This is a genomic window from Nocardioides albidus, assembly GCF_006335005.1.
Classification (GTDB): domain Bacteria; phylum Actinomycetota; class Actinomycetes; order Propionibacteriales; family Nocardioidaceae; genus Nocardioides; species Nocardioides albidus.
Map to the genome: position 1 here is coordinate 13,695 of NZ_VDMP01000017.1, position 50,301 is coordinate 63,995.

Sequence of the window (50,301 nt, forward strand, 5' to 3'; positions counted from 1 at the left end):
CCCGACTGCCCTCCGGGCTGCGCATCGTCACCGAGCAGATGGCCGGGGCCCGCTCGGCGTCCGTCGGCGTGTGGGTGGGCGTCGGCTCGCGTGACGAGACCGTGCGCACCCACGGCGCCTCCCACTTCCTCGAGCACCTGCTCTTCAAGGGCACCGCGGAGCGCTCCGCGCTCGACATCTCGATCGAGCTCGACGCGGTGGGCGGTGAGTTCAACGCGTTCACCGCGAAGGAGTACACCTGCTTCCACGCGCGGGTGCTCTCCGACGACCTCCCGCTCGCGGTCGACGTGCTCGGCGACATGATCACGGGCTCGGTCATCGCGAGCCACGACGTCGACGCCGAGCGCGACGTGATCCTCGACGAGATCGCCATGCACGACGACGACCCCGACGACGTCGTGCAGAACCTGCTCGCCGAGCTCGCCTGGGGCGCCGGCTCGTCGCTCGGCCGCCCGATCGCAGGGACGACCGACTCGATCGAGGCGATGACCCCGGCGCAGATCAAGCGCTTCTACCGCCGCCACTACGTGCCTGCCAACACCGTGGTCTCGGTCGCGGGCGCGCTCGACCACGCGGCCGTCGTACGCGCGGTGAAGAAGGCGTTCGGCCGCCACGATTGGCTCGACGCCCAGGCCTCGCCGGTGCCGCCGAGGTCGACCACCGCGAGGCGGCGCCCCCAGGTCGGCGCCGGGGACGCGCGGGTGGACAAGCCGTTCGAGCAGGTCAACCTGGTCGTCGGCCGCGAGGGGCTCACGCGTGACGACGAGCGGCGCTACGCCCTCGGCGTGCTCAACACCGCCCTGGGCGGAGGCACGTCGAGCCGGCTGTTCCAGGAGGTCCGCGAGCTGCGCGGACTGGCCTACTCGGTGTACTCGTTCGCCAGCCACTACGCCGACTCCGGCCTGGTCGGCGTCGCCGTCGGCTGTCTGCCCGACCGGACCGACGAGGTGCTGGCGGTGGTCCGCGAGCAGCTCGACCTGATCGCCGCGGAGGGGATCACCGAGGACGAGCTCGCCCGCGGCAAGGGCCAGCTCGTCGGCGGGATGATCCTGGGCCTGGAGGACTCCGGCTCGCGGATGATGAGGCTCGGCAAGAACGAGCTCGTCAACGGCGAGGTCCTGGGACTCGACGAGGTGATCGCCCGGATCGAGTCGGTCACCCTCGATCAGGTCCGCGAGATCGCCGCCGAGGTGTTCGGCCGGCCCGAGCTGCTGGCGCTGGTCGGGCCGAGCCGCTAGGCACGCCCAGGCCCTCCGGCGGACGTCATGCGCTCCGTGGGCTCCCGCCCACGGAGCGCATGACGTCAGCGCGCCGTCGCGGTCACTGGTCGGTCCGGTCCGTCCCGTTCTCCGGGGTGACGGGCTCGATCGAGAGTGCGAAGTCGTCACCGTGCTCGGTGACACCGGTGATGACGGCCTGCTCGACCGCCTCCTCGCCGTACCTGCGACGCACCACCATCGGGTCGGTGCGGAGCTCACGCACGAGCGCTGCCGCGAGCCCGATCATGATCACCACGAACGGCAGCGCCGCCACGATCGTGATCGTCTGCAGCCCGGTGAGGGCGTCCTCGCCGCCGGCGAGCAGCATCACCGCGGCCACCGCGCCGGTGGCCACACCCCAGAAGATCACCACGGTGCGCCGGGGCTCCGTCGTCCCTCGCTCCGAGAGGCTGCCCATGACGATGGAGGCGGCGTCGGCGCCGGAGACGAAGAAGATCGCGACCAGGACCATCACCAGCACGCTTGCGACGATCGCCAGGGGGAGGGCGTCGAGGGTCCCGAACAGCTGGGCCTCCAGGCCCCCGGCGTCGGCGATGTCGGTGCCGTCGCGCTGCAGGTCGATGGCGGTGCCGCCCAGGATGCAGAACCAGATCACGCTCACCACGCTCGGGACCAGCAGCACGCCTGTGACGAACTGGCGGATCGTGCGACCGCGCGAGATGCGCGCGATGAACATGCCGACGAACGGCGTCCAGGACAGCCACCAGGCCCAGTAGAAGACGGTCCAAATGCTCAGCCAGGCCTCCGTGTCGGGCCCCTCGGCGCCGGTGCGGGCGGCCATCATCGCCAGGTCCTGCACGTAGCTGCCGAGCGAGGTCGGCACCAGGTTGAGGATGAAGACGGTCGGGCCGACCACGAACAGGAACAGCGCCAGGACGACGGCCAGCACCATGTTGATGTTGGACAGCCACTGGATGCCCTTGGCGACGCCCGAGATCGCCGACAGGACGAAGGCGATCGTGAGCACGGTGATGATCAGCACCAGCGTTCCGTTGCCCAGCGGACCGATGTCTCCCACGATCTCCAGGCCGCTGCTGATCTGCAGCGCGCCCAGGCCGAGCGAGGTGGCCGAGCCGAACAGCGTCGCGAAGATCGCGAACATGTCGATGACCTTGCCCGCGCCGCCGGAGGCACGGTCGCCGAGCAGGGGAGCGAACGCCGCGGAGATCAACTGCACGCGGCCCTTGCGGTAGACGCCGTACGCGATCGCGAGCCCGACGACGGCGTAGATGGCCCAGGGATGCAGCGTCCAGTGGAACATCGTGGTCGCCATCGCGGTCTGCGCCGCCTCGTCACGGCCGCCGGCGCCCGGGGGCGGGCTGACATAGTGCGAGAGCGGCTCGCTCACGCCGTAGAACATCAGACCGATGCCCATCCCGGCGCTGAACATCATCGCGACCCACGACGTGGTCCGGAACTCAGGCTCCTCGTCGTCGCGGCCCAGCGGGATGGTGCCGTACCTGCTCATGGCCAGCCAGATGACGAACACCACGAACCCGCTCGAGGTGAGCACGAAGAGCCACCCCGTGTTGGTCATCACCCACTCCAACGCCTTGCCGGACGCCGTACCGAGGGAGTCGGTGCTCACCAGGCCCCACACGACGAAGGCGATGCTCACCGCCGCGGCGACCCCGAACACGGCCGGGTCCAGGCCCCGCCGGCCGGTCTCGTCCACCTCGACCGCCTGGTCGAGGGCCGGGTGGGGTACGACGTCCGCGGCCGGCGTGCTCAGCGCGTCAGCCAGCTCGGCGGCTCGCGGATGGTGCGCTGGCCTGTTCGTCGTGTCGGTCACATGTGCTCCAGGGTCTCGCAGGGTCAGGACGCATGTCCGTTCCCGGCGGGTTCCCCGAAGGGTGACGGGCCCGGCGTGGTGGCGCGTGGGGCAACCACGCAACCACGGCGGGTTCGCATTTCTCCGAGAAGGCCTGCCCGGAACCGGGCATGCTGCCCCGGCAGGCTAACAGGGGGCGGGTCCAGCCCGGATCCACCGGGGCCCGGGCTCAGCGCCGTCCGATGATCCCGATGACGGGCGGCATCTTGGAGTCCACGATGTAGACGCGGAAGCCCCCGTCGCGCAACTGCTCGGACGCCTTGGCGAGGATGTCCGGGACCTGCTCGGGACGTGAGGTGTCGAAGAACAGGTTGACCGACCCGCCGGGCATCAGCCGCTCGTGGAGCAGCGCGATCTCCTCCTGCGCGTCGCGCACCCAGAACAGGTTGACGTCGAACGCGAACACCTTGGTCAGGCGCTTGACCGGCACCCGCAGGGTGGCCAGGTCGATCTGACGCACGGTGAGCTTTCCGGCGGCGATGTGGTCGGCACAGCGGGCCTTCGTGCGGTCGACACCGGCCTCCGAGCGGTCGATGGCGAACATCTTGCCCTTGCCCTCGAGACGCCGGCAGATGAGCTCGGCGGCCGCGCCGTTGCCACAGCCGATCTCCAGCACGTGGTCGTTGGGCTGGACGTCCATGAAGTCCACCGCCCACCGGATCCGGGCCGGGATCTTGTTCACCATGGGGGTCAGCCTGCCAGAACGCGAGCCCGCGTGACGCACTACCTTGGTGCCGTGAGTTCACGTGTCGCGCGACAGGCCGCAGGAGAGCGGCTCCAGGTGGGTGTCCTCGGAGCCCGGGGCAAGGTGGGCGCCGAGGTCGTCAAGGCCGTCGAGGACGCCGAGGACATGGATCTCACCGTCGGCGTCGACCAGGGTGACCCGGTCTCCTCGCTCGTCGAGAGCGGCACCCGCGTGGTCGTCGACTTCACCCATCCCGACGTCGTCATGGACAACCTGCGCTTCTGCATCGAGAACGGCATCCACGCGGTGGTGGGGACGACGGGATTCGATGACGGGCGCCTCGACACCCTGCGCGGCTGGCTGGCCGACAGTCCCGGCACCGGCGTCCTGATCGCGCCGAACTTCTCCATCGGCGCCATCTTGATGATGCGCTTCTCCGCCATCGCGGCGCCCTTCTTCGAGTCGGTCGAGGTCGTCGAGCTCCACCACCCCACCAAGGCCGACGCCCCGAGCGGTACGGCGCGTCGTACCGCCGAGCTGATCGCCGCGGCCCGCCGCGACGCCGGCAGCCCGCCGATCCCCGACGCCACGAGCACGAGCCTCGACGGGGCGCGGGGCGCCGACGTCGACGGCGTGCGCGTCCACGGCCTGCGGATCCGGGGACTGGTCGCGCACCAGGAGGTCATCCTCGGCGGACTCGGCGAGACGCTCACCATCCGTCACGACTCCCTCGACCGGGTCTCCTTCACCCCCGGTGTGTTGACCGGCGTCCGCAGGATCGGCGACTTCCCCGGGCTCACCGTCGGCCTCGAGCACTTCCTCGACCTCCCCTGACCGCCGAGGTGCCAGGTTGGTACCGCCGAGGTGCCACCTTGGTACCGCCGAAGTGCCAGGTTGGTACCGCCCAGGTGCCAGACCTGGTCCACTGTGCGGGCGTTCTCTGGCACCTCGGAGGTCCGCGACCGGCACCTCGTCGGTCAGGCCGGGCGCACGAGATGGGGATCAGGCCAGGAGAGAGGTGTGCAGCCGGACCTGCTTGAGGGTGGCACCGGACTCGTCGGCCAGCTCGCGGCTCGCGCCGTCGGGCTCCCACCCCGCGCTCGACAGGAACGCGCGGAGCGTGTCGTCCGCGGCGTCGACCCAGCACACCGCCCGGTTGAAGCCGTCGGCCTGGAGAGTGTCGGCGCAGGCCTGCAGGAGCCGCGAGCCGTGGCCGGCGCGGGTGTCTCCCGGACCGACGGTGAACTCGGCCATCTCGCCGTCGACGACGGGGTCGGCGTCGGGATCGTCGTTGGGCCCGGTCAGCGCGAAGCCGACCACGCGGTCGGCGGCCAGCGCGACGAGTGCACGGCGGCGCGCCTCGGGAGGCCGGGAGAGGGACCGGCGCCAGGCCTCGGCAAGGGCGGCAGCGTCCGGGGCCGCGTCGGCGTCGTACCGCTGCTGCCAGGCTCCGAGCTGGACGGTCGCGATCCCGGCGGCGTCCGCCGGCCAGGCGACCCGTACGGAGACGTCAGCGGAGACCATGCCGGTCATCCTGTCAGGGCCCGGAGGTGGCACCGGCCACTAGGGTCGGGGGCATGGAGATTCGCAACCTCGGCGCGAGTGGGCTCCGCATCTCGGCCATCGCCTACGGCAACTGGATCACGCACGGCTCGCAGGTGGAGGAGGACGGCGCGCTGGCCTGCGTGCGTCGGGCCCTCGACGAGGGGATCACGACCTTCGACACCGCGGACGTCTACGCCAACACCGCCGCCGAGACGGTGCTCGGGAGGGCTCTCGCCGGGGAGCGGCGTGAGGGTCTGGAGATCTTCACGAAGGTCTTCTGGCCGACCGGTCCGGGCAAGCACAACGACCACGGGCTGTCGCGCAAGCACATCATGGAGTCGATCGACGGATCCCTGCGGCGACTGGGCACCGAGTACGTCGACCTCTACCAGGCGCACCGCTACGACCACGAGACGCCCCTGGAGGAGACCATGGTCGCCTTCGCCGACGTGGTCCGCTCGGGCAAGGCTCTCTACATCGGCGTCTCGGAGTGGCGCGCGGAGGAGATCCGTGCGGCCGCGGAGCTCGCCCGCGAGCTGCGGGTGCCGCTCGTGTCCAACCAGCCGCAGTACTCCATGCTCTGGCGCGTCATCGAGGCGGAGGTCGTCCCGACCTCGAAGGAGCTCGGCATCGGGCAGATCGTGTGGTCGCCCATCGCCCAGGGCGTGCTGACGGGCAAGTACCGGCCGGGCCAGCCGCCGCCGGCCGGCTCCCGCGCCACCGACGAGAAGGGTGGCGCCAACGACATCAGCCGGTGGCTGCGTGACGACGTTCTCGAGCGGGTCCAGCTGCTGCAGCCGATCGCGGACGAGGTCGGGCTCTCCCTCGCGCAGCTCGCCGTCGCCTGGGTGCTGCAGAACGACAACGTGTCGGCCGCGATCATCGGCGCCAGCCGACCCGAGCAGGTCACCGAGAACGTGAGGGCCGCCGGCATCACGCTGGACGCCGACACGCTCGCCGCGATCGACCGGGCGCTCGACGGCGTCGTCACCACCGACCCCGCCCTCACCCGCTCGCCCCGTCGCTCCGAGGTCCTCGGCTGAGAATGGGCGCCGGGGCGGTCGGCTACCGGTCGTAGTCCTCGGGCAGCGGCTGGCCGATCTTGACCCGGGCCTTGGGCAGGCGCATGAACTTCATCTGCATCGATCGGGTGAGGGCGTAGTAGGTCGTCCCCTTGAGCGACTCGTCGGGGAAGCGCGCCTTCAGCTCCCGGCGCAGGCGGAAGCGGAGCAGCAGCATGTCGGTGACCACGAACAGCACCGTGGCGAGCAGGACCATGCTGCTGGCCTGCACGAGCGCGGAGTTGCCGGTGTAGCCGAGCAGCAGGCCCACGATCATCAGCGGGATGACCATCTCGACGATGGAGAAGCGGCGGTCGACGTAGTCGCGGATGAAGCGACGGACCCGTCCCCTGTCGCGCGGGAGGAAGTAGCGCTCGTCGCCGCTCTTCATGCCCTGGCGGATCTTACGGCTCTCCTCGGCGCGGTACTCACGCTGGCGGCGCGCGGACTCCCTGCGATCGGTGGGCGCCTTCGCACGGGCCTTCGCGGCCGCCTCCGCCTCCTTGCGGGTGGGGGTCGGACGACCCTTGCCGCCGGGCTTCGGCTCGGCAGCGGCCTGCTCGTCGGCAGCGGGGGACTTGGTGCGCTTGAACACGCTCAGGCCTTCCTGACCAGAGGGGAATCGATCGGCTCGGTGCCGTCAGTCACGGTGGGTCTTTCCGGGGAGGTCCAGCATGCGCTGCAGGGCGACGAGCGCCTCGGCCTCGGTCTGCGGGTCGACCTCGATCTGGTTGACGACCACGCCCTCGGCGAGGCTCTCCAGGGCCCACACGAGGTGGGGCAGGTCGATCCGGTTCATCGTGGCGCAGTAGCAGACGTTGCGGTCCAAGAACATGATGTTCTTGTCCGGATGCGTCCTGGCGAGGCGCTGCACGAGGTTGAGCTCGGTGCCGATCGCCCAGCTCGACCCGGCGGGAGCGGACTCGATCGTCTTGATGATGAACTCGGTCGAGCCGACGAGGTCGGCATTGAGGACGACCTCGTGCTGGCACTCCGGATGGACCACGACGTTGAGGTCCGGCACCTTGGCGCGCAGCTCGTCGATGACGTCGGCGGAGAACCTGCCGTGGACCGAGCAGTGGCCCTTCCACAGGATCACCCGAGCGCCGGCGAGCTCCTCGGCGCTCAGGCCGCCGTTGGGCTTGAAGGGGTTCCACACGACGCACTCGTCGAGGGAGTAGCCCAGCTGGAGGACCGCGGTGTTGCGGCCGAGGTGCTGGTCGGGCAGGAACAGGACCTTGGTGTCCCTGTTGTCGGCGCCCTTCTGCTGGAAGGCCCACTCGAGGGCGACCTCGGCGTTGGACGAGGTGCACACCACGCCGCCGTTGCGCCCGCAGAACGCCTTGATCGCGGCGCTGGAGTTCATGTAGGTCACCGGGACGACGGAGTCCTGGATCCCGGCCTCGGCCAGGGCCTCCCAGGCCTGCTCGACCTGGGCGATGCGCGCCATGTCGGCCATCGAGCATCCGGCAGCCAGGTCGGGCAGGATGACCTTCTGCTCCGGCGCGGTGAGGATGTCGGCGGACTCGGCCATGAAGTGGACGCCGCAGAAGACGATGAACTCCGCGTCCGGGCGCGCCGCGGCGTCGCGGGCCAGCTTGAAGGAGTCGCCGGTGACGTCGGCGAACTGGATGACCTCGTCGCGCTGGTAGTGGTGGCCCAGCACGAACAGCCGCTCGCCGAGCTTCTCCTTGGCCGCACGGGCCCGCGCCACGAGATCCGGGTCGCTGGGTGCCGGAAGGTCGCCCGGGCAGTCGACGCCGCGCTCGGAGAGCGCGTCCGTGCCACGGCCCAGCGGCAGCAGCGGGAGGTCCACGGTGGTCATGGGCCCATCCTAGTTTGGGGTGCGCGGACCCTCCCGACCGGCCGAACCGTGGATCCGGCCTTGCCGCACGGCTGCGGCCGCCGTCCACCATGATGAGCGCATGCGCATCCTGGTGGCCCCCGACAAGTTCGCGGGCACGCTCACCGCGGTCGAGGCCGCCAAGGCGATCGCGGCCGGCTGGCGCCGGTACGCCCCGGACGACGAGGTGGTGCTGGCCCCGATGTCGGACGGCGGTCCGGGCTTCGTGGACGTCCTCCACGCCACCCTCGGCGGCGAGCTGCTCGCCGTCGTCGCCGAGGCTCCGCAGGGCCACGAGGTGCCCGCGACCATCCTCCGGGTCGGCGACACCGTCTACGTCGAGAGTGCCCAGGTCTGCGGGGTGCACCTGACCGGGGGCAGGCTCGGCGAGTTCGGTACGACGGTCGGGGTCGGCCGCCTCCTCCTCGAGGCGGTCGACGCGGGGGCCAGCCGGGTGGTGGTCGGGCTCGGGGGCTCGGGCACCAACGACGGCGGAGCCGGTCTGCTGGCGGCGCTGGGAGCCGATGCGGACGTGGCGCTCGACGTGGGCGGGATCTTCCTCGACGGGGTCACCCGGGTCGACCTCAGCATCGCCCGCGGACTGGTGGACGGCGTCGAGATCATCGCCGCGACCGACGTCGACAGTCCGCTCACCGGCCTGTTCGGCGCGAGCAAGACCTTCGGCGCCCAGAAGGGCCTCGACGAGGAGGCCCAGGTCCTGCTCGACGGCTTCCTGGAGAGCTTCGCGGCGGCCACCGACCGGAGGGTGGCGCTCCAGCCGGGGGCGGGCGCGGCGGGCGGCCTGGGGTTCGCCCTCATGCTGCTCGGAGGGGTCCGCGTCTCGGGGATCGAGCTGGTCGCCGAGGCGGTGGGGCTGGCCCGTCAGGCGCGTCACGCCGACCTCGTGATCACCGGGGAGGGTGCCTTCGACTTCAGCAGCCGGGCCGGCAAGGTCCCGGCCGGGGTGGCGGCCGTCGCGGCGGAGGCGCTGCGCCCCTGCGTCGCGCTCGCCGGTCAGGTGCTCGTCGGCTCCCGGGAGATGCGGGCGCTGGGCATGGACGCGGCCTACTCCCTGGTCGATGCGGTGGGGGAGGAGCGCGCGTTCGCCGACCCGGCGGGCGCGCTGGCCGATCTCGCGGCGCGCGTCGCCCGCACCTGGTCGGAGTGAACCGCTCGCGTCGTGGTGGAACGTGTTCTAGATTGCGGTCATGAAGACGACCGCGTATCTCGTCGAGGAGCCGGGCGGCGAGTTCGTCGTCGCCGACGTCGAGCTCGAGGAGCCGCGTGACGACGAGGTGCTGGTCCGCATCGTCGCCACCGGCCTGTGCCACACGGACCTGACCGTCCCGACGATGCTCCCGCAGGAGATGCTGCCGACCGTCGTCGGCCACGAGGGCACCGGCGTGGTGGAGAGGGTCGGCGCCGCAGTCTCCGGCATCGAGGTCGGCGACCACGTCGTGCTCAGCTTCCGCTCCTGCCGCCGGTGCGGGCCCTGCCGGGCCGGCGACGTCGGCTACTGCGAGGAGTCGCTGCTGCTCAACTACATGGGCATGCGCGCCGACGGCTCGACCACCCTGAGCCGCACCCGTGCCGACGGCACCGAGCAGACCGTCTTCGGCAACTTCTTCGGACAGTCCAGCCTCGCCCGCCACGCCCTGGCGTACGCCGACAACTGCGTCGTCGTCGACAAGGCGCTCGACCTCGCGCGGCTGGCCCCCTTCGCCTGCGGCTTCCAGACCGGGGCCGGCACGGTGCTCAACGTCCTCGACCCCGCGCCCGGCGAGAGCATCGTCGTGTACGGCGCGGGCGCGGTGGGACTCGCGGCGATCGCCGTCGCGCGCGGAGCCGGCGTGGAGACCGTGATCGCCGTCGACCCCGTCGCGACCCGCCGCGAGATCGCCGAGGGCTACGGCGCGATCGCTCTCGACCCCGGCGAGGAGGGCGCCGCGCCCGTCGAGGACCGGGTCCGCGAGCTGACCGGCGGCGGTGCGGCGTACGCCATCGACACCACGGCGATCCCGGCGGTGGTGCTGCAGGCCCAGCGCTCCCTGCGCTCGCGCGGCCTTCTGGTCGCGCTCGGCCTGGGGGCGCCGGAGTACACCATCGACGCGATCGACCTGCTCCAGTCCGGGAAGGTCGTGCGCTCCTCGGTCGAGGGGGAGGCCGACCCGCTGGTCACCATCCCCGAGCTGATCGCGCTGCGCGGGGCCGGCAGGTTCGACGTGGACCACCTGGTCACGACGTACCCGTTCGAGAAGATCGCCGACGCCGTGGCCGACGCGAAGGCGGGCACGGTCGTGAAGCCGGTTCTCGTCTGGGGGGAATAACCATCACTGTGCGACCATTGGGCTAGTCGAACACCCTTCGGCTACACAGACTGAGACACCCTGGAGTGAGCATGAGCGACAGCTGCTGCGGAGGCGGCCACAGCCACGAGGCCCCTGGCGCGACCACGACGACCGTCGCGGCCCCGGTGGACTTCGAGCGCCGTGAGGACCAGATCAACCTGAGCCCGGTGGCGGCCACCAAGGTCAAGAGCCTGCTCGAGCAGGAGGGGCGCGACGACCTCTCCCTGCGCATCTCGGTCCAGCCCGGAGGCTGCTCGGGACTGCGCTACCAGCTCTTCTTCGACGAGCGCACCCTCGACGGTGACGTCGTCACCGACTTCGACGGCGTCGCCGTCGTCGTCGACCGGATGAGCGTCCCCTACCTCAACGGCGCGGTCATCGACTTCGTCGACACCATCGAGAAGCAGGGCTTCACGATCGACAACCCCAACGCCACGGGCTCCTGCGCCTGCGGAGACTCCTTCAACTGATGGGTTGAGTTGCCACTTTCTCACCCTTGAATTGCCAGAACCGCACGGGCGACCCGTGCGGTTCTGGCAATTCAAGGGTGAGAAAGTGGCAACTCGACATTCAGTCCAGGTGGAGGTGCAGCGCGTTGGCCAGGCGCTGGGCGGCCTCGGAGATCTCGATCCCGCGCTTGGGGACCTCGCGCCGGCGCTCGTCGAAGTGGATGCTCGGGGCGGGCCGGGTCGCGCGCACCGCGGCCTCCTGGAGGCGGTGGCTGACTGCCTGGCAGTCGGCGTGCAGGTCGGCGGGGCTGGCGATCTCTTCGTACGACGACATGTTCTCGACGCTAGGCGTTACTTCCGGGTAGACCCAGGCGAGAACGTCGACACGCGGTCCCCTCGGTTAGCCTTCGGTCTCGTGACTGCACCCACGGGCTCCCTCCTGATCGCCGGCTCGATCGCCACCGACCACCTGATGACCTTCGGCGGCAGGTTCGCCGACTCGCTGGTCGTCGATCAGCTCGACAAGCTGTCGGTCTCCTTCCTGGTCAACGACCTCGAGATCCGCCGTGGCGGCGTCGCCCCCAACATGTGCTTCGGCCTGGCCCGGCTCGGCCTGCGCCCGGTGCTCGTCGGCGCGGCCGGCGAGGACTTCGCCGACTACCGCTCCTGGCTCGAGCGCAACGGCGTCGACTGCGACTCCGTCCACATCTCCGAGTCCAAGCACACCGCACGCTTCGTGTGCACCACCGACAGCACGATGGCCCAGTTCGCCTCCTTCTATCCCGGCGCGATGAGCGAGGCGAGCCAGATCGAGCTCCTCCCGATCGTCGAGCGGGTCGGCGCGCCGACGTACGTCCTGATCGGCGCCGACGACCCCGACGCCATGAAGCGCCACACCGAGGAGTGCCGTCAGCGCGGCTACGCCTTCATCGCCGACTGCTCCCAGCAGCTCGCGTTCGCCGAGGGCGACCTCATCCGCGACCTGATCGACGGCGCCGCCATCTTGTTCTCCAACGAGTACGAGTCGCACGTCATCGAGAAGAAGACCGGCTGGTCGGCCGAGGAGGTCCTGTCCAAGGTGGGCCTCCAGGTCACCACCCTCGGCAAGGACGGCGTGCGCGTCACCTCCGCCGACGGCACCTCGTTCGAGGTGCCGGCCGCCAAGGACGTCGCGGCCGTCGAGCCGACCGGCGTCGGCGACGCCTTCCGCGGCGGCTTCCTGGCCGCCCTGTCGTGGGGTACGTCGCTCGAGCGGGCCGCCCAGGTCGGCTGCGTCCTCGCCGCCTACGTCGTCGAGACGGTCGGCACCCAGGAGTACGACTTCACCCACGAGCAGTTCGTCGCCCGGGTCCGCGACTCCTACGGCGACGAGGCGGCCGACGAGGTCGGCAAGCACCTCAGCTGACGCGACGCACCACGTAGCGGGGAGCGCCGTCCTCGGCGGCCTCCTCGCCGACGTACTCCTGACCCCGCATCCGGCACCACGCCGGCACGTCGTGACGCGCGGCCGGGTCCCGGGCGACCACGGCGAGCAGGTCGCCCACCTCGACCGACGGCAGTGCCCTCGCCAGCTCGATGATCGGGCGGGGGCAGGGCAGGTCGCGGCAGTCGATCTCGACGGCGGGAGCGGTCACAGGCCGGCCTCCGCCCGGATGCGGCCCACCTCGTCGGCCAGGGCCGCGCAGAACCCCGCCACCTGCTCGGCGGTCGTGTCGCGGCCGAGCGAGACCCGCACGTTGCCGTGGGTCAACGCCCCCATCGCGGCGAGCACATGGCTCGGCTCGAGCGTCGAGGCGGTGCACGCCGAGCCGCTCGCGACGGCGTACCCGCGCCGGGCGAGGGCGGAGACGATCTCGTCGCCACCGACGTAGAGGCACGAGAAGGTCACCAGGTGGGGGAGGCGCGCGACCGGGTCGCCGACCACCTCGGTGTCGGGCAGGGCCGCGGCCGTCGCGCGGATCCGGTCGACCAGCGCGTGCTGGCGCGCGGCGACCTCCTCGCGCTCGCCGAGCACGGCCTGGAGGGCGGCCGCAGCCGCGAGCGCGGCCGGGACGTCGGGGAACCCGCCGGCCTGGTCGAGGCCGTCGTCGCCGGGGAAGGGGTTGGTCCAGCGCGTGCCGCGACGCACGACGAGCACGCCGACCCCGGCCGGACCGCCCCACTTGTGGGCCGACGCGGTCAGCGCGTCCCAGCGCCGGGGGAGGTGCACGTGCCCGACCGCGGCCGCCGCGTCCACCAGCAGGGGTACGCCGGCCGGCAGGTCGAGCTCGTCGACGGGCTGCAGCGTCCCGACCTCCTGGTTGGCCGCCTGTAGTGCGACCGCGCCGACCCCTGACCGGGCCGCCGCCGCGGCCATCGCCCGCGGGTCGACCCGGCCGGTCGCGTCGACCGGGACCCGGGCGTGAGCGGGAGAGGGGCGCCAGTCGACGGCGTGCAGGACCGCGGAGTGCTCGACCGCGCCGTGCACGATGCCGTCACGACCCGTGGCCGCCGTGAGGCCGAGGAGGCCCCGGTGCACCGCGTCCGTGCCGGACGCCGTGAAGGCCACCTCGTCGGGCCGCGCGCCGAAGCATTCGGCGACCACCGCCCGAGCGTTGTCGAGGAGCAGCCGGGCGTCGCGCCCGGCGCCGTGGAGGCGCCGCGGGTCGCCGTACCCGCGCTCGAGGGCGGCCAGCAAGGTGTCTCGCGCCGCCGGGTGGAGCGGCGTCGAGGAGGCCGAGTCCAGGTAGACCTCGGAGGTGCGGCTCACGACCCGACCCTAGACGAGGTCCAGAACACCGCCACGGAAGGACCCCTTGCCCCAGGCAGGGCCGCTCTCCGCTAATGTTCGTGGTGGTTCTGACCCTCGAGAGGAAGGCTCGTTCGTGGGCTGGTGGCACCCCGAGCGCACGCGTGGCGCGCAGCGACTTCGTCGCGCGACCCCGCTCGCCGGATTCGTCGTACTCGCGCTCGCGCTGTCCGGCTGCTCGACCGATACCCAGTGGGAACGGTTCGGCATGCCGGAGATCACGACCAAGCAGGGTGAGCACATCCTCCACCTGTGGCAGGGCTCCTGGATCGCCGCGCTGGTCGTGGGCGTCATCACCTGGGCGCTGATCATCGGCGTTCCGCTGTGGTTCCGTCGTCGCAGCGACGACGAGGTCCCGGTGCAGACCCGCTACAACCTGCCGATCGAGATCTTCTACACGATCTTCCCGGTCATCATGGTCATCGCCTTCTTCGCACAGACCGTGCGCGTGCAGAACATCGCGCTCGAGCACGACCCCGAGCCGGACGTGGTCGTCACCGTCGTGGGCCAGAAGTGGCAGTGGACGTTCAACCAGCCCTACGAGGGCGAGAACGTCTTCGTGTCGGGCACCGGTGAGGACATTCCGGACCTCGTGATCCCGGTCGACAAGACCATCGAGTTCCAGCTCCGCAGCCCCGACGTCATCCACAACTTCGGCATCCCGGCCTTCGCGATGCGCATGGACGTGGTCCCGGGCAACAAGAACTCCTACCAGGTGACGCCGACCGAGGTCGGCGACTACGCCGGCAAGTGCTACGAGCTGTGCGGTGCCTACCACTCGCGGATGCTCTTCAACGTGAAGGTCGTCTCCGAGGCGGACTACCAGGCCTACCTCGCCGACCTTGCCGAGGACCCCGGCCACGTGTCGGACGAGCCGGTCGTGGGCGGCAAGTACGCCGACGAGCCCATCAACGACGACGAGGGAGAGCACGAGTGACCACTCTCGCGCGTTCCGCGGACCTCAGCCAGCGCAAGCCGCTCGGCCAGCAGCTCGTCCGCGTCCTGACCACGACCGACCACAAGCTGATCGGCAACCTGTACTTCGGTACGGCGCTCGCCTGGTTCATCGCCGGCGGCCTGATGGCGCTGATCATGCGCTCCGAGCTCGCCTACCCCGGCAGCCAGGTCGTCAACGAGGAGCTCTTCAACCAGCTCTTCACCATGCACGGCACGATCATGCTGCTGCTCTTCGCGACGCCGCTGTTCTTCGGCTTCGGCAACGCGATCATGCCGCTGCAGATCGGCGCTCCCGACGTCGCGTTCCCGCGCCTCAACATGTTCAGCTACTGGCTGTACCTGTTCGGCGGCCTCATCGCCGGTGCCGGCTTCCTCACCCCGCAGGGCGCCGCCTCGTTCGGCTGGTTCGCCTACACCCCGCTGTCCGACTCGGTGAACAGCCCCGGCGTCGGTGGTGACCTGTGGATCATGGGTCTGTGGATGGGTGGTCTCGGCACCATCCTCGGCGCGGTCAACTTCATCACCACGATCATCTGCATGCGTGCCCCCGGCATGACCATGTTCCGGATGCCGATCTTCGTGTGGACCGTGCTGATCACCGCGATCCTCGTGCTGGTCGCCTTCCCGATCCTCGCCGGCGCGCTGCTCTCCCTCGAGGCCGACCGCCAGCTCGGGGCCCACGTCTTCGACGCCTCCCACGGAGGCGCGATCCTGTGGCAGCACCTGTTCTGGTTCTTCGGCCACCCCGAGGTCTACATCATCGCCCTGCCGTTCTTCGGCATCATCTCCGAGATCCTCCCGGTCTTCAGCCGCAAGCCGATCTTCGGCTACGTCGGCCTGGTCGGCGCGACCCTCGGCATCGCGATCCTCTCGGTCGCCGTGTGGGCGCACCACATGTTCGTCACCGGTGCGGTCAACCTGCCGTTCTTCTCCGGCATGACGTTCCTCATCGCGGTCCCCACGGGCGTGAAGTTCTTCAACTGGATCGGCACGATGTGGGGCGGGTCCGTGCGCATGGACACCCCCATGCTCTGGTCGATCGGCTTCCTCACGACCTTCCTGTTCGGTGGCCTGACCGGCATCATCCTGGCCAGCCCCCCGCTCGACTTCCACGTCTCGGACTCCTACTTCGTGGTGGCGCACTTCCACTACACGGTGTTCGGCACCGTCGTGTTCGCCATGTTCGCCGGGTTCTACTTCTGGTGGCCCAAGCTCACCGGCCGGATGCTCGACGAGCGCCTCGGGAAGATCCACTTCTGGCTGCTGTTCATCGGCTTCCACACGACCTTCCTCGTCCAGCACTGGCTGGGTATCGAGGGCATGGCCCGCCGCTACGCCGACTACCTGCCCTCCGACGGCTTCACGGCGCTCAACCAGGTCTCCACCATCGGCGCGTTCATCCTCGCCTCCTCGATGCTGCCGTTCTTCTACAACGTCTACGTCGCCCGCAAGGGTCCGCTCGTCAACACCGACGACCCGTGGGGCTGGGGACGGTCGCTGGAGTGGGCCACGAGCTGCCCGCCGCCGCGCCACAACTTCCACTCCATCCCGCGGATCCGCTCGGAGTCGCCGGCGTTCGACCTCCACCACCCGGAGATCGCCGCCATCGAGATGTACGACGAGCCGGTCGCCGCGGGCGCCGGTGCCAAGGAGGTCGACGCCTGATGAAGGTCGAAGCATGGATCTTCGGCGTGACCACGGTCTTCCTGGTCCTGGTCAGCCCTGCCTACTGGTTCATCACCGACGGCAGTGACCACGGCGCCGACTGGACCGGAACCTCCGCCCTGGTCATGACCACCCTGCTGTGCGCGATGGTCACCCTCTACCTCGGCTTCCACGCCAACCGGATGGACGCGCGCCCCGAGGACCTCAAGGACGGCGAGATCGCCGACGGCGCCGGCGAGCTCGGCTTCTTCCCGCCCTACTCCTGGTGGCCGCTGTGGTGCGCCGCCACGCTGGGCGTGATGGTCTTCGCCGTCGCCGTCCTCGCCTGGTGGCTGTTCATCATCGGCACCGTGCTCGGCGCCGTCGCTCTCAGCGGCTGGATCTTCGAGTATTACCGCGGGGTCTACGCGCACTGAGTGGGATGGCGCGAGCGCGTCGCTCGTTCCTCGCGCCGCGCTGCCGCGCGCGCGGTCCAGTCCGGTAGATGGTCGGGTCCGCCTGGCGGCCACAGCGTCGGCTCGCGGAAAGGCTCGGTCTCCTCCGCTCCGTTCGCTCCTTCGTCGCTCCCTGCGCTGCGTCGCCCTCGCTTCCCGCGATGACCGACACGTCGGCTTCGGTGGCGCGAGCGCGTCGCTCGTTCCTCGCGCCGCGCTGCCGCGCGCGCGGTTGGCTTCCGTAGGGCTTGCGTCGGTCTGGCGGCAAGCCTTCGGCGCGGCGGAAAGCGTCGCTCTCGTCGGCTCCGGTCGCTCGTGCCTCGCTCTCTTCGCCTCCTCGTGCGCCGTTTCCGCCGTAGCCTCCGCGAGGGTGCATGGCGCGAGCGCGGTTGGCTTCCGTAGGGCTTGCGTCGGTCTGGCGGCGAGCCTGTCGGCTCGCGGAAAGGCTGGTCTCCTCCGCTCGGGTCGCTCCTTCGTCGCTCCCTGCGCTGCGTCGCCCTCGCTTCCCGCGATGACCGACGCGTGGGGTTGGAATGGCGCGAACGTGCCCTGCAAGCCCCCATCGTCTTGCCGCCAGGCGGACGGTGGCCCTACGCGACTCGACCGCGCGCGCGGCAGCGTGTCGCCCCGCGGCGAAGCCGCGTCGAGCGAAGCCCGCGGTCCGAAGCGAGGACCGTGCGGCGAGCTCGACTGGCGACACGCTCGCGCCCAACAGCGCTGTGACGTCGCCGACGCGGTGAGAAGGCCGGAATCGTCGGCGTTGCCAGGTACCCTCGTGCTGTGCCTTCCCCGCTGACACGCTCTCGTTCGCGCGCCCTGCGCGTCGCCTCCGCACTGGCTGCGGTGGCGCTCGTCGCCGCAGGCTGCGACGGCTCGGGGTTCGTCCCGGGCACGGACGGCGGCGCCGGTGACGACGAGACCGCCGCCGCGGCGGCGCCCGACGCGGTCGTGACCGCCAATGTCAAGGACGAGGCTGCCGACGTATCTGTCGACAAGGTCGTGCGGGTCAGGGCCGAGAAGGGCACGCTGACCTCGGTGGTGCTCAGGTCGAAGGCGGGGCGGGTCGAGGGCGAGATCCGCGGTGACGGTGCGCGCTGGGTGTCCTCGGCGGGCCTCGAGCCGGGCACGCGCTACCGCGTCCGCGCCGTCGCGCGCAACGCCGAGGGCAAGGAGGTGCAGCGCGTCTCCACCTTCACCACCCAGGCGTTGAGCCTGGAGCAGCAGACGTACGCCTCGATCGCGCCGCTGCAGGGCGAGACGGTCGGCGTCGGCATGCCGGTGGTCGTCAACTTCGACCTGCCGGTCACCGACCAGGCGAGCTTCGAGAAGCACATGACAGTCACCAGCACCCCCGCCCAGGCGGGCTCGTGGTTCTGGGTCAGCAGCAGGGAGGCGCACTGGCGCCCCCAGAGCTACTGGCAGGCCGGCACGAAGGTCAGCGTCGACGTGGCCGTCAACGGTGTCAGCGCCGGCGCCGGCATCTACGGCCAGGAGGACCGCAAGGTCGACTTCGAGATCGGCGCCGCCCACGTCTACAAGGTCAACGCGCGCACCCACCAGATGAAGGTGTTCGAGAACGGCAGGCTCCTGCGCACGCTTCCGATCACCACCGGCAAGGAGGGCTTCACCACCCGCTCCGGCGTGAAGGTCATCATGGAGAAGTACGCCCAGAAGCGGATGAACTCCGAGACCGTCGGCATCGCCCGCGGCTCAGCCGAGGCCTATGACATCGACGACGTGAAGTGGGCCATGCGGATCACCAGCTCCGGCGAGTTCATCCACGCCGCGCCGTGGTCGGTCGGCTCCCAGGGCCGCGCCAACGTCTCCCACGGCTGCACCGGCATGAGCATCGACAACGCCGCCTGGCTCTACTCCATGACCCGTCGCGGCGACGTCGTCGAGTACGTCGGCACCGACCGTGCGATGGAGCCCGGCAACGGCTGGGGCGACTGGAACGTCTCCTGGCCGGATTACGTCGCCGGCTCTGCATTGGCCTGACAGACTCTGGCTCCATGAGCCCGGAGCAGCCCGCCTCCGCCGTCGCCGTGGAGAGGGGGATCGTGCGGCTCGCCCCGCTGGTCTTCGGCGTGCTCCTGGCTGCGCTGGCCGGCCTGCAGGCTCCCCGCGCAGAGGACCGCCTCCTGCTCCTGCAGTTCGCCCTTGTGATCGGGGTCGTCGGCCTGACTGCATTGCTGTTGCTGCGTGTCTCCAGGCGCCCGATCCGCTTGCCGGGACGTCTCTGGTCGTGGTTGGTCCTGATCCTCGCCTCGGGCTCCGTGTCGATGGCGATGTCGCCGTCACCTGTCGACGCGCTGCCACGGGCGGCGCTCTACGCCGCGTTGGTGCTCCTCGCGGTGGCTGTCTACGGGATAGCGAAGGCGCCGACTTGGTCGTTGGCGCCCTGGCTGTGCGCGATCGTGGCGTCCAGCGGTGCCTTCGTCCTGGTGGCGCTCGTCGACATGGCTCCACATCTTCCTCCGTTCCAGGGCCAGCACGTCGGCACCTTCGTGAACGTCCGCCGGATGGCCGCCGTGGCGTTCCTCGTCGCTGCGGCCGCGGGTGGGCTCGGGCTGTTGAACCAGCGACTGAGGGTCGCGGCTGTCGCTGGCACTGCGTTGATGCTCGTCGTGATCATGGCCAGTGGCTCCCGCGGTCCGCTCCTCGCGTGGCTGCTGTTCGCGGGGATCGTTATCTTGCTGAGCCGGCGTGGCAGGCGTCGGACATTTCTCGTGGACGCGCTGGTGGCCTTCCTGCTGGCCGCGGCGGCGGTGTCGACGCTCCACGTCTCCGGTGCATGGCAAACGCCGAACGTGTTCGTCCGCGTCGCCACGACTGCCGCAGCGGACGGCGAGGGGTTCAGCTCGGGCCGCGTGGAGCTGTGGCACACCGCTGTTGACGATGTGTGGCGAGCCCCCTGGTTCGGCCGCGGACCGGACGCCTTCGCACTGGTCGAGCCCATGGCGCTGGTGCTCCACCCGCACAACGTCGTGCTGCAGCTGCTGATGGAGTTCGGCGTCGTCGGGGTCCTCCTGCTCCTGGGACTGGCGGCTCGGTCGTTGCTCCGCGCAGGGGCGAGGCGTGTGTGGCAGGGGTGTCGGCGCACTCGATCCGGACAGCTCCTGAGCGCCATTCTCGTCGCACAGGCCGCGCTCGCGATGATCGACGGCCCGCTGTACTGGTTGCCGGCCCTCGCGCAGTTCGCTGTCTGCGCGGGCTTGTGGTGTGCAGTGGTGACCGACCACCAGGACTGACAGACGGAGAAGGGCGCCGCTCCCGGTGGGGGAGCGGCGCCCTTCGCGTCGTTCAGCTGATCAGGAGATCAGTGCTCGGCCGGACCGTGCCGGTTGGGGCCCGCGGCGATCTGCGACTCGAGCTCGTGGAGCTCGTGCTCCGCGTGGTGCTGAGACTCGTGAAGCTCCTCGGTCGTGGGCTTCTGGACGTTGTCCGCGAAGAACACGGTGGCCAGCTTGGCCCGCAGCTTGCGCAGGCGCGCGGTGCGGCCGGTGGCACCCGAGGCGTCGATCTCCTCGACCGTCTCCGGCGTCGGGTCGTCGTCGCGGGCCGTGAGCGTGTACGCCTTGCCCTCGGGGAGGGGAAGGTGCTTCTCGGCGTACCCGCCCGCGGGGGAGCGGACCAGGACACCGGTCTCGTAGCCGTGGAGCAGCTTGCCCTCGTCGTGACGCTGGAGCGAGATGCACCAACGGCGCGTGATGATGAAGGCGATCACGGGACCGATGAACACCGCGCCACGCATGAAGTACGTGATCTGGTTGATGCTCAGGTGCATCTTGATCGCGATGATGTCGTTGCCGCCCGCGGCCCAGGAGAGGCCGTAGAAGGTCATCAGCGCGACCATGATCGCGGTCCGGGTCGGAGCGTTGCGCGGACGCTGGAGCAGGTGGTGCTCCCGCTTGTCGCCGGTGATCCAGGCCTCGAGGAACGGCAGCGCCATCAGGATCATCAGCATCAGCGGCGGCATCACGAGGATCGGGAGCATCACGTTCCAGGACAGGGTGATGCCCCAGATGTGGGTCTCCCAGGCCGGGATGATGCGCAGCAGGCCGTCGGGCCAGCCCATGTACCAGTCGGGCTGCGAGCCCGCGGTCACCTTGGACGGGTCGTAGGGCCCGAACTTCCACACCGGGTTGAGGGAGAACAGCCCGCCGAGCAGCGTGATCACACCGAAGACGATGAAGAAGAAGCCGCCGGCCTTGGCCGCGTAGACGGGGAGCATCGGGTAGCCGACGACGTTCCCCTCGGTCCGGCCGGGACCGGGCCACTGCGTGTGCTTGTGGTAGACGAGCAGCAGCATGTGCGCGGCGACCAGGGCGAGCAGGATGCCCGGGATGAGCAGGATGTGCATCGCGTAGAAGCGCGGGATGATCGCGTCGCCGGGGAACTCGCCGCCGAAGAGGAAGAACGACATGTAGGTGCCGATCACCGGCGAGGCCTTCATGAAGCCGTCCGCGGCCCGGACGCCGGTGCCCGAGAGCAGGTCGTCGGGGAGGGAGTAGCCGGTGAAGCCCTCGATCGTTCCCAGCAGCAGGAGCAGGCAGCCGATCACCCAGTTGAGCTCACGCGGCTTGCGGAACGCGCCGGTCAGGTAGACGCGGAGCATGTGGATCATCATCGAGGCGATGAAGATCATCGCGGCCCAGTGGTGCATCTGCCGCATGAGCAGGCCACCGCGGACGTCGAAGGAGATGTCCAGCGTCGAGGCCATCGCCGAGGACATGTGGACGCCGCGCAGCGGGTCGTAGGCGCCGTCGTACTGGACCTCGGTCATGCTCGGGTCGAACCACAGCGTGAGGAACACGCCGGTCAGCAGCAGGACGACGAAGCTCCACAGAGCGATCTCGCCCAGCATGAAGGACCAGTGGTCCGGAAAGACCTTGCGGATGTTCTTCTTCATCGCGCCGCCGAGGCCCAGGCGGTCGTCGGCCCACGTCGCGATGGCGCCGGCCGCCTTGCCGCCCTTGGTGGTGGCGGGCGTCGTGCCGTTGGTCGAGGCGACCTTGCTGAGGTCGGGGTTCAGATCAACGCTCATAGTAGTCACGCTCCCAGAAGCTCGGGCCGACCGGCTCGTCGAAGTCGCTCTGCGCGACCAGGTAGCCCTCGTCGTCCACGGTGATCGGCAGCTGCGGCAGCGGGCGGCCGGCCGGGCCGAACACCACGTTGCCGGAGTCGGCGAGGTCGAACGTGGACTGGTGGCAGGGGCAGAGCAGGTGGTGGGTCGTGCGCTCGTTCAGCGAGATCGGGCAGCCGACGTGGGTGCAGATCTTGGAGTAGGCGACGATGCCGTTCACGGTCCAGTTGGCCCGGCTCTTGCCCTGGGCGTCCTTGCCGGGCTTGATGTCGCCCGGGGGCATCCGCAGCAGGATCAGGGACGCCTTGGACTTGTGGATCTGGAGGTTCACGCCCTCGACCTCGGTCGGGTCGATGTCGTAGCGCTCCGGGTTGTGCAGGGCGTCGGGCTGGCAGTTGACCAGGTCGCCGACCTCGAGGTCCGAGGCGAGGATCGGGGTCCAGATGCCGTCGCGCACGATGCGCATCGGCTTGTCCTTGGTGCCCTTGCCCCAGATCGTGTGGTTCAGCTTGTCGCCCGGCAGCGGGCCGAGGTCGCGCAGCAGCACCACGGCCGGCAGGCCGAGGAGGCCGACGGCGCCGAGGAGCGAGTTGCGGATCAGCGGCCGGCGGCCGATGCCCGACTCGGCGAGACCGTCGTTGAGCGCCTGGACGGCGACCTCGCGGTCCTCGTCCGAGGATCGTGCCGGGTGGCGCAGCTCGACCATCTCGTGGTCGGCCATGAGCTTGCGGGCCCAGTGGATGATGCCGACCCCGATGAGCAGCAGCGCGAGCCCGAGGAAGAAGCCCAGCGCCATCGTGGAGGCGCCGAAGCCGCCGATCACGTGCCAGTCGTCGCCGATGTCGAGGGTGAAGTACGAGACCAGGAAGGCGATCGTCGCGACCGCGGAGAGGCCGAACAGCGCGGCCACCTGGCGCTCGGCGCGCTTCTCCATGGCGGGGTCGACGTCGGTCGGCCGCCACTGGTGCTCGGGCAGGCCCGGATCGGGGATCGGCCCGACGAGCTCGCCCCCGCTCGACTCGGAGTGGTTGTCGTGTGCGTCGGTCACGCTGCCGCCTCGTCCTTCTTCTTGCTCGAGCGGGTGGTGTGCGCCGCGATCCAGACGGCGAAGCCGACCAGGACGCCGATGCCACCGACCCAGGCGATGATGCCCTCACTGACCGGACCGAGGCCGCCCAGCGTGAAACCGCTGTAGCTCGGGGCCTCGTCCAGCTCGTTGAGGTAGGCGATGACCGCCTTCTTGTCCTCCGGCGGGATGTTGCCGTCGGAGAAGGTGTCCATCGACTGGGGTCCGGTGAGCATCGCCTCGTAGATGTGCTTGGAGTCGACGCCGCGGATCTTGGGCGCATAGCCGCCGCGCGGCATGGCGCCGCCGGAGCCCTCGAAATTGTGGCAGGCCGTGCAGTTGGCGAGGAAGATCTGGCCACCGCGGACGACGAGCTCCTCGAGCTCCTTGTCGCTCATCCCCTCGGTGGAGTAGAGCTCCTTGTCGGGGATGGCCGGGCCGGTGCCGAGCGAGGCGACGTACGCCGCGAGGGCCTCGGTCTCCTCGTCGTCGTAGACGCGCTCCTTGCGAGGCGCCTGGGCTCCGGGCTGGGCCATCGGCATGCGCCCCGTGGCGACCTGGAAGTCGACGGCGGCGGCGCCCACGTCGGTCAGGGGCGGGCCGTACTGCGAGCCGCCCTGGGTCAGGACGCCCTCGCCGTTCTGGCCGTGGCAGAAGGCGCAGCCCACGAGGAAGAGCTCGCGGCCCTCCTTGATCAGTGCCGCCTCGTCCTGACTGGTGTCGGCCTGGGCCGGCGCCAGCGCTGCATAGAGGCCGCCCGTCAGCAGCAGGCCGCAGACGAGCACCAGGAGTCCGGCGATCGGCCCGCGGCGATGCCGCGAGAGTCGACCCGCGGAACGGTTCAGAAGGCGCACATTCAGTCCTTGTCAGTCCGGAGGATCCAACAGATCTTCGTCATCGGTGTCCGCCGTGTCACTTGATCAGGTAGATCGTCGCGAACAGGCCGATCCACACGACGTCGACGAAGTGCCAGTAGTAGGAGACGACGATCGCGCTGACCGCCTGCTCGTGCGTGAAGCGCCGGGCGACGTACGTGCGGCCGAGGACGAAGAGGAAGGCGATCAGACCACCGGTGACGTGGATGCCGTGGAATCCGGTGGTGAGGTAGAACATCGTGCCGTACGCGTCGTGGGGGATCGTGACGCCCTCGTGGATCAGCTCGGCGTACTCCAGCGCCTGGCCGCCGACGAAGACGGCGCCCATGACGTAGGTCAGGATGAACCACTCGCGCAGGCCCCACTTGCCGACCTGCAGCAGCGAGCCCGCCCGCGAGACCTGGCCGCGCTCGGCGGCGAACACGCCCAGCTGGCAGGTGAAGGACGACAGCACCAGGATCGTGGTGTTGATCGACGCGAACGGCACGTTCAGCAGCGCGGTGTTCTCCGCCCACATCTCCGGCGAGACCGACCGGATCGTGAAGTACGACGCGAAGAGGGCCGCGAAGAACATGAGCTCGCTGGACAGCCAGATGATCGTGCCGACCGCGACCATGCTGGGTCGGTCGTGCTGGCCGTGCAGGCGCGAGGCCGGAAGAGATGCCGAAGCTGAGATCGCCACGGGCGCCATTATGGCGTCTAACCCCGACGGACGGCATCCCGACCCCCCGTTCGGGACGCTCTCGGTTCACGACCTACGCTCGAACAGCGTTCCGGACCGGTCGAGGAGGTGACACGTGGGGATGGTGGTCGCGTCCGTCGCCGCGGAGGTCGAGGGCCTGCCCCCGTTCGACGCCGGTGCGCTGCTCTCCCAGTGGGGGATCGCGCCCCTGCCGCTCATCGTGACGGTGTGGGCCACGGGTCTCTACGTCGTCGGCGTGCTGCTCCTGCGTCGTCGCGGGGACGTCTGGCCCGTCGGCCGGTCGATCGCCTGGGGCGTCGGGATGCTCGCGTTCTACCTGGCGACGTCGTCGGGGCTGGCGGCGTACGACACCGTCCTGCTCAGCGCGCACATGGTCCAGCACATGGTGCTGTCGATGGTGGTCCCGCTGTCCTTGGCGCTGGGCGCGCCGGTCACCCTCGCCCTGCGCACGCTGCCTCGTCGTCCGCGCGGCTGGCTGCTGGCCGTGCTGCACTCACGGCTGGCGAAGGTGCTGGGCTTCCCGCCGCTGGCCTTCGGGCTCTACGTCCTCTCCCCGTGGGCGCTCTACTTCACCGGCTGGTACGACGCCTCGCTGCGCTCGACCTACGTCCACGAGATGATGCACGTCCACCTGGTGGCGGTCGGCGCGCTGTTCTTCTGGCCGATCGTCGGCGTCGACCCGCTGCCCGGTCGGGTCGCGCACCCGTTCCGGGTGCTGCTGACGGTGATGACGCTGCCGTTCCACGCCTTCCTCGGCGTCACCATCATGGGCCAGAAGACGCTGCTCGGCGGCGACTGGTACCCCTCGCTGCACGACGGCCCCCTCGGCGCCTGGCTCCCCGACCCCCTCGAGGACCAGAGGCTGGCCGGCGGCATCCTGTGGGGCGCCGGCGACCTGGTCGGCCTGGTGTTCTTCGTCGTGCTCTTCGTGCAGTGGGTGCGCTCCTCGATGAAGGAGGCCGAGCGCGAGGACCGCCGCCTGGACCGTCTCGAACGCCAGGACCAGCGGGCGGCCCCGGCCGCCCAGCGGCCCGCGCCGACGGAGTCCGCCCGCTCCGAGTAGCATCGCGCGGGTGCGAACCCCCGCGACTCTGAAGGTCCTCGTCTACAGCGACGACGTGCACACCCGCGAGCAGGTCATCCTGGCCCTGGGCCGCCGACCCCACCCGGACCTGCCGGAGCTGGAGTACGTCGAGATCGCCACCGAGCCCGTGGTCATCCAGAACATGGACGCCGGCGGCATCGCCCTGGCCATCCTCGACGGCGAGGCCGTCCCCGCCGGCGGCATGGGCATCGCCAAGCAGCTCAAGGACGAGATCCGCGACTGTCCGCCGCTCGTCGTCCTCACCGGCCGTCCCCAGGACGCCTGGCTCGCGACCTGGTCGCGTGCGGACGCCGCCGTACCCCATCCTCTGGACCCCATCCAGCTCGCGGAGGCCGTCGTCGGCCTGCTCCGCACGCGTGTACCCGCCTGACGTGGCGACCTGGCCCGACGTCCTCGGCGCCCTCGTGGCGGGGGAGGACCTGACCCCTGCCCAGTCCGCGTGGGCGATGGGCGAGATCCTCGCGGGCGAGGCGACCCCGGCGCAGATCGCGGGCTTCGTGGTCGCGCTGCGCGCGAAGGGGGAGTCCATCGACGAGCTCACCGGGCTGGTCGAGGCGATGTACGCCGTGATGACGCCGATCTCGGTCCCCGGCCGGCTTCTCGACGTGGTCGGCACCGGCGGGGACCGCTCGTTCTCGGTCAACATCTCGACCATGTCGGCGATCGTCGCGGCCGGCGCCGGCGCCCGCGTGGTCAAGCACGGCAACCGCTCCGCGTCCTCCCAGGCCGGCACCGCCGACGTCCTCGAGGCCCTCGGCGTCCGGCTCGACCTGCCCGTCGCACGGGTGGCCGAGATCGTCGACGAGGCGGGCATCACCTTCTGCTTCGCGGCCGCGTTCCACCCGGCGATGAGACATGCCGCGATCCCGCGCAAGGAGCTCGGCATCGGGACGGCGTTCAACGCTCTCGGGCCCCTCGCCAACCCCACCCGTCCGGCCGCCCAGGCGATCGGGTGCGCGGACGTCCGGCTCGCGCCCGTGATGGCCGGCGTGTTCGCCCGCCGCGGGGTCGACGCCTGGGTCTTCCGCGGCGACGACGGACTCGACGAGCTCACCACGACCACCACCTCGCACCTGTGGACCGTCCATGACGGGGAGGTCAGGGAGCTCACCGTCGACCCGGCGGCCTTCGGGATCCCGCGTGCCACGGCCGACGACCTGCGCGGCGGCGACGCCGAGCACAATGCCGGCGTCGTCCGGGACCTGCTCGGCGGCCGGACCGGGCCCGTGCGCGACGCCGTCGTCCTCAACGCCGGCGCGGCACTCGCGGTGTACGACGCCCCCGGGGAGGCGTACGACGAGGCCCTGGCGGCGGGGATCGCCCGCGCCGGCGAGGCCATCGACTCCGGCGCCGCCCAGGCGACGCTCGACCGCTGGGTCGCGGCCGCCGGCGTCAGCTGACGGGCGGAGCGAGCAGCACCAGGTCCCGGCTGCGCTGCTCGACCGTCCACCCGTCGCGCTCGAGCGCGTAGGTCAGCCTGTCGTCGGACGCCATGAGCGCCGCATCAGGGTCCAGCCGGGCCAAGGTGGTGTCCCAGCCGGGCCGCAGCGCGGCCAGGTCGGCGTAGTCCTCGAGCTCGGCGTCGGTGTAGACGTCGCCGTAGCCGTGCAGCGGGACGTCGAGCTCCGGATGGGTCCAGAGCAGGACGCCTCCGGTGCGCCAGTCGGTGACCACCAGGCTCGAGTCGGGCAGCGCGTCCAGCGCCCCGCGGAACGGCCGGACCTCGTCGGCGGGGTCCTGGACGACCGTCTGGAACGGGGCGAGGGCGAGGACGACCACACCGAGCGCCAGGACCGCCGCGAGCTCCGGGCGCCGCAGCGGTGCCGGCGCTCGCCGGTGTCCGCGGTAGGTGGCCACGACCAGCGCCAGGGCGATCGCCGCGAGCGGCACCGTGCGCCCCGAGTAGACGGCGAACACCCCGCCCAGGGCCAGCAGGCCGGCGTCGTACGGCGCCGCGGCCGCTGCGCGCACCATCACGAGGACCGCGAGGGCCAGCAGCAGCGCGACCGGCGCCGAGCCGACGGTGAGCAGCTCGGGAACGCCCCACTCCGCGAAGTACTCGGCACGGGAGTTGACCAGCACGACGGCGGAGAACAGCCGCGGCCCCACGGGCGTGACCAGGGTCGCCGCCAGCATCCCGACGGGGACCGTCAGCAGCAGGGCGGCGCGTCGTCGCTCCGGACGGCGCTCGACGATCACGAGGACGGCCAGGAGAGCGCTCGTGCCGACGCCGAGGATCCACATCCCGTGGCAGGTGGCCCACAGCCAGGCGAGGGGCACGAGCAGCCACGGCGCCGAGCCGGTCCGCCGCGCGCGGTCCCAGGCGGCGAGGACGGCGACGAAGAGGAGGTAGCTGAGGACCTGCGGGCGCAGGGAGAGGCTCGGCAGGAGGCCGACCAGCACCACGGCGGTGAGCAACACCGCGGTCCCCGGGCCGGCGCGGCGGCGCAGGAGCAGGTAGAGAGCGGCAGCGAGGGCCGTGACGAGAGCCGCGAACACGAGGACCAGACCGGTCCGCCCGGCCACGTCGAAGGTCCAGGACAGGAGGACCTGGGCGAGCCACTGGGTCGGCACCCAGTCGTGGGACGACCCCGTGCTCGGCTGCCCGGGGTGGCCGATGGACCAGTCGTGGCGGAAGTGTTCGCCGAAGCGCAGGTGGAAGTAGGTGTCGAACGCACGGAAGGGACGGCGCTCCCAGGCGACGAGGAGAGCGGCGAGGAGCACGCCGGTCGCGACGGGCCAGGCGCGCGCCAGCAGGGGGAAGCGGGCCGCGGGCGGAGATGCCTCGGGCGGCTCGGTCGCGGCCACCGGGACGACTGCTAGTCCAGCCCGAGGGAGAAGGCCGCTTCGAGGTCGTGACGGGAGTAGGCGCGATAGGCGATGTGGGTCTCGGTGTCCACGACGCCCTCGACCTTGTTGAGCCGGTCGGCCACCACGGCGGCGATGTCGTCGTGGGAGCTGACCCGGACCAGCGCGATGAGATCGATCTGGCCGGTGACGGAGTAGACCTCGCTCACGCCCTCGAGCGCCGCGATCGCCTCGGCGACCTCCGGGATCCGCGCGGTCTCGGCCTGGACGAAGACGATGGCGGTGATCATGGGCCCAGGGTAGAGGCTGGGGCGGTCGGGACGTACGCCGTGGCGTGGCGGCCGGCACCGCGCACCGGGCACGCCCACTCGCCGACCACCTCGACCAGGCGGACGCCCGGGGACTCGAGCCAGCGCAGGATCCGCTCGGACTCCTCGGCGCTGGCCGCCGGCGTCGGCCCGATCGCCGGCAGCACGGTCTCGGCCGAGGCACGCAGGCCGTCGACGTAGGCGACCGCGTCGGTCCCCGCGGGGATGACTCCGGCGGCCGCGAGGCGGCCGTGGCGCACGACGTGGACGGCCCACCGGCCGTCCTCCTCGCGACGCGCGGCGACCACCTCGGGACACCCGGTGAGTGCCGTCAGCCGTTGGTTGCGGGCCGCCGCGCGCACGAAGTCGGCGAGTCGGTCGCGGTGGTGGGCGGCCTCCTCGAACCGCTCCTCGGCGGCCAGCGCCGACATCCGGGCGTGGACGAGGTCGACCACGTCGTCGGGGCGGGTGAGCAGGGTGTCGCGCAGCTGGCGGACGACGGCGGCGTAGGTCTGCGGGTCGACGCTGCCGTCGCACGGGGCGAGGCAGCGGTCCATCTCCGCCAGGACGCAGGCGCTGCGCCGCGGCTGCCGGCCGAAGCGGTCGTTGCACTGCCGGATCGGGAACACCTCGTGCAGCGCGGCGAGCGAGCTCTCCGCGGCCGCTCGCGAGGAGAACGGGCCGAGGTAGTCGGCGTCGTCGTCGAGCACGCGCTTGACCAGGGAGAGCCGTGGCCACGGCTCCCGGGTCAGCTTGAGCCAGGTGACCTTCTCGGGATGGCGGGAGCGCCGGTTGTAGGGAGGCTTGTGCTCGGCGATCAGGCGCAGCTCGCGCACGGACGCCTCGAGCGGGGTCGCGCACTCGACGGCGCTCACCGACGAGGCGATCTGGACCATCTCGCCGATCCGGGTGCGCCGCTCCGAGGCGGTGAAGTAGCTGCGGACCCTGCGGCGCAGGTCGCGGGAGGTGCCGACGTAGAGGACGCGGGAGCTGTCGTCGCGGAAGAGGTAGACGCCGGGGGCATGGGGGAGGTGCTCGGCGAGGTGGCGCTTGCGCCGGGCGGCGCCGGCGACCTTGCTGGAGTAGCCCTGGAGCTCCTCGAGCGTGTGGACGCCCAGCCCGCCCAGGCGCTCCATCAGGCCGTGCAGCACGTCGACGGTCGCCCGCGCGTCGGCGAGCGCGCGGTGGTTGGGCGTCGTGCCGGCGCGGAACACCCGCGCGAGCGAGGAGAGCTTGTGGTTGGGGGCCTCGTCGCGGGTCACGACGTGGCGCGCGAGCTTGACGGTGTCGAGCACCTCGAAGTCGGGCCAGACGATGTCCTGCTCGCGCGCGAAGTGGCGCAGGAAGCCCACGTCGAAGCGCGCGTTGTGGGCCACCAGGACCGACCCGGCGGCGAACTCCAGGAACGCCGGCAGGGCCGCGCCGATCGGGGGAGCGTCGGCGACCATCCCGTTGGTGATCCCGGTGAGCACCGCGATGAACGCGGGGATCGAGGTGTGGGGGTTGACCAGGGTCTGGAACTCGCCCAGGACCTCGCCGCCCCGCACCTTCACCGCGCCGATCTCGGTGATCATGTCGCCGTCGGCGACCGAGCCGCCCGTGGTCTCCAGGTCCACGACGCAGAAGGTGACGTCGTGCAGCGGGCGGCCGAGCTCGTCGAACCCGCGCTGCGCGTCCCACCGGGGTGTGACGGGTGCTGCGGTCATGGGAGCGACGGTAGGCGCCACCTCCGACGCTTCCCGGGACGTCGGGCCGATGTGTCGCCGGCGGGGTTGTGTCGGAGCCCCCTGTCAGCCTCGCGGACATGACGAGGATCGACTGCGACACCTGTGTGGTGCGAGGGCTGGCCTGCCACGACTGCGTGGTGACCGTGCTGCTCGGACCCCCGCCCGAGCTGGTGATCGGCGACGACGAGATGGCGGCCCTCGAGGTGCTGGCCGACGGGGGGCTGGTCCCGCCCCTGCGCCTGGTCCAGCCGGTCGACGGTCCACGGGTCGAGTCGGCGTGAGTCCCCGGTGGGGATGGGGCCGCCGTGACCGGCGGGAGCGATGTGACGAAGGCCACGCCGGCGTCGGGCGGCTCGTCCCCACACGCCCCGGGGCGGTTTTGGTCCGGGCCGCCGGCCGCGACTAGTCTGCTCCCTCAGGTGTCCGAGGAAGTGGGTCGACCGACCCGCGCGGGCGCCGCGCTGAGTTCGGACCGCTCGGGGTCCGGAGCCGGGGAACCAACCACTCTGGGGTGAGTCCCGCACGAGGCGCGAAGGGCGGGGTCCGACCGGACCGCGCCGGTCGCGAGGAGTGCGGGTAGGGCGAGTCGTGCCCGAACCCGTCAGCTCACCCGGTAGGCGTACGACACACCAGAGGGGACCGCCAGCTCGTGCTGAACGGCCGGACACGAACCACCGCCGCGCTCGCGGCGCTCGCCGTCACCGGAGCGATCACGCTGTCGATCAGCGGCACGCCCACGCCCGCGCAGGCGGAGCCCGACCTCGAGACCGTGAAGGCGCGTGTCGACCGGCTCTTCCACGAGTCCGAGCAGGCCGCGGAGCGCTACAACGACGCCGAGCTCGAGCTCGCCGAGCTCGACGACGACCTCACCTCCCTCGAGGCCGACCAGTCCCGTCAGGGCGACGCCCTCGCCGGTGTCCGCTCCGACGTGCGTGACTCGCTCATCCAGCAGTACCAGTCCGGCAGCCTCGGTCCCACCGGCGAGCTGCTGTCCTCCGACTCCCAGGGCTTCCTCGACGAGCTCGCCACGATGTCCACCGTGGCGGGTCTCCAGGACTCCCTCCTCGCCGAGTACGGCGACGAGGTCGAGGCCTACGACATCCGCAAGGACCAGACCGAGGAGCGCCGCGCCGACATCGAGGAGCTCCAGGCGAAGCTCGCCGAGGAGAAGAAGACGGCCGACGCCAAGCTCGCCGAGGCCAAGGAGCTCCTCTCGCAGCTCGAGGCCGAGCAGCGCGCCGCCCTCCTCTCGCGCGACGCGGGCCGTCCGATCGACGCCAGCGCCATCCCGGCCTCGGGTCGGGCGGCGGAGGCCATCAAGTACGCCCTCGCCCAGGTCGGCGACGCCTACGTCTGGGGCGCCATGGGGCCCAACGCGTTCGACTGCTCCGGCCTGACGATGATGGCCTACGCGCAGGCCGGCGTGAGCCTGCCGCACTCCTCGCGCGCCCAGTACGGCAGCGGCGCGCACGTCGCCAAGAGCGACCTGCAGCCCGGCGACCTCGTCTTCTACTACAGCCCCATCAGCCACGTCGGCATCTACCTCGGCAACGGCCTGATCGTGCACGCGGCCAACCCGGGCGCCGGCGTCAAGGTCTCCGACCTCGACGAGATGCCCTACGCCGGAGCGGTCCGGCCTGGGTGACGTCCAGGGCAGGGCGTCGGGCCCTTCCTGCGGTCCTGGTGGCCCTCGCCCTCGTGGCGGGCGGCTGCTCCCAGGACGAGTACGTCGCGCCGCCTCCGGGGACGACCAGCGATGTCGCCGACCCGGCTGCGGCCGCCGACACCCTGCGTGACCTCCAGGCCGCGATCCGCGCCGGCGACGGAGCGGCGGCCGCCGCTCTCGGCGCCGACCCGCGCGCCCACGACCTGCTGAGCGCGGTCGCCGTCAATGCGGCGGCGCTCGAACTCTCCGACGTCACGCTGCGCTACGTCACCGAGACCGGGCGCACCAGCGGCGGGGACGCCTGGGACGGGCAGGTGGCGATCACCTGGCGCATCCCGGGGCTCGACCGCGCCTCGGCGCGCGCCGAGCTCCCCGTCTCCTTCGCCGACCACGGCACGTCGATCTCCGCGATCGGCGGCACCGGGGCACGGTTGCCGCTGTGGCTCTCCGCTCCGCTCACCGTCGAGCGCCAGGGCCAGGTGGTCGTCGCGGTCGCCGGCCACGGCGCCGCGGCCCGGGGCTACCTCGCCGCCGCGCTTCGCGCCGTCGCGGAGGTCCGGGCCGTCGTACCCGGTCCTGGCGGGCTGGTCGTCGAGGTCCCTGCCGACGCCGAGGGCCTGCAGCGCGCGCTCGACACCGAGCCCGGACAGTACTCCGCGATCGCGGCGATCACGGCCCCGGTCGACGGCTCGCAGGCGCCCGGCAGCCCCGTGCACGTCTTCCTCAACCGCACCGTGTACGACGACCTCGACCCGGTCGCCGCCCAGGTCGTGATGACCCACGAGGCGGTGCACGCCCTCACCGAGGCCGTCGGGGCCCGGCAGGCACCCCTGTGGCTCGTCGAGGGCTTCGCCGACTACGTCGCGCTGCGCGACGTCGGCCTGCCCCTGACCCGGACGGCAGGGCAGATCGCCGCGCAGGTGCGCCAGCAGGGGGTCCCCGAGCGGCTCCCGGGCGACGGCGAGTTCGACCCGACCGCCAGCCACCTCGGCGCGGTCTACGAGGCGGCCTGGCTGGTCTGTGTCACCCTCGCCGAGCACGCGGGAGAGGGGGCGCTCGTCGACGTCTACGAGCAGGTGCGGGACGGCGGGGATCTCGCCGGAGCGCTGCGGCAGCACGCCGGGTGGAGCGAGCAGGACCTCACCGCGGCGTGGCAGGACCGCCTCGCCGGGTTGCCCGCCGTGGCAGGCTGACCCGCGTGGCGGACGACCGATCGGCGGTGCGCAGGGTCGCGCTAGGCACTGTCCTCGTGGGGGCGGCCGCGTTCGTGCTTGTCGCGGCGGCCCGGGTGCCGTGGCATCCCGTCCCCGGCGGCCTTCCCGACCCGGTCACGGCGTCCGCGGTCTTCACCCGCGCCCAGATCGAGACCGGCGAGCACTACGCCCTGTGGGGCCGGATCTGGAGCTGGTCGCGACTCGCGGTCTCGCTGGGGGTCGCCGCCTGGCTGGGCTTCGGAGCCCGGGGACGCAGGCTCTCCGCCCGGCTACGCGGTTGGTGGTGGATCCGGGTCGTGCTGGTCGTGCTGGCCCTGACCCTCGTCGGCGAGCTGGTCACCCTGCCCTTCGGCATCGCCCTGCGCCAGCTGGGCCTCGAGGAGGGGCTGGTCGCCGGCACCTGGTCCGACTGGGCCCTCGACCAGGTCAAGGGCTGCCTGGTCACCGTGATCGGCACGTCCATCGCGATGTGCGCGCTCGTGGGCTGCATGCGTCGTCTGCCGCGGCTCTGGCCGGCCGTCGGGGGGCTCGCGGCCGCCGGGCTCGTCGTCCTCGGCTCGTTCGCCTACCCGGTGGTGGTCGAGCCGGTCTTCAACAGGTTCGAGTCCCTGCCCGACGGCGCGCTGCGCGCGGAGGTGCTGGCCCTCGCGGACGCCGAGGGCGTGCCCGTGGACGACGTGCTTATCGCCGACGCCTCGCGGCGCACGACGACGCTCAACGCGTACGTGTCGGGCTTCGGCAACAGCCGCCGGGTCGTCCTCTACGACAACCTCGTCGACGACTCGCCGCGCAACGAGACGCTCGCGGTCGTCGCTCACGAGCTGGCGCACGCGAAGTACGACGACGTGCTGACCGGGACGCTGCTCGGCGCGGCCGGGGCGGTTCTCGGCGTGGGGCTGCTCGGCTTCCTGCTGCCCGGCTCCCGACGTACCCGGGAGGACGAGGTGACGGCGGTGCCTCGGGTCCTGGCCCTGGTCGCGATCGCGACCTTCCTGTCGGCGCCGGCCCAGAACGCCATCAGCCGGGCCATCGAGACCCGGGCGGACCAGACGGCGCTGGAGGCGACCAACGCCCCCCAGGCGTTCGTGGACCTCCAGCGCCGTCTGGCCCTGCGCTCCCATGCCGACCCCACACCTCCGGCGTGGTCGCAGTGGTGGTTCGGCTCGCATCCGACGGTGTTGCAGCGGATCGGGCTCGCGAACCGGTTCGAGTCGCGTCCTACGGGGTGATCGCGGAGTTGACGCTGGCGTTCGTGTTATCGAACAGGCCGCCGACCCGACCTCCGAGGAGGAGCACGGCGGAGACGATGACCGCCGCGATCAAGGCGGTCAGGAGCGCATACTCCACCGCGGATGCGCCTCTGTGACGATGCAGCGGCGATGCGGACATGAGCGTCTCCCACGGATGAGTTGGCCGAAAAAGCGTAGCGGTCGCGCCACAGATGATGACGCGACCGCCCGTACGACTCTCGATCGAGATCAGCTCCCGAGGCTGGTGTTGACCTTGTCGAAGGCGCCGTCGAGCTTGGTGCCGAGCAGGACCACCGCGGAGATGATAACGGCGGCGATGAGGGCGACGAGCAGCCCGTACTCGACGGCGGTGGCGCCGCGCTCGTCCATCTTGGCGAGGCGGGCGTTGAGCAGGATGCTGAGGTACTGGATCATGGGGTGCTCCCTGTGCACTGGTTCTTCGTGTCCCCGGGGAGTGCGTTCCCCGATAGCCAGAACTCTGCCGGAAGCGCTCCGGAGAAGGATCGGGAGTTCGTGCGCTCGCTGCTAGTCACTTCGGACTACCGGCGGCGGACGGCCTGCGGCCGCTCAGCGCGCCGCGGGCTGGACGGTGGAGAGCAGGCCGATCCGCATCGCCGTGACCAGCGCCTGGGCGCGGTTGGCGGCCCCGAGCTTCTGGTAGATCCGGGCGATGTGCGACTTGGTCGTGGACTCCGAGAGATAGAGCTTCGCCCCGATCGCGGCGGCGTTGAGGCCCTCGGCGAGGAGCAGCAGGACGTCGTGCTCCCGCTCGGTCAGGGCGGTCGACTCGGCCGACTGGCGGCGCATCATCGCGCCCACCAGGCCGGCGCAGACGAACGCCTTGGGGGAGACCGCCGCGTGTCGGGCCGCCTTGATCACCTCCGTCGACGGAGCGTCCTTGCCCACGAAGCCGGAGGCGCCGGCCTGCATCGCGGCGAAGATCTGCTCGTCGCCCGAGTGCATGGTCAGCACGATCAGGCCGACCTGGTCGCTCTCCTTGCGCAGGGTGCGGACGACGTCGAGTCCGGTCCCGTCCTGCATCTGCAGGTCGGTGATCACCACGTCCGGGCGCACCTCGCGGAAGCGCTGGATGCCCTCGCTCACCGAGCCCGCCGTCGCGACCAGGCGCAGGTCGGGCTCGAGGTCGATGACCGCTCCGAGCCCCTCGCGGATGAGCTCGTGGTCGTCGATCAGCAGCACCGTGGTCGAATCGCTCTTCGGGGGGTGGGTCATCGCTGCTCCGTGAGGTTCGAGGAGCCGTCGGCGACGATCGGGCTCCGGGGGGTCTTCAGGGCCACCGAAACGGTGAGGCCGCGACTGGCGTTGTCGCGGACCACGAGCTCCGCGCCGATCAGTCTGGCACGTTCGCGCATGATCTTCAGGCCGTGCGAGTCGGAGCGTGCCGACTGCAGGCCGACACCGTCGTCGGTGACGGTGATGATCGCCTCCGGCGCGTAGACCTGGCACCGGACGTCGATCGACCTCGCACGAGCATGCTTGACCGCGTTGTTCATCGCCTCCTGCGCGATCCGGAACAGCTCGGCCTCGACCTCGGGGCGCAGCCGGGTCGGCTGCTCGTCGAGCCGCACCCGGATCGGGATGCCCGAGGACTCGGAGAGGTGGCGCGCGACGTTGCTGATCGCGGCGCCGAGGCTCTCGTTCTCGCCGATGCTGGTGCGGAGGTTCATCACCGACTGCCGTACCTCCGCGACCACCTTCGATACCCGCTCGCGCAGCATCGCCAGCGCCCTGGCCTGCTGCTCGTCCGCCGGGCGGGCAGCGAGGGCGTCGATGATGTAGCCGAGCGAGGCGATGTCCTGGGCGACCCCGTCGTGCATCTCGCGGGCCAGCCGGTTGCGCTCGTCGGCCGTGGCGGCGTCGCGGAACTGCGCGAAGAGCAGTGCCGCGTCGAGCTTGACCGCGGTGTCGGCGAGGTCGCGCGCCATGGCGGCCAGGGGGAGCGGCCGGCCGGTGTCGGAGCCGGCCGGCCGCAGGCCGGCGACGATGGCCTGGTCGCTGACCCGGAAGGCGAATCCCTCCCCGATCTCGACCGGGTGGCCCTGCCCGGGCTCCTGGAGGCGCACGTCGCCGGCCAGGGTCTCGGTCGCCACCGCCTCGGCGGCGTCGAGCTCCACCGTCGAGGCCACGGGGGCGAGCGCGTCCCCGCGAGGGACGTAGAGCACGAGGGCCCGGTTGGGGATGCCGTCGCTGACCTGGCTGAGCATCTCACCGCCGAGCGCCCCGACGTCCAGGCCCGAGCTGAGGCTGCCGGCGAGCTCGATCAGCTGCTTGAGGTGCTCCTGGGCGTCGCGGTACGGCGCGAGCGGGTCGGGGGCCCGGTCCGAGGAGAAGGTGACGGCGGCGATCAGGCTCAGGCCGAGACCCGCCATCGCCCAGGTGAAGATGGCGATCGCTTGCTCGGTCTCGATCGTCTCCCACCACATCAGCGCGAGCGCGACCACGGCGATGGTCTCGACCATGACGGTGCGCACCATGGTCCGGACGCCGGCGACCGCCGTGGCGTACAGCGGAGGCACGACGAGCGCCGCCAGGATCACCGGCGCCTTGGTCATCGACAGGGCGCAGATCACTCCGATCGCCGCGGCCTCGGTCAACGGGCTCAGCGACAGCTCCAGCTCACGCCGGGTCGCGGTCACGGCCTGGTAGACCCACACCGCGCAGACGGCGGCCAGGGCGAGCAGGCCCTCCTCCTGGTGGAGCCACGCGATCGGCCCGCCGATGGCGAGCAGCGCGAACAGGCGCGCCGCGCCGACCACCGCATAGGTCTGGCTGCTCGGCATGGATTCCACACTAGTGCCGAGTCTGCCGGCTCACTGGCCGTTGAAGGCGTCGAGAGCGCTGAGAACGGCCGGTCCCATCACGACGATGAAGAGACAGGGCAGGATGAAAAGGATCAGCGGGATCATGATCTTGACCGGCACCTGCTGCGCCTTCTCCTCGGCGTACTGGCGGCGCTTGACCCGGATCTCGCTCGACTGGACGCGCAGGACCTGGCCGATCGGGATGCCGAAGGCGTCCGCCTGCACCATCGAGCCGACGAAGGTGTTGAGGTCCTCGACGTTGCTGCGCCCACCCATCGCCTTGAGCGCCTCGGCGCGGCTCATGCCGAGCTGCATCTCCCGCAGCACGCGGGAGAACTCCTCGGCGATCGGGCCGCTGGTGTTGCGGGCGACCTGCTGGAGGGCGGCGTCGAAGCCGAGGCCGGCCTCCACGCTGATGGTGAGGAGGTCGACGGCGTCCGCGAGCCCGCGCTTGATCTGGTCGGCCCGGTGGGACGCCTTGTTGTGGAGGTAGAGGTCCGGGGCGACGAAGCCCAGCGCGGCGGCGGCGAGGGCGATGACGAGCAGCACCGTGACGGAGCCGCCGAGGATGGCGCCGTACGCGACGACGAGCACGGGCAGAGCGACCGCACTGATCACCTTCATCGACAGGACCCGGTCGACGGTCCAGCCGCGCGGGTTGCCGGCGAAGTCCAGCCGGCGCCGGATCCGATCGGCCTTGTCGGCCCCGGTCAACCGTCGGCCCAGGCCGAGGGCGCGGGCCTGGAGGGGCGCCAGCACCCGCTCGGTGAACGGCCGGTCGACCTCCTCCGCGAGGGCACGCCCTTGGGCTCCCGAGCGCTCGAGAGCCTCGAGGGCGCGGGCCAGGCCCTGCGGCTGCTCCTTGGCGAGAGCGACGCCGACCGCCGCGATGGCAGCCAGGATGAGCGTGAAGGCGACGAGCAGCAGCATCAGGCATCCACCTTCACCATGCGGGACATCCAGAACGAACCGATGACCATCCAGAGGATGCCGAAGCCGGACATGATCCACCCCCGCGGGTCGTGAAGGAGGGGATCCAGGAAGGTGCGGTTGGTGAGGAACAGGAACAACAGGAACACCACCGGCAGGCCGCACAGGATGACGGCCGAGAGCCGGCCCTCGGCGGACAGGGCACGGACGTGGCGACGCAGGAACTGACGCTCGCGCATCGTGGCCGCGACCGTGGTGAGGAGCTCGGCCAGGTTGCCACCGACCTGACGCTGGATCCGGATGGCCATCACCGCCCACCCGAAGTCCCTGCTCTCGAAGCGGTGCGCGACCCCTTCGAAGGCGTCCTCGATCGACACGCCGATCCGGGCCTCGACGAGCACGCGCTTGAACTCCGAGGCGATCGGCTCGGGTCCCTCACGCACCACCGTGTCGACCGCCTGCGCCAGCGAGAGGCCGGCGCTGAGCGCGCCCGAGAGCAGCTGCAGCACCTCGGGCAGGGCCGTGTCGAAGGCGCGCCGACGGCGTCCAGCCATGAAGCGCAGGTAGGTCGGCGGGGCGAGGAAGCCGATGACCATGAACAGCAGGCCCAGCAGGATGCTGCCCTGGCCGAGGAGCAGCCCGATCACGCCGCCGGCCAGCACCGCGCCGATGTGGAGGAGCAGCCACTCCGAGGGCTTGAACTCGCTGCCGGCCGCCGCGAGCCGACGGGTCATCCGGTCGTTGAGGGCGCTGTTGCGCTCGAGGAGCTCGGCGGCCGCGGCACGGGCCTGGTCCAGGACGGGCTCGGACGGTGGCTTCGCGGAGTGGGACCTCCTGGCCAGCTCCTCGACGCCGCTGACGCGGGTGCTGTACGCCGTCACGCGGTCCGCGATGCTCATCGGCGCGGGCTTGGCGGGGACCAGGAGCACGGCCACGCCGAGCAGGCCGACGGCGAACACCGCAACGCCCGCCCACAGCATCCAGCCGGGTGCGGTGAAGCCGCCGCCCTCGTCGGCGATGGTCGGCAGCGCGACGGCCGCCCCGGGCGTGCTCGCGGCCTCGACCTTGGCCAGCGAACGGGCGACGACGGGGGCGCCGGCCCCCGTCGGCAGCGTGACCTGGACGGTCGCGACGTCGGCGGAGAAGCCGGAGGGCAGGGGAGCGGTGACGAGGACCTGGTCGGCGAGTGCCTCGGCCTGCTCGGCGAAGGCGGCGGCCAGCGCGGCGCCGCTGGAGGTGATGACGTCGCCCTCGCCGGCTCCGGCGATCGTGCGCAGCTGAGCGAGCTGGTCCTCGCCGAGGTCGAGGCCGACGATGTGGACCCGGGTGCCGGTGTCCTTGATCGCGGCCGTGGCGTCCTCGAGGGACGCGGTGCTCCCGGCGTCGGCGCCGTCGGAGAGCAGCAGCAGCGACCGTTGGCCGCTGTCGCCGGCGACATCGGTCGCGGCGATGAGACCGTCGTACAGCAGCGTGTTGCGCTGGAGCGACAGGTCGCCGATCACGGCTCGGGCCGCGGCCCGGTCGGTCGTGGGCTCGAGGGCCACGTCGACCGCGCTGTCGAAGGTCACGACGCCGACCTCGACGTCGTCGGGGACGGTGTCGAGATAGGTCGTCGCGGCCTGCTGCGCGGCCTCGAAGCGGCCCTGCTTGCGCATCGACCTGCTCGTGTCGATTACCAGCACGGTGGTGCGCTTGACGGCCGATCCCGAGCTCGTCGGGGTGGCCGTCGCGTCGAGGTCGTCGCCGTCGAGGGTCGCGCTCACCCCGGACAGGTCGACGCGCGCTCCCGACGGGACGTCCACGAGGATCCGGATGCCGTCACCGGTCGACTCGACGTGCGCGATGGCGCCGTCCTCGGCGTACGCCGGCGTCGAGACCAGCAGGGCGAGGACGGCGGCCACCAGGGTCGCCGCCGCTCGCCCGATCACCCTGCGCGCGCCCATCAGAGGCGTTCCGTCCGGAAGATCGTGGGGTCGACCGCGACGTTGGCGTAGGCCAGCTTCTCGATGAACTTGGGCCGCAGGCCCGTGGAGCGCAGCCGTCCGAGGATCCGGCCGTTCTCGTCGAACCCGGCGGAGTTGTCGAAGACGAAGATGTCCTGGAGGGTGATGACGTCGCCCTCCATCCGCTCGACCTCGGTGATGTGCGTGATCCGGCGCGAGCCGTCCTTGAACCGGGTCTGGTGGACGATCAGGTCCACGGCGGAGGCCACCTGCTCGCGGATCGCGCGGATGGGCAGGTCCATCCCGGCCATCAGCACCATCGTCTCCATGCGGGCGAGGGTGTCGCGCGGGCCGTTCGAGTGCAGGGTGCAGATCGAGCCGTCGTGGCCGGTGTTCATGGCCTGGAGCATGTCGAGCGCCGAGGCGTCGCGGACCTCGCCGACGACGATCCGGTCCGGCCGCATGCGCAGGCTGTTGCGGACGAGGTCGCGGATCGTCACCGCGCCCTTGCCCTCGATGTTGGCCGGGCGCGACTCGAGCCGGACGACGTGGTCCTGCTTGAGCTGGAGCTCGGCGGCGTCCTCGATGGTGACGATCCGCTCGTCGGTCGGGATGAACGAGGACAGCACGTTGAGCGTGGTCGTCTTCCCGGCGCCGGTGCCGCCCGACACGATGACGTTGAGGCGCCCGCGCACGCACGAGTCCAGGAAGTCGGCCGTCTGCGGGGTGAGCGACCCGAAGTTGATCAGGTCCTGGACCGTCAGCGGGTCGGTCGAGAACTTCCGGATCGTCAGCGCCGACCCGTCGATCGCCAGCGGCGGGACGATGGCGTTGACGCGGCTGCCGTCGGGCAGGCGCGCGTCGACCATGGGGGAGGACTCGTCGACGCGGCGGCCGATCCGCGACACGATCTTGTCGATGGTCCGGCGCAGGTGGGGCTCGTCGGCGAAGTGCGCCTCGGCCTTGACCAGCCGGCCGTCCTTCTCCAGCCAGACGTCGTCGTGGCCGTTGACCATGACCTCGGAGACCTCGGGATCGCGAAGGTAGGGGTCGATCGGGCCGTAGCCGAGGATGTCGTCGGTGATCTCCTGGGTCACCCGGACACGGTCGGCGGCGCTGAGCGGGCGGTCCTGGGCGCCGAGGACGTCGGACAGGACCGACCGGACGGTCTGGTCGAGGTGGTCCTGGTCCATCTCGGCGTCGTACAGGTGCGGTCCGAGCTGCTTGATCAGCTCGGAGTGCACGCTCGCCTTGAGGTCCTCGAGACGGTCGGACTCCGCCATCCGCCGTCCTGGCTTGCCCTCGGTCGCGGCAGCGACGGCGGCACGGGACGCGAGCGGCCCGGGCGTCTTCGAGTCGCCCGGTGCGCTGTCGGAGTCGAGGCGACCCGGTGCCGGCGTCCTGCTCGCGTCGGCGACCGGCTCGCCCGTGACGGCGCCGGCGGGGCCGGCGGCGTGGCGACCCTGGGCCGCGGTGTCGAGGCGCGCCGCGGCCAGGCGCTCGGAGAGGCTGGACACGGGCGGTCAGCTCCGGCTGCGGCGGAACAGGCCGCGCGAGCGTGGCGGCTCGGACTCGTGCGTCGCGGATGACGGCACCCCCACGGGCTGGCCCGTGACCGACGCCGCCAGGTGTGTGAAGGCGAGACTCGCGGGGTGGCCCGGCTTGTGCACCACGATCGGCGTGCCCGCGTTGGTGGCCGCGGCGATGTCGACCGCGGTCGCGACCTGTGCGCTGACCGGCATCCCGAGGATGCTCTCGACCTTCTCCACGCTGATGCCGACCTGCTCGTCCGCGCGGTTGAGCAGCAGGTGCCGGTGACCGCGGGCGATGGACAGCATGTCCATGGTCTCCAGGGCGACCTTGACGTTCTTCAGCGTGGGGACGTCGAGGGTCGCGACGATCACGCACTCGTCCGTCTCGTCCAGCGCGGTCAGGGTGGCGTCGTCGAACGACGGCGAGGTGTCGACGACGACGTAGTCGAACCCGTCGCGCAGAGCGCGCAGGATCCGGGAGATCAGCAGCGGCGTCACCCGCTCGCGTACGTCGGGGTGGGCCGGCGCCGCGAGGATCGTCAGCGAGTCCTCGTGCCGGGTCAGCAGGCCCTCGAGCATCGCGAGGTCGACGGAGTCCTCGGATCCAACGGCCTGCTCGATCGAGTGGGTCGGGAAAAGCTGCATCGTGATGGCCACGTCGCCGAAGGCCAGGTCGAGGTCGACCAGGCACACCTTGCGGGCGCCGCGGTCGGTCAGGGCGAGCGCGAGGTTGACCGAGGACGTCGTCTTGCCGACGCCGCCCTTGGGGGAGAACACGGTCACCACCCGGCCGAGCTGGCGGGCGCCGCCAGGGCCCCGGAGGGCCTGGTAGAGCTGGTGTGCACGCTCGACGGCGTGGGTGAGCGACTTCTCGTCGCTGCCGGCGACGACCACGTCGCGGATGCCGGCGTGCATCGCCTTGGTCAGGACGTCGGTGTCGAAGTCCTCCCGAACGAGGATGACGCTGACGGTGGGGCGCTTGATGCGCAGCTCCTCGGCCGTGGCGAGCGCCGAGCCGAGGTCGACCGACGGGCCGAGGGCCACGACGTACTCGTCGGGGTGCTGGTCGAGCCAGGCCAGGGCACGCTCGGTGGCGGACACCGCGTGGGAGCCGATGGGCATGGCGCGCACGAGGCTGTCGACGAGCGAGGGATCCTGCTCCACGAGAACGGGCATGGCGTCACTCGCCGCCGCGGATCGAGGCGCATGGACCGCTCTTGTCCAGCTCGACCTGGCTCTCGCCGTTGAGCAGGGCCACGGAGAGCTCGCCGCGCTCCCGGCCGTCCTGGAGCCACTGGAACTGCTCCTGGGACACGGCGAGGTGCAGCGCCGGCGCCTCGGCGACGGCCTCGCCGGCGTCGCCGCCCTCTTCGGTGACGGTGGCGGTCTGGGCGCCCTTCGAGATCACGGTGACCCGGTCGATGAGCAGGCAGGTCGGGGTGGTGGGGTTGACCGTCAGGAACACGGCCAGCTGCGAGCCCGGCTCGATGAACGAGCCGACCGGCAGGTCGAACGACTCCGGCTTGGCGATCATGCCCTTGGGCAGGGGCAGCGACGCGACGTCCACGGGGTCGCCGACGCCACCGAACTTCGTGGAGAGCAGCTGCTCCCCGGCGTACAGGGTGGTCAGCGCGACCTTGCCGTCGAGGTCGCCGAGGTCGTCCTGGCGCAGGGCGTTCTCGAGGATCTGGCCCTTCGGGACGGCGGTCTGCGCGAGCTTGCCGGTGTCGAGCGCGGACTTGATGCTCTCGCCCGGCAGCACGGTCTTGCCCGCGGCGACGGTGACGACGTTCGTCGTCTCGTACTTCTCCGCGGCGCGCGACTCGGCGCCTTGGGCGAAGACGAACACGAGCCCGACGCCGAGTGCGGCGATCACCGCGGCGACGACGAGCAACAACCTGCGACGGTCCACTTCAGAGCCCTCCCGCTCCCACCTGCATGTCCGCTGCCTCCCGGGTTGCAGCGCATTGCGAGGCTAGCGTCGGGCGCGGTGATGACGTGAGCGAAAGAGCGACAACGCGGCGAATCCTGGCCGATCGCAACCTGCCGCATGGCCCGTCGGGACTATGGGCCCGAACGGGACGATGGTCCCTCGTAGGGCTCTGGGGAGTCAGGAGTAGAGCGCGGCGATGTCGTCGCGGCACTCGCGCAGCACGACATTGCGCTTCAGCTTGAGGCTCGGGGTCACCTGGCCGGCCTCCTCGGTCCAGTCCGTCGGCAGGATGGCGAACTTCCTGATCGACTCGGCCTTCGACACCGCCTTGTTGGCCTCGTCGACCGCGGCCTGGATCTCGGCGCGCAGGTCCTCGTCGTCGACCAGGTCGGCGACCTTGCCCTGCTTGACGTGCTGCTCCGCCCAGGCGGGGAAGGCCTCCTCGTCGATGGTGACGAGCGCGCCGATGAACGGCTGGCCGTCGCCGACGACGAGGCACTGGCTGACCAGCGCCGACGCGCGGACCCGGTCCTCGAGGACCGCGGGGGCGACGTTCTTGCCGCCGGCCGTGACCAGGATCTCCTTCTTGCGGCCGGTGATCCGGACGAAGCCCTCGTCGTCGACCTCGCCGACGTCGCCGGTGTGGAACCAGCCGTCCGCGTCGAGCGCCTCCGCCGTGGCCTCGGGGTTGTTCCAGTAGCCGGTGAAGACCTGGCCGCCGCGGAAGAGCAGCTCGCCGTCGTCGGCGATGCGTACGGCGGTGCCGGGGATCGGCCGCCCGACGGTGCCGACCTTCTGGGCGTCGGGCAGGTTCACGGTCAGCGCCGCCGTGGTCTCGGTCAGGCCGTAGCCCTCGAGCACGGTCACGCCGATCCCGCGGTAGAAGTGGCCCAGCCGGTCGCCCAACGGGGCGCCGCCGGACACCGCGAACTCGCAGCTCCCGCCGAGCGCCGCGCGGAGCCTGCCGTAGACGAGTCGCGAGAACAGCGCGTGCTGGGCGCGGATCCGCACCGGCACCCGGCCGCCGCCCTCGAGCGCGCGGGAGTAGGCGATCGCCGTCTCGGCCGCCCGGTCGAAGATCCGGCCCTTGCCGTCGGCGGTCGCCGTCTGCGAGGCGGTGTTGAAGACCTTCTCGAACACGCGAGGCACCGCGAGGATGAAGGTGGGCCGGAAGGTGGCCAGCTGGGGGAGCAGGTTCTTGATGTCGGCGCTGTGGCCCAAGCGGGTCCGGGACTTCACGCAGCCGACCTGGATGATCCGGGCGAAGACGTGCGCGAGCGGCAGGAACAGCAGGGTCGAGGCGCCCTCGGCGTCGAAGAGCCGCTCCAGCTCGGACACGGCCACGCCGAGCTCGGTCTGGAAGTTGTCGTGGGTGAGCATGCAGCCCTTGGGCCGGCCCGTGGTGCCGGAGGTGTAGATCAACGTGGCGAGGTCGGCCGGCCCGACGGACGTACGACGGGTCTCCAGGTCGGCGTCGGAGACGGCGCCGCCGAGCTCGCTCAGGGTCGCGATCGCGCCGTCCTCGAGGGTCCACACGTGCTGGAGCTCCGGCAGGGCGTCACGGCCCGCCTCTACCCGCTCGCGGTGTCCGGCGTCCTCACAGACCACGGCGCGGGCGCCGGAGTCGGACAGGATCCAGCCGATCTGCTCCTGCGAGGACGACTCGTAGATCGGCACCGTGGCGGCGCCGGCGAACCAGATCGCGTAGTCGAGCAGGGTCCACTCGTAGCGCGTGCGCGAGATGACCGCGACCCGGTCGCCGGCCTCGACGCCCGCAGCGATCAGGCCCTTGGCGACGGCGGAGACCTCGGCCAGGAAGGCTGCACAGGACACGTCCTCCCATCCGCCTCCGGACGTGGCCCGGCTGAACTGGACGGCGTCCGGCGCCTCGTCCGCGTTGCGGACCACGTCGTCGGTGAGGTTGCCCGTCGTGGGGATCTCGACGGTCTGCGGGGTGGAGTACTCGCGCACGGGGTGAGGTTACCGCCGAGTCGGTCCGGTAGCCTTCCGGCCATGGCCGAACAGACGTCCTCGTCGATCGTCGTCGATGCTCCTGCCGCCGATGTGATGGCCGTCATCGCGGACTTCGCGGCCTACCCGCAGTGGGCCAAGGGCGTCACCGTGGCCGAGGTGCGCTCGACGTACGACGCCGGTGACCCGGCTCAGGCCGCCCAGGCCGGCCGGGCCCGTGAGGTCTTCTTCGCGCTCGACGTCTCGCCGATCAAGGACGAGTACACCCTCGCCTACGTCTGGGACGACGACCGGCAGGTCACCTGGACCCTGGTCGAGGGCAAGATGCTGAAGTCCCTCGAGGGCGCCTACATCCTGCGCGAGACCGGCGGGGCGACCGAGGTCACCTACCGCCTCGCCCTCGACGTCTCCATCCCGCTGATCGGCATGCTCAAGCGCAAGGGCGAGAAGATCCTCATCGACACCGCGCTCAAGGGCCTGAAGAGGCGCGTCGAGTCCGGCGCCTGAGGGCGGCGCCGTGCGGATCGTTCTCTTCACCGGCAAGGGCGGTGTCGGCAAGTCCACCGTGGCCGCGGGCACCGCGGCGCTCGCCGCCGCACAGGGGCTGCGCACCCTGGTGATCTCGACCGACGCCGCGCACTCCCTGGCCGACGCGTACGGCGCGGCCCACGCGGGCGCCGAGCCCACCGAGGTGGCGCCGGGCCTCTACCTGCAGCAGGTCGACGCCCAGCTTCGCTTCGAGCAGTCGTGGGCCGACATCCAGCGCTATCTCCTGTCGGTGCTCGACGCGGTCGGCATGGACCCGGTCGCGGCCGAGGAGATGACCGTGATCCCCGGCGCGGAGGAGGTGCTGGCGCTGCTCGAGCTGCGCCAGCACGCCCACTCGGGCCAGTGGGACGTCATCGTCGTCGACTGCGCTCCGACCGCCGAGACGCTCCGTCTGCTCGCCCTTCCGGAGGCGCTGGGCTGGTATCTCGAACGACTGCTGCCCATCCAGCGGCGTCTGGTCAAGGCGCTGCGCCCGGTGCTCAACCGCGCTGCGGGCGTGCCGATGCCCGGTGACGCGGTCTTCGACGCGATCACGCGTCTGCACGGCGAGCTCGACGACGTGCACGCCCTGCTGTCCGGACCGGGATCGACGGTGCGCCTGGTCCTCACCCCGGAGCAGGTCGTGCTCGCCGAGGCCCGCCGTGCCTACACCAGCCTGTGCCTGTTCGGCTACCGCGTCGACGGCGTCGTGGCGAACCGGGTCTTCCCCGACGGCGGGGACGATCCGTGGCGGGCCGGCTGGGTCGCCGCTCAGGCCGGCGTGCTGCGCGAGGTCGCCCAGTCCTTCGCCGGGCTGCCGATGTGGACCTCGCAGTACCAGTCGGCCGAGCCGGTCGGCGTCGACACGCTCGCTGCCCTCGCGGCCGCGTTGTACGACGGGAGCGACCCCCTCGCCGTACCCGCCGGCGAGGGGCCGTTCCGGGTCACCCGCCGCGACGACGGGACGGCGATCGCCCATCTCGCGCTGCCCCACGTCTCCCGCTCCGAGGTCGACCTCGCCCGCAACGGCAACGAGCTCGTGATGACCGTCGGCTCCTACCGCCGTCTGTTGACGCTGCCGCCCGGGCTCGCGCGGCTGCGGGTCGCGGGCGCCAGCGTGGTCGACGGCGAGCTGCGGGTCCGCTTCGTCGAGCCGGCGACGGTGCCGGCGGCGACGATGGCGCCGGCGGCGGCGACGTCCACCGCAGGCAGGGAGGCGTGATGGACGAGCAGACGCCCGGTGGCGAGGGCGACATCGGCAGTGTCGGCGAGGAGGCGCTGAAGCTCTTCGGCGCCCTCGCCGATCTCGCCCGCCAGCACGGAGGGGATGCCGCCGGCGGGATCGGCGACCTCGCCGGCCAGGCGGCCGCGGCGGCCCGCGAGATCGACGAGCACATCGCGACGGACAGTGCGGAGTGCCGCTACTGTCCTGTGTGCCGTGTGGTCCACGCCGTGCGGCAGACCTCGCCCGAGGTCCGCACCCACCTGATGGTCGCCGCGTCCTCGCTGCTGCAGGCCGCGGCCGGGCTGCTGGAGACCCCGCCCCAGGGCGGCTCGCCCCGAGGCCCCGGGGTGGAGCGGATCGACCTCGACGCCGACCCTGATGACGCCCCCGACCTCGGAGACACACCGTGACCAGTGCACTGACCTGCGGCATCGACATCGGCGGCACGAAGATCGCCGGGGCGGTCGTGGCGCCCGACGGGACCGTCGTCGCCGAGGCGCGCGTCGAGTCCCCGGCGACCGATCCGACGGCGATGGAGGAGGCGGCGGCCGCACTGGTCGCCGGGTTCGCCGCCGAGCACGACGTCACCGCCGTCGGGGTCGGCGCCGCGGGCAATGTCGCCTCCGACCGGTCGACGGTCCTGTTCGCCCCCAACATCGCGTGGCGCAACGAGCCGCTCGGCGTCGACCTGGCCCGGTTGACCGGTCTGCCCGTGGTCGTCGAGAACGACGCCAACGCCGCGGCCTGGGGCGAGTTCCGCTACGGCGCCGGGCGCGATGTCGACGACCAGCTGATGGTGACCGTCGGCACCGGCGTGGGTGGCGGCGTGGTCATCGACGGCAAGCTGCTGCGCGGCGCGTACGGCGTCGCCGCCGAGATCGGCCATCTCAACGTCGTCCGCGACGGCCGGCTGTGCGGGTGCGGCAACCGCGGCTGCCTGGAGCAGTACGGCAGCGGAACGGCCCTGGTGCGCGCGGCCCGTGAGGCCGTGGCCGGCAACTCGCTCCTCGCCCAGGACCTGGTCGACCGCGCCGGCGGCGATCCCGCGGCGATCACCGGCCCGATGATCACCACCGCGGCGCAGGAGGGCGACCGGTTCGCGATCGAGCAGTTCGAGCACCTCGGCTCCTGGCTGGGGCACGGCATCGCCTCGCTCGTCGCGGTGCTCGACCCCGCCGTGATCGTCATCGGCGGCGGCGTCAGCGATGCGGGCGACCTGCTGGTCGCGCCGCTGCGCTCGGCGTTCGAGCACGGGCTCGCCGGTCGCGGCTACCGGCCCACGGCCGAGATCCGGCTGGCCGAGCTCGGCAACCGCGCCGGCGTGATCGGCGCCGCCGACCTCGCCCGCACCTGACCGCCGCGGATCACCCGCAGACAGTCGTCGGACGATGAGCGAGCACTGGGTCGGCGTCGACGTCGGCGGCACGAAGGTGCTCGCCGTCCGCATCGACGAGGCCGGCGACGTCGAGGCCACCGCGACGCGTCCCATGCCCGGCCGGGCCGCCGGAGCCGAGGCAGTCGAGGAGGCGGTCGCCCTCGCCGCCCGTGACGTGTACGGCGCGCGCCCGCCGCGCGCCCTCGGCGTCTCGGCCGCCGGACTGGTCGACGCCGACGGGGAGCGCTTCCTGTTCGGCGCCCATCTGCCGTGGCGGGACACGCCCCTGCGTCGGCGGTTGGCCGAGCGCACCGGGCGACCGGTCGTCGTGGACAACGACGCCAACTGCGCCGCCCACGCCGAGCTCCTGGCCGGCGCCGCGCGGGGGGTGCGCTCCGCGCTGCTCATCACCATCGGCACCGGGATCGGCGGCGCCGTCGTCCTCGACGGCCGGGTGGTGCGCGGGGCGCACGGACTCGCGGGCGAGTTCGGGCACGTGCAGGTGGTGCCGGACGGCCTGGCCTGCGAGTGCGGGCTGCGTGGCTGCTGGGAGCAGTACTGCAGCGGGCGCGCCCTCGAGCGGGTGACCCGGGTCGCGCTCGGCCGGCACCTCGACGGCCCGGAGGTGACGGCGCTGGCGCTCGCCGGCGACGAGGTCGCCCTGCAGTCCTTCGCCTCGATCGGGACCTGGCTCGGTGTCGGGGCGGCCGGTCTCGTGTCCGCGTTCGATCCCGAGCTGGTCGTCGTCGGCGGCGGAGTGTCCGCGGTCGGGGACCTGCTCCTCGGGCCCGCCCGGACGGCCATGCGGGGCTCCCTCCAGGGCACGGCCTACCGCCCGGTCCCCGAGCTGGTGCCCGCCCGTCTGGGCCCCGAGGCGGGCGCGATCGGAGCAGCGCTGCTCGCCCGGGACGGCCGGTCGTGATCACGCCCGACCGCACCGCGGTCTGGGCGCTGTGGCTGCTGTCCCGACTGACGCTGGTCGTGCTCCTGACATCGGGGGAGTCGGTCTCGATCTCCGACCTCAACTACTACGAGATGAGCCTCGACGAACTCGGCCGCGACGGAGCCGGCGGCACCCTCGCCGAGTATCCGGTGCCGGCCTTCCTGGTCCTCGCGGCGCCGTACGGCCTGCTGTCCCTGGCCGGCCTCACCTCGACCTACCCGGTGGTCGTGCTGGCGCTCCTCCTCGCCGTCGACGCGGGCTTCCTCGCCCAGGTCCGTCGCGCCGGCCGGGCGGCGCCGGTCTGGGCCTGGCTCGCGGCGACGCCGGCGCTCGGCGCGATCAGCTACGCCCGCTTCGACCTGCTGCCCGGGGTCCTGGTCGCCCTCGCCCTGCTCCACCTCGTGG

General features: G+C 71.5%; 50 protein-coding genes and 1 riboswitch. Of the genes, 25 read left to right on the forward strand and 25 right to left on the reverse strand.

What is annotated here, in order from left to right; all coding sequences use genetic code 11:
* Window positions 1-1,238: M16 family metallopeptidase (locus FHP29_RS04380; RefSeq protein ID WP_139621764.1), on the forward strand; the 1,238-nt coding region annotated here is incomplete at its 5' end.
* 82 nt (window positions 1,239-1,320) lie between these two features.
* Here FHP29_RS04380 and FHP29_RS04385 read toward each other — a convergent pair.
* Complete coding sequence (locus FHP29_RS04385) at window positions 1,321-3,072, reverse strand: BCCT family transporter (RefSeq protein ID WP_139621639.1); 1,752 nt, start codon at window positions 3,070-3,072, stop codon at window positions 1,321-1,323.
* A gap of 208 nt (window positions 3,073-3,280) precedes the next feature.
* The gene (locus tag FHP29_RS04390) at window positions 3,281-3,796 is read right to left on the reverse strand and encodes a class I SAM-dependent methyltransferase (RefSeq protein WP_139621640.1); all 516 of its coding nucleotides are present in this window, start codon (window positions 3,794-3,796) and stop codon (window positions 3,281-3,283) included.
* Between the two features lie 51 nt (window positions 3,797-3,847).
* Between FHP29_RS04390 and dapB the strand changes: the two genes are divergently transcribed.
* The gene (gene dapB, locus FHP29_RS04395; protein WP_139621641.1) at window positions 3,848-4,630 is read left to right on the forward strand and encodes a 4-hydroxy-tetrahydrodipicolinate reductase; all 783 of its coding nucleotides are present in this window, start codon (window positions 3,848-3,850) and stop codon (window positions 4,628-4,630) included.
* 168 nt (window positions 4,631-4,798) lie between these two features.
* Here the strand turns inward: dapB and FHP29_RS04400 are convergent, their stop codons facing one another.
* Window positions 4,799-5,320 (reverse strand): GNAT family N-acetyltransferase, encoded by a 522-nt coding sequence (locus FHP29_RS04400; RefSeq protein WP_139621642.1) that lies wholly within the window; start codon window positions 5,318-5,320, stop codon window positions 4,799-4,801.
* Window positions 5,321-5,373: 53 nt separating this feature from the next.
* On the opposite strand from FHP29_RS04400, the gene FHP29_RS04405 reads away from it, so the two are divergent.
* The gene (locus FHP29_RS04405) at window positions 5,374-6,384 is read left to right on the forward strand and encodes an aldo/keto reductase family protein (RefSeq protein WP_139621643.1); all 1,011 of its coding nucleotides are present in this window, start codon (window positions 5,374-5,376) and stop codon (window positions 6,382-6,384) included.
* A 22-nt stretch (window positions 6,385-6,406) separates the two neighbouring features.
* Here the strand turns inward: FHP29_RS04405 and FHP29_RS04410 are convergent, their stop codons facing one another.
* Both FHP29_RS04410 and nadA read right to left on the reverse strand, forming a co-directional pair.
* Window positions 6,407-6,997, reverse strand: a complete 591-nt coding sequence (locus FHP29_RS04410) for a DUF3043 domain-containing protein (protein WP_139621644.1) — start codon at window positions 6,995-6,997, stop codon at window positions 6,407-6,409.
* 45 nt (window positions 6,998-7,042) lie between these two features.
* A complete protein-coding gene (gene nadA, locus FHP29_RS04415; protein WP_139621645.1) occupies window positions 7,043-8,227 on the reverse strand; it encodes a quinolinate synthase NadA in 1,185 nt (394 codons plus the stop codon).
* A gap of 100 nt (window positions 8,228-8,327) precedes the next feature.
* Here nadA and FHP29_RS04420 point away from each other — a divergent pair, with 100 nt between their 5' ends.
* From FHP29_RS04420 to erpA, 3 genes are all read left to right on the forward strand, one after another.
* Window positions 8,328-9,413, forward strand: a complete 1,086-nt coding sequence (locus FHP29_RS04420; protein WP_139621646.1) for a glycerate kinase family protein — start codon at window positions 8,328-8,330, stop codon at window positions 9,411-9,413.
* A 40-nt stretch (window positions 9,414-9,453) separates the two neighbouring features.
* Entirely contained in the window at window positions 9,454-10,572 is a 1,119-nt protein-coding gene (locus FHP29_RS04425; protein WP_139621647.1) for an NAD(P)-dependent alcohol dehydrogenase, read from the forward strand.
* A gap of 71 nt (window positions 10,573-10,643) precedes the next feature.
* The gene (gene erpA, locus FHP29_RS04430) at window positions 10,644-11,063 is read left to right on the forward strand and encodes an iron-sulfur cluster insertion protein ErpA (protein WP_240044305.1); all 420 of its coding nucleotides are present in this window, start codon (window positions 10,644-10,646) and stop codon (window positions 11,061-11,063) included.
* Between the two features lie 100 nt (window positions 11,064-11,163).
* Here the strand turns inward: erpA and FHP29_RS04435 are convergent, their stop codons facing one another.
* Window positions 11,164-11,376, reverse strand: coding sequence for a hypothetical protein (locus FHP29_RS04435; RefSeq protein ID WP_139621648.1), 213 nt, complete (start codon window positions 11,374-11,376; stop codon window positions 11,164-11,166).
* A 138-nt stretch (window positions 11,377-11,514) separates the two neighbouring features.
* Here FHP29_RS04435 and FHP29_RS04440 point away from each other — a divergent pair, with 138 nt between their 5' ends.
* Window positions 11,515-12,447 (forward strand): carbohydrate kinase family protein, encoded by a 933-nt coding sequence (locus FHP29_RS04440; protein ID WP_139621766.1) that lies wholly within the window; start codon window positions 11,515-11,517, stop codon window positions 12,445-12,447.
* Here the strand turns inward: FHP29_RS04440 and FHP29_RS04445 are convergent.
* Both FHP29_RS04445 and FHP29_RS04450 read right to left on the reverse strand, forming a co-directional pair.
* Window positions 12,440-12,676, reverse strand: a complete 237-nt coding sequence (locus tag FHP29_RS04445; protein ID WP_139621649.1) for a sulfurtransferase TusA family protein — start codon at window positions 12,674-12,676, stop codon at window positions 12,440-12,442. The genes FHP29_RS04440 and FHP29_RS04445 overlap by 8 nt on opposite strands.
* Window positions 12,673-13,791, reverse strand: a complete 1,119-nt coding sequence (locus FHP29_RS04450) for a cysteine desulfurase family protein (RefSeq protein ID WP_139621650.1) — start codon at window positions 13,789-13,791, stop codon at window positions 12,673-12,675. Before FHP29_RS04450 ends, FHP29_RS04445 begins: the two co-directional genes overlap by 4 nt.
* Before the next feature lie 115 nt (window positions 13,792-13,906).
* Between FHP29_RS04450 and ctaC the strand changes: the two genes are divergently transcribed.
* The 5 genes from ctaC (at window position 13,907) to FHP29_RS04475 (ending at window position 20,137) form a co-directional block, all read left to right on the forward strand.
* The gene (gene ctaC / locus FHP29_RS04455; protein ID WP_139621651.1) at window positions 13,907-14,767 is read left to right on the forward strand and encodes an aa3-type cytochrome oxidase subunit II; all 861 of its coding nucleotides are present in this window, start codon (window positions 13,907-13,909) and stop codon (window positions 14,765-14,767) included.
* Window positions 14,764-16,452, forward strand: coding sequence for an aa3-type cytochrome oxidase subunit I (gene ctaD / locus FHP29_RS04460; RefSeq protein ID WP_139621652.1), 1,689 nt, complete (start codon window positions 14,764-14,766; stop codon window positions 16,450-16,452). The genes ctaC and ctaD overlap by 4 nt, the downstream gene beginning before the upstream one ends.
* Window positions 16,452-16,868 carry a cytochrome c oxidase subunit 4 gene (locus tag FHP29_RS04465; RefSeq protein WP_139621653.1) on the forward strand — a complete coding sequence of 139 codons (417 nt, stop codon included), beginning with the start codon at window positions 16,452-16,454 and terminating at the stop codon, window positions 16,866-16,868. Before ctaD ends, FHP29_RS04465 begins: the two co-directional genes overlap by 1 nt.
* 798 nt (window positions 16,869-17,666) lie before the next feature.
* On the forward strand, window positions 17,667-18,884 hold the full coding sequence (locus tag FHP29_RS04470) for a L,D-transpeptidase (protein WP_240044306.1): 1,218 nt from the start codon (window positions 17,667-17,669) through the stop codon (window positions 18,882-18,884).
* A gap of 14 nt (window positions 18,885-18,898) precedes the next feature.
* Complete coding sequence (locus FHP29_RS04475) at window positions 18,899-20,137, forward strand: O-antigen ligase family protein (protein ID WP_139621654.1); 1,239 nt, start codon at window positions 18,899-18,901, stop codon at window positions 20,135-20,137.
* A gap of 68 nt (window positions 20,138-20,205) precedes the next feature.
* Here the strand turns inward: FHP29_RS04475 and qcrB are convergent, their stop codons facing one another.
* The 4 genes from qcrB to ctaE are packed head-to-tail and all read right to left on the reverse strand — an operon-like array spanning window position 20,206 to window position 24,604.
* Entirely contained in the window at window positions 20,206-21,933 is a 1,728-nt protein-coding gene (qcrB, locus tag FHP29_RS04480) for a cytochrome bc1 complex cytochrome b subunit (RefSeq protein WP_139621655.1), read from the reverse strand.
* Window positions 21,923-23,020 (reverse strand): cytochrome bc1 complex Rieske iron-sulfur subunit, encoded by a 1,098-nt coding sequence (gene qcrA / locus FHP29_RS04485; protein WP_139621656.1) that lies wholly within the window; start codon window positions 23,018-23,020, stop codon window positions 21,923-21,925. The genes qcrB and qcrA overlap by 11 nt, the downstream gene beginning before the upstream one ends.
* Window positions 23,017-23,892 carry a cytochrome bc1 complex diheme cytochrome c subunit gene (qcrC, locus tag FHP29_RS04490; protein WP_139621657.1) on the reverse strand — a complete coding sequence of 292 codons (876 nt, stop codon included), beginning with the start codon at window positions 23,890-23,892 and terminating at the stop codon, window positions 23,017-23,019. The genes qcrA and qcrC overlap by 4 nt, the downstream gene beginning before the upstream one ends.
* A gap of 58 nt (window positions 23,893-23,950) precedes the next feature.
* Window positions 23,951-24,604, reverse strand: coding sequence for an aa3-type cytochrome oxidase subunit III (gene ctaE / locus FHP29_RS04495; protein ID WP_139621658.1), 654 nt, complete (start codon window positions 24,602-24,604; stop codon window positions 23,951-23,953).
* Between the two features lie 112 nt (window positions 24,605-24,716).
* Here ctaE and FHP29_RS04500 point away from each other — a divergent pair, with 112 nt between their 5' ends.
* From FHP29_RS04500 to trpD, 3 genes are read left to right on the forward strand one after another with little or no spacing between them, the layout of a single operon-like run.
* On the forward strand, window positions 24,717-25,679 hold the full coding sequence (locus FHP29_RS04500; protein WP_139621768.1) for a cytochrome c oxidase assembly protein: 963 nt from the start codon (window positions 24,717-24,719) through the stop codon (window positions 25,677-25,679).
* Window positions 25,680-25,689: 10 nt separating this feature from the next.
* A complete protein-coding gene (locus FHP29_RS04505; RefSeq protein WP_192903964.1) occupies window positions 25,690-26,091 on the forward strand; it encodes an Rv3143 family two-component system response regulator in 402 nt (133 codons plus the stop codon).
* 1 nt (window position 26,092) lies between these two features.
* Window positions 26,093-27,121 (forward strand): anthranilate phosphoribosyltransferase, encoded by a 1,029-nt coding sequence (trpD, locus tag FHP29_RS04510; protein WP_139621660.1) that lies wholly within the window; start codon window positions 26,093-26,095, stop codon window positions 27,119-27,121.
* Here trpD and FHP29_RS04515 read toward each other — a convergent pair.
* The 3 genes from FHP29_RS04515 to FHP29_RS04525 are packed head-to-tail and all read right to left on the reverse strand — an operon-like array spanning window position 27,114 to window position 30,543.
* Complete coding sequence (locus tag FHP29_RS04515) at window positions 27,114-28,529, reverse strand: hypothetical protein (RefSeq protein WP_139621661.1); 1,416 nt, start codon at window positions 28,527-28,529, stop codon at window positions 27,114-27,116. The genes trpD and FHP29_RS04515 overlap by 8 nt on opposite strands.
* An 11-nt stretch (window positions 28,530-28,540) precedes the next feature.
* A complete protein-coding gene (locus FHP29_RS04520; protein ID WP_139621662.1) occupies window positions 28,541-28,819 on the reverse strand; it encodes an Lrp/AsnC family transcriptional regulator in 279 nt (92 codons plus the stop codon).
* Window positions 28,816-30,543 (reverse strand): DEDD exonuclease domain-containing protein, encoded by a 1,728-nt coding sequence (locus FHP29_RS04525; protein WP_139621663.1) that lies wholly within the window; start codon window positions 30,541-30,543, stop codon window positions 28,816-28,818. The genes FHP29_RS04520 and FHP29_RS04525 overlap by 4 nt, the downstream gene beginning before the upstream one ends.
* A 98-nt stretch (window positions 30,544-30,641) precedes the next feature.
* On the opposite strand from FHP29_RS04525, the gene FHP29_RS04530 reads away from it, so the two are divergent.
* The 4 genes from FHP29_RS04530 (at window position 30,642) to FHP29_RS04545 (ending at window position 34,673) form a co-directional block, all read left to right on the forward strand.
* Window positions 30,642-30,845 (forward strand): hypothetical protein, encoded by a 204-nt coding sequence (locus FHP29_RS04530; protein ID WP_139621664.1) that lies wholly within the window; start codon window positions 30,642-30,644, stop codon window positions 30,843-30,845.
* Between the two features lie 178 nt (window positions 30,846-31,023).
* Window positions 31,024-31,186, forward strand: a riboswitch (cyclic di-AMP (ydaO/yuaA leader).
* Between the two features lie 27 nt (window positions 31,187-31,213).
* Window positions 31,214-32,209, forward strand: a complete 996-nt coding sequence (locus tag FHP29_RS04535) for a C40 family peptidase (protein ID WP_240044307.1) — start codon at window positions 31,214-31,216, stop codon at window positions 32,207-32,209.
* Between the two features lie 38 nt (window positions 32,210-32,247).
* Complete coding sequence (locus FHP29_RS04540) at window positions 32,248-33,423, forward strand: hypothetical protein (protein WP_139621665.1); 1,176 nt, start codon at window positions 32,248-32,250, stop codon at window positions 33,421-33,423.
* A gap of 5 nt (window positions 33,424-33,428) precedes the next feature.
* Window positions 33,429-34,673 carry a M48 family metallopeptidase gene (locus FHP29_RS04545; RefSeq protein WP_139621666.1) on the forward strand — a complete coding sequence of 415 codons (1,245 nt, stop codon included), beginning with the start codon at window positions 33,429-33,431 and terminating at the stop codon, window positions 34,671-34,673.
* On the opposite strand, the gene FHP29_RS23080 is transcribed toward FHP29_RS04545, so the two are convergent.
* From FHP29_RS23080 to FHP29_RS04595, 10 genes are all read right to left on the reverse strand, one after another.
* Window positions 34,663-34,791 carry a hypothetical protein gene (locus FHP29_RS23080; protein WP_420813385.1) on the reverse strand — a complete coding sequence of 43 codons (129 nt, stop codon included), beginning with the start codon at window positions 34,789-34,791 and terminating at the stop codon, window positions 34,663-34,665. The two genes, FHP29_RS04545 and FHP29_RS23080, sit on opposite strands and share 11 nt — an antisense overlap.
* A gap of 131 nt (window positions 34,792-34,922) precedes the next feature.
* Entirely contained in the window at window positions 34,923-35,108 is a 186-nt protein-coding gene (locus tag FHP29_RS04555; protein ID WP_139621668.1) for a Flp family type IVb pilin, read from the reverse strand.
* A gap of 153 nt (window positions 35,109-35,261) precedes the next feature.
* Complete coding sequence (locus FHP29_RS04560) at window positions 35,262-35,927, reverse strand: response regulator transcription factor (RefSeq protein WP_139621669.1); 666 nt, start codon at window positions 35,925-35,927, stop codon at window positions 35,262-35,264.
* A complete protein-coding gene (locus tag FHP29_RS04565) occupies window positions 35,924-37,495 on the reverse strand; it encodes a sensor histidine kinase (RefSeq protein ID WP_139621670.1) in 1,572 nt (523 codons plus the stop codon). Before FHP29_RS04565 ends, FHP29_RS04560 begins: the two co-directional genes overlap by 4 nt.
* A gap of 30 nt (window positions 37,496-37,525) precedes the next feature.
* Window positions 37,526-38,446, reverse strand: a complete 921-nt coding sequence (locus tag FHP29_RS04570; RefSeq protein WP_139621671.1) for a type II secretion system F family protein — start codon at window positions 38,444-38,446, stop codon at window positions 37,526-37,528.
* Window positions 38,446-40,389, reverse strand: a complete 1,944-nt coding sequence (locus FHP29_RS04575; protein WP_139621672.1) for a type II secretion system F family protein — start codon at window positions 40,387-40,389, stop codon at window positions 38,446-38,448. Before FHP29_RS04575 ends, FHP29_RS04570 begins: the two co-directional genes overlap by 1 nt.
* Window positions 40,389-41,906, reverse strand: a complete 1,518-nt coding sequence (locus tag FHP29_RS04580; RefSeq protein ID WP_205013874.1) for a TadA family conjugal transfer-associated ATPase — start codon at window positions 41,904-41,906, stop codon at window positions 40,389-40,391. Before FHP29_RS04580 ends, FHP29_RS04575 begins: the two co-directional genes overlap by 1 nt.
* A 6-nt stretch (window positions 41,907-41,912) precedes the next feature.
* The gene (locus tag FHP29_RS04585; RefSeq protein ID WP_139621673.1) at window positions 41,913-43,097 is read right to left on the reverse strand and encodes a CpaE/TadZ family protein; all 1,185 of its coding nucleotides are present in this window, start codon (window positions 43,095-43,097) and stop codon (window positions 41,913-41,915) included.
* A 4-nt stretch (window positions 43,098-43,101) separates the two neighbouring features.
* Window positions 43,102-43,818, reverse strand: coding sequence for a CpaB family protein (locus tag FHP29_RS04590; protein ID WP_139621674.1), 717 nt, complete (start codon window positions 43,816-43,818; stop codon window positions 43,102-43,104).
* 213 nt (window positions 43,819-44,031) lie between these two features.
* Window positions 44,032-45,825 (reverse strand): AMP-dependent synthetase/ligase, encoded by a 1,794-nt coding sequence (locus tag FHP29_RS04595; protein ID WP_139621675.1) that lies wholly within the window; start codon window positions 45,823-45,825, stop codon window positions 44,032-44,034.
* A gap of 42 nt (window positions 45,826-45,867) precedes the next feature.
* Between FHP29_RS04595 and FHP29_RS04600 the strand changes: the two genes are divergently transcribed.
* The 6 genes from FHP29_RS04600 to FHP29_RS21525 form a co-directional block, all read left to right on the forward strand.
* Window positions 45,868-46,332 carry an SRPBCC family protein gene (locus FHP29_RS04600; RefSeq protein ID WP_139621676.1) on the forward strand — a complete coding sequence of 155 codons (465 nt, stop codon included), beginning with the start codon at window positions 45,868-45,870 and terminating at the stop codon, window positions 46,330-46,332.
* A gap of 10 nt (window positions 46,333-46,342) precedes the next feature.
* Complete coding sequence (locus FHP29_RS04605) at window positions 46,343-47,575, forward strand: ArsA family ATPase (RefSeq protein WP_139621677.1); 1,233 nt, start codon at window positions 46,343-46,345, stop codon at window positions 47,573-47,575.
* Complete coding sequence (locus tag FHP29_RS04610; RefSeq protein ID WP_139621678.1) at window positions 47,575-47,988, forward strand: hypothetical protein; 414 nt, start codon at window positions 47,575-47,577, stop codon at window positions 47,986-47,988. The genes FHP29_RS04605 and FHP29_RS04610 overlap by 1 nt, the downstream gene beginning before the upstream one ends.
* Window positions 47,985-48,932 carry an ROK family glucokinase gene (locus tag FHP29_RS04615; protein WP_139621679.1) on the forward strand — a complete coding sequence of 316 codons (948 nt, stop codon included), beginning with the start codon at window positions 47,985-47,987 and terminating at the stop codon, window positions 48,930-48,932. The genes FHP29_RS04610 and FHP29_RS04615 overlap by 4 nt, the downstream gene beginning before the upstream one ends.
* 34 nt (window positions 48,933-48,966) lie before the next feature.
* Window positions 48,967-49,875 carry an ROK family protein gene (locus FHP29_RS04620; protein ID WP_139621680.1) on the forward strand — a complete coding sequence of 303 codons (909 nt, stop codon included), beginning with the start codon at window positions 48,967-48,969 and terminating at the stop codon, window positions 49,873-49,875.
* Window positions 49,872-50,301 (forward strand): hypothetical protein (locus FHP29_RS21525; RefSeq protein ID WP_205013877.1); only part of this gene is annotated, 430 nt, incomplete at its 3' end. The genes FHP29_RS04620 and FHP29_RS21525, both read left to right, overlap by 4 nt.

Excerpts from the sequence above, each read along its gene's own strand:
- FHP29_RS04390 (WP_139621640.1), bottom strand. The coding sequence starts at position 3,796 with ATGGTGAACAAGATCCCGGCCCGGATCCGGTGGGCGGTGGACTTCATG.
- qcrB (WP_139621655.1), bottom strand. The coding sequence starts at position 21,933 with ATGAGCGTTGATCTGAACCCCGACCTCAGCAAGGTCGCCTCGACCAAC.
- erpA (WP_240044305.1), top strand. The coding sequence starts at position 10,644 with ATGAGCGACAGCTGCTGCGGAGGCGGCCACAGCCACGAGGCCCCTGGC.
- FHP29_RS04525 (WP_139621663.1), bottom strand. The coding sequence starts at position 30,543 with ATGACCGCAGCACCCGTCACACCCCGGTGGGACGCGCAGCGCGGGTTC.
- FHP29_RS04585 (WP_139621673.1), bottom strand. The coding sequence starts at position 43,097 with ATGCCCGTTCTCGTGGAGCAGGATCCCTCGCTCGTCGACAGCCTCGTG.
- FHP29_RS04520 (WP_139621662.1), bottom strand. The coding sequence starts at position 28,819 with ATGATCACCGCCATCGTCTTCGTCCAGGCCGAGACCGCGCGGATCCCG.
- FHP29_RS04475 (WP_139621654.1), top strand. The coding sequence starts at position 18,899 with ATGAGCCCGGAGCAGCCCGCCTCCGCCGTCGCCGTGGAGAGGGGGATC.
- FHP29_RS04600 (WP_139621676.1), top strand. The coding sequence starts at position 45,868 with ATGGCCGAACAGACGTCCTCGTCGATCGTCGTCGATGCTCCTGCCGCC.
- FHP29_RS04435 (WP_139621648.1), bottom strand. The coding sequence starts at position 11,376 with ATGTCGTCGTACGAAGAGATCGCCAGCCCCGCCGACCTGCACGCCGAC.
- FHP29_RS04565 (WP_139621670.1), bottom strand. The coding sequence starts at position 37,495 with ATGCCGAGCAGCCAGACCTATGCGGTGGTCGGCGCGGCGCGCCTGTTC.
- FHP29_RS04575 (WP_139621672.1), bottom strand. The coding sequence starts at position 40,389 with ATGGGCGCGCGCAGGGTGATCGGGCGAGCGGCGGCGACCCTGGTGGCC.
- ctaE (WP_139621658.1), bottom strand. The coding sequence starts at position 24,604 with ATGGCGCCCGTGGCGATCTCAGCTTCGGCATCTCTTCCGGCCTCGCGC.
- FHP29_RS04425 (WP_139621647.1), top strand. The coding sequence starts at position 9,454 with ATGAAGACGACCGCGTATCTCGTCGAGGAGCCGGGCGGCGAGTTCGTC.
- FHP29_RS04570 (WP_139621671.1), bottom strand. The coding sequence starts at position 38,446 with ATGCTGCTGCTCGTCGCCTTCACGCTCATCCTGGCTGCCATCGCGGCG.
- FHP29_RS04465 (WP_139621653.1), top strand. The coding sequence starts at position 16,452 with ATGAAGGTCGAAGCATGGATCTTCGGCGTGACCACGGTCTTCCTGGTC.
- FHP29_RS04440 (WP_139621766.1), top strand. The coding sequence starts at position 11,515 with ATGACCTTCGGCGGCAGGTTCGCCGACTCGCTGGTCGTCGATCAGCTC.
- FHP29_RS04610 (WP_139621678.1), top strand. The coding sequence starts at position 47,575 with ATGGACGAGCAGACGCCCGGTGGCGAGGGCGACATCGGCAGTGTCGGC.
- FHP29_RS04555 (WP_139621668.1), bottom strand. The coding sequence starts at position 35,108 with ATGATCCAGTACCTCAGCATCCTGCTCAACGCCCGCCTCGCCAAGATG.
- FHP29_RS04620 (WP_139621680.1), top strand. The coding sequence starts at position 48,967 with ATGAGCGAGCACTGGGTCGGCGTCGACGTCGGCGGCACGAAGGTGCTC.
- FHP29_RS04405 (WP_139621643.1), top strand. The coding sequence starts at position 5,374 with ATGGAGATTCGCAACCTCGGCGCGAGTGGGCTCCGCATCTCGGCCATC.
- FHP29_RS04500 (WP_139621768.1), top strand. The coding sequence starts at position 24,717 with ATGGTGGTCGCGTCCGTCGCCGCGGAGGTCGAGGGCCTGCCCCCGTTC.
- FHP29_RS04530 (WP_139621664.1), top strand. The coding sequence starts at position 30,642 with ATGACGAGGATCGACTGCGACACCTGTGTGGTGCGAGGGCTGGCCTGC.
- FHP29_RS04560 (WP_139621669.1), bottom strand. The coding sequence starts at position 35,927 with ATGACCCACCCCCCGAAGAGCGATTCGACCACGGTGCTGCTGATCGAC.
- FHP29_RS04400 (WP_139621642.1), bottom strand. The coding sequence starts at position 5,320 with ATGGTCTCCGCTGACGTCTCCGTACGGGTCGCCTGGCCGGCGGACGCC.
- FHP29_RS04420 (WP_139621646.1), top strand. The coding sequence starts at position 8,328 with ATGCGCATCCTGGTGGCCCCCGACAAGTTCGCGGGCACGCTCACCGCG.
- nadA (WP_139621645.1), bottom strand. The coding sequence starts at position 8,227 with ATGACCACCGTGGACCTCCCGCTGCTGCCGCTGGGCCGTGGCACGGAC.